The sequence below is a fragment of the Staphylococcus sp. HMSC059F04 genome (genome assembly GCF_001812565.1).
Taxonomy (GTDB): Bacteria; Bacillota; Bacilli; order Staphylococcales; family Staphylococcaceae; genus Staphylococcus; species Staphylococcus lugdunensis.
Map to the genome: position 1 here is coordinate 1 of NZ_KV809480.1, position 57671 is coordinate 57671.

Annotated in this window: 63 protein-coding genes, 1 pseudogene and 1 riboswitch (1 of these 65 running past the window's edge); of the genes and pseudogenes, 54 read left to right on the forward strand and 10 right to left on the reverse strand. The window is 33.5% G+C overall.

Annotated features, from left to right (window positions below):
- Positions 1-61: 61 nt before the first annotated feature.
- Complete coding sequence (locus HMPREF2864_RS10600; RefSeq protein WP_002461288.1) at positions 62-1135, reverse strand: hypothetical protein; 1074 nt, start codon at positions 1133-1135, stop codon at positions 62-64.
- Positions 1136-1267: 132 nt separating this feature from the next.
- Between HMPREF2864_RS10600 and HMPREF2864_RS10605 the strand changes: the two genes are divergently transcribed.
- Positions 1268-1999 (forward strand): metallophosphoesterase family protein, encoded by a 732-nt coding sequence (locus tag HMPREF2864_RS10605; RefSeq protein ID WP_002478934.1) that lies wholly within the window; start codon positions 1268-1270, stop codon positions 1997-1999.
- Between the two features lie 52 nt (positions 2000-2051).
- Here the strand turns inward: HMPREF2864_RS10605 and czrB are convergent, their stop codons facing one another.
- Both czrB and HMPREF2864_RS10615 read right to left on the reverse strand, forming a co-directional pair.
- Positions 2052-3020: a CDF family zinc efflux transporter CzrB gene (czrB, locus tag HMPREF2864_RS10610; protein ID WP_070544679.1), complete on the reverse strand. Its 969-nt coding sequence runs from the start codon at positions 3018-3020 to the stop codon at positions 2052-2054.
- Positions 3013-3336, reverse strand: coding sequence for an ArsR/SmtB family transcription factor (locus tag HMPREF2864_RS10615; protein WP_002461285.1), 324 nt, complete (start codon positions 3334-3336; stop codon positions 3013-3015). The genes czrB and HMPREF2864_RS10615 overlap by 8 nt, the downstream gene beginning before the upstream one ends.
- 154 nt (positions 3337-3490) lie before the next feature.
- Between HMPREF2864_RS10615 and HMPREF2864_RS10620 the strand changes: the two genes are divergently transcribed.
- The 6 genes from HMPREF2864_RS10620 to HMPREF2864_RS10645 all read left to right on the forward strand — a co-directional run bounded on the left by HMPREF2864_RS10620 (position 3491) and on the right by HMPREF2864_RS10645 (position 8581).
- A complete protein-coding gene (locus tag HMPREF2864_RS10620) occupies positions 3491-4150 on the forward strand; it encodes an SDR family oxidoreductase (protein ID WP_070544680.1) in 660 nt (219 codons plus the stop codon).
- Between the two features lie 285 nt (positions 4151-4435).
- Positions 4436-5374 (forward strand): type I phosphomannose isomerase catalytic subunit, encoded by a 939-nt coding sequence (locus HMPREF2864_RS10625; protein WP_002478936.1) that lies wholly within the window; start codon positions 4436-4438, stop codon positions 5372-5374.
- Positions 5375-5413: 39 nt separating this feature from the next.
- Positions 5414-5647, forward strand: a complete 234-nt coding sequence (locus tag HMPREF2864_RS10630) for a hypothetical protein (RefSeq protein WP_070544682.1) — start codon at positions 5414-5416, stop codon at positions 5645-5647.
- Positions 5648-5896: 249 nt separating this feature from the next.
- Positions 5897-7273, forward strand: a complete 1377-nt coding sequence (locus tag HMPREF2864_RS10635; RefSeq protein WP_070544683.1) for an EVE domain-containing protein — start codon at positions 5897-5899, stop codon at positions 7271-7273.
- A 250-nt stretch (positions 7274-7523) separates the two neighbouring features.
- Positions 7524-7934 (forward strand): thiol-disulfide oxidoreductase DCC family protein, encoded by a 411-nt coding sequence (locus HMPREF2864_RS10640; protein ID WP_002461279.1) that lies wholly within the window; start codon positions 7524-7526, stop codon positions 7932-7934.
- Between the two features lie 200 nt (positions 7935-8134).
- A complete protein-coding gene (locus HMPREF2864_RS10645; RefSeq protein WP_002478940.1) occupies positions 8135-8581 on the forward strand; it encodes a Dps family protein in 447 nt (148 codons plus the stop codon).
- 77 nt (positions 8582-8658) lie between these two features.
- Here HMPREF2864_RS10645 and deoD read toward each other — a convergent pair whose 3' ends face one another.
- Complete coding sequence (deoD, locus tag HMPREF2864_RS10650) at positions 8659-9369, reverse strand: purine-nucleoside phosphorylase (protein WP_002461274.1); 711 nt, start codon at positions 9367-9369, stop codon at positions 8659-8661.
- A 178-nt stretch (positions 9370-9547) separates the two neighbouring features.
- Here deoD and deoC point away from each other — a divergent pair, with 178 nt between their 5' ends.
- From deoC to HMPREF2864_RS11970, 7 genes are all read left to right on the forward strand, one after another.
- Positions 9548-10210 (forward strand): deoxyribose-phosphate aldolase, encoded by a 663-nt coding sequence (deoC, locus tag HMPREF2864_RS10655; RefSeq protein WP_070544685.1) that lies wholly within the window; start codon positions 9548-9550, stop codon positions 10208-10210.
- 60 nt (positions 10211-10270) lie between these two features.
- Entirely contained in the window at positions 10271-11572 is a 1302-nt protein-coding gene (locus tag HMPREF2864_RS10660; RefSeq protein WP_037543584.1) for a pyrimidine-nucleoside phosphorylase, read from the forward strand.
- Positions 11573-11582: 10 nt separating this feature from the next.
- On the forward strand, positions 11583-12770 hold the full coding sequence (deoB, locus tag HMPREF2864_RS10665) for a phosphopentomutase (RefSeq protein WP_070544686.1): 1188 nt from the start codon (positions 11583-11585) through the stop codon (positions 12768-12770).
- Positions 12770-13120: a DoxX family protein gene (locus HMPREF2864_RS10670; protein WP_002461269.1), complete on the forward strand. Its 351-nt coding sequence runs from the start codon at positions 12770-12772 to the stop codon at positions 13118-13120. The genes deoB and HMPREF2864_RS10670 overlap by 1 nt, the downstream gene beginning before the upstream one ends.
- 618 nt (positions 13121-13738) lie before the next feature.
- On the forward strand, positions 13739-13966 hold the full coding sequence (locus HMPREF2864_RS10675; protein WP_037540521.1) for a FeoA family protein: 228 nt from the start codon (positions 13739-13741) through the stop codon (positions 13964-13966).
- A gap of 9 nt (positions 13967-13975) precedes the next feature.
- Positions 13976-15970 carry a ferrous iron transport protein B gene (gene feoB / locus HMPREF2864_RS10680; RefSeq protein WP_070544687.1) on the forward strand — a complete coding sequence of 665 codons (1995 nt, stop codon included), beginning with the start codon at positions 13976-13978 and terminating at the stop codon, positions 15968-15970.
- An 11-nt stretch (positions 15971-15981) separates the two neighbouring features.
- Complete coding sequence (locus HMPREF2864_RS11970) at positions 15982-16143, forward strand: FeoB-associated Cys-rich membrane protein (RefSeq protein ID WP_002478945.1); 162 nt, start codon at positions 15982-15984, stop codon at positions 16141-16143.
- 404 nt (positions 16144-16547) lie between these two features.
- Here HMPREF2864_RS11970 and HMPREF2864_RS10685 read toward each other — a convergent pair whose 3' ends face one another.
- A complete protein-coding gene (locus HMPREF2864_RS10685) occupies positions 16548-17018 on the reverse strand; it encodes an S-ribosylhomocysteine lyase (RefSeq protein WP_002461265.1) in 471 nt (156 codons plus the stop codon).
- A 254-nt stretch (positions 17019-17272) separates the two neighbouring features.
- On the opposite strand from HMPREF2864_RS10685, the gene HMPREF2864_RS10690 reads away from it, so the two are divergent.
- The 3 genes from HMPREF2864_RS10690 to HMPREF2864_RS10700 all read left to right on the forward strand — a co-directional run bounded on the left by HMPREF2864_RS10690 (position 17273) and on the right by HMPREF2864_RS10700 (position 20574).
- Positions 17273-18457, forward strand: a complete 1185-nt coding sequence (locus HMPREF2864_RS10690; protein WP_037543581.1) for a M20 family metallopeptidase — start codon at positions 17273-17275, stop codon at positions 18455-18457.
- Between the two features lie 2 nt (positions 18458-18459).
- Positions 18460-19647 (forward strand): L-aspartate--L-methionine ligase LdmS, encoded by a 1188-nt coding sequence (locus HMPREF2864_RS10695; RefSeq protein WP_176744206.1) that lies wholly within the window; start codon positions 18460-18462, stop codon positions 19645-19647.
- A gap of 261 nt (positions 19648-19908) precedes the next feature.
- A complete protein-coding gene (locus HMPREF2864_RS10700; protein WP_002461261.1) occupies positions 19909-20574 on the forward strand; it encodes a DUF2750 domain-containing protein in 666 nt (221 codons plus the stop codon).
- A 47-nt stretch (positions 20575-20621) separates the two neighbouring features.
- On the opposite strand, the gene coaW is transcribed toward HMPREF2864_RS10700, so the two are convergent.
- Positions 20622-21422: a type II pantothenate kinase gene (gene coaW, locus HMPREF2864_RS10705; RefSeq protein WP_002492349.1), complete on the reverse strand. Its 801-nt coding sequence runs from the start codon at positions 21420-21422 to the stop codon at positions 20622-20624.
- A gap of 157 nt (positions 21423-21579) precedes the next feature.
- Here coaW and HMPREF2864_RS10710 point away from each other — a divergent pair, with 157 nt between their 5' ends.
- From HMPREF2864_RS10710 to HMPREF2864_RS10720, 3 genes are all read left to right on the forward strand, one after another.
- Positions 21580-22440, forward strand: a complete 861-nt coding sequence (locus tag HMPREF2864_RS10710) for a GNAT family N-acetyltransferase (protein WP_002461258.1) — start codon at positions 21580-21582, stop codon at positions 22438-22440.
- Between the two features lie 110 nt (positions 22441-22550).
- Positions 22551-23072 carry a DNA-directed RNA polymerase subunit delta gene (rpoE, locus tag HMPREF2864_RS10715; RefSeq protein WP_070544689.1) on the forward strand — a complete coding sequence of 174 codons (522 nt, stop codon included), beginning with the start codon at positions 22551-22553 and terminating at the stop codon, positions 23070-23072.
- A 322-nt stretch (positions 23073-23394) separates the two neighbouring features.
- Positions 23395-25002: a CTP synthase gene (locus HMPREF2864_RS10720; protein WP_002478950.1), complete on the forward strand. Its 1608-nt coding sequence runs from the start codon at positions 23395-23397 to the stop codon at positions 25000-25002.
- A gap of 47 nt (positions 25003-25049) precedes the next feature.
- On the opposite strand, the gene HMPREF2864_RS10725 is transcribed toward HMPREF2864_RS10720, so the two are convergent.
- Positions 25050-25571 carry a DUF2529 family protein gene (locus tag HMPREF2864_RS10725; RefSeq protein WP_002461255.1) on the reverse strand — a complete coding sequence of 174 codons (522 nt, stop codon included), beginning with the start codon at positions 25569-25571 and terminating at the stop codon, positions 25050-25052.
- Positions 25572-25775: 204 nt separating this feature from the next.
- Between HMPREF2864_RS10725 and fdaB the strand changes: the two genes are divergently transcribed.
- From fdaB to tnpA, 27 genes are all read left to right on the forward strand, one after another.
- Complete coding sequence (fdaB, locus tag HMPREF2864_RS10730) at positions 25776-26633, forward strand: class IIb fructose-bisphosphate aldolase FdaB (RefSeq protein ID WP_002461254.1); 858 nt, start codon at positions 25776-25778, stop codon at positions 26631-26633.
- A 266-nt stretch (positions 26634-26899) separates the two neighbouring features.
- Entirely contained in the window at positions 26900-28168 is a 1269-nt protein-coding gene (locus tag HMPREF2864_RS10735; RefSeq protein ID WP_002461253.1) for a UDP-N-acetylglucosamine 1-carboxyvinyltransferase, read from the forward strand.
- Between the two features lie 131 nt (positions 28169-28299).
- Positions 28300-28632 (forward strand): winged helix-turn-helix transcriptional regulator, encoded by a 333-nt coding sequence (locus HMPREF2864_RS10740; RefSeq protein WP_002478952.1) that lies wholly within the window; start codon positions 28300-28302, stop codon positions 28630-28632.
- Positions 28633-28880: 248 nt separating this feature from the next.
- Positions 28881-30308 (forward strand): aldehyde dehydrogenase family protein, encoded by a 1428-nt coding sequence (locus HMPREF2864_RS10745; protein ID WP_002492362.1) that lies wholly within the window; start codon positions 28881-28883, stop codon positions 30306-30308.
- A 189-nt stretch (positions 30309-30497) separates the two neighbouring features.
- Complete coding sequence (rho, locus tag HMPREF2864_RS10750) at positions 30498-31814, forward strand: transcription termination factor Rho (protein ID WP_002478954.1); 1317 nt, start codon at positions 30498-30500, stop codon at positions 31812-31814.
- 116 nt (positions 31815-31930) lie between these two features.
- Positions 31931-32188, forward strand: coding sequence for a type B 50S ribosomal protein L31 (locus HMPREF2864_RS10755; RefSeq protein WP_002461247.1), 258 nt, complete (start codon positions 31931-31933; stop codon positions 32186-32188).
- A 199-nt stretch (positions 32189-32387) separates the two neighbouring features.
- Positions 32388-32987: a thymidine kinase gene (locus tag HMPREF2864_RS10760; RefSeq protein ID WP_002478955.1), complete on the forward strand. Its 600-nt coding sequence runs from the start codon at positions 32388-32390 to the stop codon at positions 32985-32987.
- On the forward strand, positions 32987-34063 hold the full coding sequence (gene prfA / locus HMPREF2864_RS10765; RefSeq protein WP_002461245.1) for a peptide chain release factor 1: 1077 nt from the start codon (positions 32987-32989) through the stop codon (positions 34061-34063). Before HMPREF2864_RS10760 ends, prfA begins: the two co-directional genes overlap by 1 nt.
- Positions 34050-34889: a peptide chain release factor N(5)-glutamine methyltransferase gene (gene prmC / locus HMPREF2864_RS10770; RefSeq protein ID WP_070544690.1), complete on the forward strand. Its 840-nt coding sequence runs from the start codon at positions 34050-34052 to the stop codon at positions 34887-34889. The genes prfA and prmC overlap by 14 nt, the downstream gene beginning before the upstream one ends.
- An 87-nt stretch (positions 34890-34976) precedes the next feature.
- Positions 34977-36011, forward strand: a complete 1035-nt coding sequence (locus HMPREF2864_RS10775) for an L-threonylcarbamoyladenylate synthase (protein ID WP_002461242.1) — start codon at positions 34977-34979, stop codon at positions 36009-36011.
- Positions 36012-36016: 5 nt separating this feature from the next.
- Positions 36017-36439, forward strand: a complete 423-nt coding sequence (locus tag HMPREF2864_RS10780) for a low molecular weight protein arginine phosphatase (RefSeq protein WP_037545011.1) — start codon at positions 36017-36019, stop codon at positions 36437-36439.
- Between the two features lie 108 nt (positions 36440-36547).
- Positions 36548-37072, forward strand: a complete 525-nt coding sequence (locus tag HMPREF2864_RS10785; RefSeq protein ID WP_002492358.1) for a TIGR01440 family protein — start codon at positions 36548-36550, stop codon at positions 37070-37072.
- 22 nt (positions 37073-37094) lie between these two features.
- Complete coding sequence (gene glyA, locus HMPREF2864_RS10790) at positions 37095-38333, forward strand: serine hydroxymethyltransferase (protein WP_070544691.1); 1239 nt, start codon at positions 37095-37097, stop codon at positions 38331-38333.
- A 21-nt stretch (positions 38334-38354) separates the two neighbouring features.
- On the forward strand, positions 38355-38984 hold the full coding sequence (upp, locus tag HMPREF2864_RS10795; protein ID WP_002461237.1) for a uracil phosphoribosyltransferase: 630 nt from the start codon (positions 38355-38357) through the stop codon (positions 38982-38984).
- Between the two features lie 280 nt (positions 38985-39264).
- Entirely contained in the window at positions 39265-39615 is a 351-nt protein-coding gene (locus tag HMPREF2864_RS10800; RefSeq protein WP_002478961.1) for an ATP synthase subunit I, read from the forward strand.
- A gap of 26 nt (positions 39616-39641) precedes the next feature.
- On the forward strand, positions 39642-40370 hold the full coding sequence (gene atpB / locus HMPREF2864_RS10805) for a F0F1 ATP synthase subunit A (protein WP_070544693.1): 729 nt from the start codon (positions 39642-39644) through the stop codon (positions 40368-40370).
- A 31-nt stretch (positions 40371-40401) separates the two neighbouring features.
- Positions 40402-40614, forward strand: a complete 213-nt coding sequence (atpE, locus tag HMPREF2864_RS10810; RefSeq protein ID WP_002478963.1) for a F0F1 ATP synthase subunit C — start codon at positions 40402-40404, stop codon at positions 40612-40614.
- A gap of 91 nt (positions 40615-40705) precedes the next feature.
- Entirely contained in the window at positions 40706-41230 is a 525-nt protein-coding gene (locus HMPREF2864_RS10815; RefSeq protein ID WP_002461233.1) for a F0F1 ATP synthase subunit B, read from the forward strand.
- Positions 41230-41769, forward strand: coding sequence for a F0F1 ATP synthase subunit delta (locus tag HMPREF2864_RS10820; RefSeq protein WP_070544694.1), 540 nt, complete (start codon positions 41230-41232; stop codon positions 41767-41769). The genes HMPREF2864_RS10815 and HMPREF2864_RS10820 overlap by 1 nt, the downstream gene beginning before the upstream one ends.
- A gap of 19 nt (positions 41770-41788) precedes the next feature.
- Entirely contained in the window at positions 41789-43297 is a 1509-nt protein-coding gene (gene atpA / locus HMPREF2864_RS10825) for a F0F1 ATP synthase subunit alpha (RefSeq protein WP_002461230.1), read from the forward strand.
- Between the two features lie 31 nt (positions 43298-43328).
- A complete protein-coding gene (gene atpG / locus HMPREF2864_RS10830) occupies positions 43329-44195 on the forward strand; it encodes an ATP synthase F1 subunit gamma (RefSeq protein WP_002461229.1) in 867 nt (288 codons plus the stop codon).
- A gap of 21 nt (positions 44196-44216) precedes the next feature.
- Positions 44217-45629, forward strand: coding sequence for a F0F1 ATP synthase subunit beta (gene atpD, locus HMPREF2864_RS10835; RefSeq protein ID WP_002461227.1), 1413 nt, complete (start codon positions 44217-44219; stop codon positions 45627-45629).
- Positions 45630-45650: 21 nt separating this feature from the next.
- Positions 45651-46052, forward strand: a complete 402-nt coding sequence (locus HMPREF2864_RS10840) for a F0F1 ATP synthase subunit epsilon (protein WP_002461226.1) — start codon at positions 45651-45653, stop codon at positions 46050-46052.
- 137 nt (positions 46053-46189) lie between these two features.
- The gene (locus tag HMPREF2864_RS10845; RefSeq protein ID WP_002461224.1) at positions 46190-46423 is read left to right on the forward strand and encodes a DUF1146 family protein; all 234 of its coding nucleotides are present in this window, start codon (positions 46190-46192) and stop codon (positions 46421-46423) included.
- 163 nt (positions 46424-46586) lie between these two features.
- Complete coding sequence (gene murA, locus HMPREF2864_RS10850) at positions 46587-47852, forward strand: UDP-N-acetylglucosamine 1-carboxyvinyltransferase (protein WP_002461223.1); 1266 nt, start codon at positions 46587-46589, stop codon at positions 47850-47852.
- 36 nt (positions 47853-47888) lie between these two features.
- Positions 47889-48329 carry a 3-hydroxyacyl-ACP dehydratase FabZ gene (fabZ, locus tag HMPREF2864_RS10855; protein ID WP_002461222.1) on the forward strand — a complete coding sequence of 147 codons (441 nt, stop codon included), beginning with the start codon at positions 47889-47891 and terminating at the stop codon, positions 48327-48329.
- 291 nt (positions 48330-48620) lie between these two features.
- Positions 48621-49103, forward strand: a complete 483-nt coding sequence (tnpA, locus tag HMPREF2864_RS10860) for an IS200/IS605 family transposase (protein WP_070544696.1) — start codon at positions 48621-48623, stop codon at positions 49101-49103.
- Positions 49104-49239: 136 nt separating this feature from the next.
- Here the strand turns inward: tnpA and HMPREF2864_RS12365 are convergent, their stop codons facing one another.
- Positions 49240-49404 carry a helix-turn-helix domain-containing protein gene (locus HMPREF2864_RS12365; protein WP_237449025.1) on the reverse strand — a complete coding sequence of 55 codons (165 nt, stop codon included), beginning with the start codon at positions 49402-49404 and terminating at the stop codon, positions 49240-49242.
- A gap of 29 nt (positions 49405-49433) precedes the next feature.
- A complete protein-coding gene (locus tag HMPREF2864_RS10865; protein WP_237449020.1) occupies positions 49434-50201 on the reverse strand; it encodes an AraC family transcriptional regulator in 768 nt (255 codons plus the stop codon).
- A gap of 149 nt (positions 50202-50350) precedes the next feature.
- Between HMPREF2864_RS10865 and HMPREF2864_RS10870 the strand changes: the two genes are divergently transcribed.
- The 3 genes and pseudogenes from HMPREF2864_RS10870 to HMPREF2864_RS10880 all read left to right on the forward strand — a co-directional run.
- Positions 50351-52105 (forward strand): ABC transporter ATP-binding protein, encoded by a 1755-nt coding sequence (locus HMPREF2864_RS10870; protein ID WP_070544697.1) that lies wholly within the window; start codon positions 50351-50353, stop codon positions 52103-52105.
- Positions 52089-53810 carry an ABC transporter ATP-binding protein gene (locus tag HMPREF2864_RS10875; RefSeq protein WP_070544698.1) on the forward strand — a complete coding sequence of 574 codons (1722 nt, stop codon included), beginning with the start codon at positions 52089-52091 and terminating at the stop codon, positions 53808-53810. Before HMPREF2864_RS10870 ends, HMPREF2864_RS10875 begins: the two co-directional genes overlap by 17 nt.
- Positions 53809-53931 (forward strand): annotated as a pseudogene (locus tag HMPREF2864_RS10880) (IS200/IS605 family transposase); the annotation flags it as partial. The gene HMPREF2864_RS10875 and the pseudogene HMPREF2864_RS10880, both read left to right, overlap by 2 nt.
- Positions 53932-54295: 364 nt before the next feature.
- Here the strand turns inward: HMPREF2864_RS10880 and HMPREF2864_RS10885 are convergent.
- On the reverse strand, positions 54296-54748 hold the full coding sequence (locus tag HMPREF2864_RS10885) for a YwpF-like family protein (protein ID WP_002461221.1): 453 nt from the start codon (positions 54746-54748) through the stop codon (positions 54296-54298).
- Between the two features lie 189 nt (positions 54749-54937).
- On the opposite strand from HMPREF2864_RS10885, the gene HMPREF2864_RS10890 reads away from it, so the two are divergent.
- The 4 genes from HMPREF2864_RS10890 to thiD form a co-directional block, all read left to right on the forward strand.
- Positions 54938-55339, forward strand: a complete 402-nt coding sequence (locus HMPREF2864_RS10890; RefSeq protein ID WP_002461219.1) for a single-stranded DNA-binding protein — start codon at positions 54938-54940, stop codon at positions 55337-55339.
- Positions 55340-55817: 478 nt separating this feature from the next.
- Positions 55818-56525, forward strand: coding sequence for a transglycosylase family protein (locus HMPREF2864_RS10895; RefSeq protein ID WP_002478967.1), 708 nt, complete (start codon positions 55818-55820; stop codon positions 56523-56525).
- Positions 56526-56747: 222 nt separating this feature from the next.
- Positions 56748-56851, forward strand: a riboswitch (TPP riboswitch).
- A gap of 86 nt (positions 56852-56937) precedes the next feature.
- A complete protein-coding gene (gene tenA / locus HMPREF2864_RS10900) occupies positions 56938-57615 on the forward strand; it encodes a thiaminase II (protein ID WP_002461217.1) in 678 nt (225 codons plus the stop codon).
- Positions 57616-57619: 4 nt separating this feature from the next.
- Positions 57620-57671, forward strand: the beginning of a protein-coding gene (gene thiD, locus HMPREF2864_RS10905) for a bifunctional hydroxymethylpyrimidine kinase/phosphomethylpyrimidine kinase (RefSeq protein WP_037543574.1). The gene runs 770 nt beyond the window's last position; 52 of the gene's 822 nt are visible here — the first part of the coding sequence; the start codon lies at positions 57620-57622; the stop codon falls past the right edge of the window.

The following is a 57671-nucleotide window of genomic DNA, read 5'->3' on the forward strand; positions in this document are numbered from 1 at the left end:
TTTTCTAATTGAAAATGATCTTACTGCTGTTTTTTTAGGGATTTATGTCCCAGCCTGTATTTTATTTTTGACGTTCATCAATCGATGTGTGTATTTGTTCGTCAGTTGGTTTAGTCGTGTGTGTTTCTGTAGATGTTGTATTATTAGAAGCTAAATCATTATCATCTTGTGAATTTAATGATTCGGATTTGTTCTTTTTGCTACTTTTTTTATCCTTTTTAACTTGAGACACATTGACTGGTTCTCCGTTGCGAATAAAGTATTGAACAACACCTAAAGTATTTAAGTAATGTATTATAATAGTGATAATTGCCACTAGTATGATTATAGCAATATGAATGTTATAAGCCAGTGTTTGTGACATATTTTGTAATAAATAGATATCCAACGATGATATAAGTGATATGATGAGTGCGATTAAGTTAATCAATAACACACCTACAAAAAATTTAAACCACGTTTTTTGTCCATTCGCAATTCCTTTAAAACCGTCTTCTAATGAGGCAATAGCTGTTTTATTACGGTCTTGAGTAAATTGTACAGTACTGTTTATCATAGGTATTAATACAATCCACAATAGAATTGAAATAATAAATGAAACAAAAACAAATGTTACAATTTGAATAATCAATAACGTATTTTGACTCTGAATTTCTAAAGGTTTAATTAATTCTCCAACAATTTTGAAGAGATATTTTAAAAGAAATGCATGTATCCAAGTTAAAGCGATATATAGTATTAAACTGATGATACCGAGTAAAATACTAGAAATGTATTTGCCACCTTTAAATGAAACAAGTAAATCTGAAAAGCCAAATTTTTGCTTTTTAATAGATTTTGATATGACATTAATAGAACCAGCTAGTAGTTGATATCCAACAAGAAGGAATATAATCGCTATAACAACCAAAACAATGATATTAATCGTCTGTAATTGCTCCTGTAATTGTTGAGGATCAACATTACCTTTTTGTATCAAAGTCTCTTGCATGTCATTACTAACTTTACTTAGATATAGTTTTGGAAGAAATTGACAAAGCACAAAGAGAATTAACACATTGATCATTGCAAAAACAAATGTTAACAACCAATGTGACTTTGTATTTTTGATTGCTAATTTATGAAATTTAAACAAAATGAAGCACTCCTTTACGTTAATATAAATACAATATCAAAATTCGAAAAAATTTTAAATGAATATCTAACATATTATGACATTAAGTGTTAGAATATGCTAATAAATGAACTAATGAAAGGAGATATCATCATGAAAATTGCAATTATAACCGATGTGCATGGAAATTATGATGCGCTAGAAACTGTTTTGGATGATATTGATCGTAGAGAAGATGTTGATAAAATTATAAACTTAGGTGACAATATTGGAATTGGTCACGAGACAAACAAAGTATTAGACAGCATCTTTGAACGTGAAGACATGGAGATGATTGCAGGCAATCATGATGAAGCGGTGATGTCAATAGTTAATGGCACACCTTATCCGGAAGACTTAAAAGATAAATTTTATGAACATCATCAGTGGATTGAAAGTCATCTTGACGAAGAGTATCATGAGGTATTAAATCAGCTTCCACGATTTATTGAACAAACCATCTGTGGTAAAAAAATGCTATTTATTCATTATGAAATTGATAATAGTAAATTAAATACTACAATCGATGGACAACCTTTTAGTCCTATAGTTGAACCAAGTGCACAAAATATGTCAACGCTTTTCCAAGATAAAGATGCTGATGTAATTGTTTTTGGACATAATCATACGTTACATTTATTTGATGATAAGAAAAAACTGTACTTTAATCCAGGCTCTGTTGGTCTTAATAATGGTGCTTATGCCGTATATGGCATTCTGACAATTACTGATAGTGAATTCTCGGTGGAAAGAATCAAATTACCTTATGATAATGAAGAATTTCTTTTAGGATTTAGTGAAAAGCATGTTCCAGCAAAACAATTAATATTTGATAAATTTCTTTAAAAATAAAGCTATCGTAGTTCCTAGTAAAGAAAGGATACGATAGCTTTTCAATTTAATGCTGGTGTACGTGAGCATGTGAATGATGAAGTCCTGTACATAATGTGGACGTGTCATGTTTATGTTTAGGTGTTTCTAACTGTATGGTCATGTGATGAACATTTAAATGTGATAAGTCATGTTCGATACGTTCGAGTAGTAATTCACATTGCTCTACAGTAAGGGCTTCACTTACTACGGCATGGCAGCTCAATGCATTCATATCATTTGAAATCGTCCAAACATGATAATCGTGAACATTTTGAACTTGACCATGTTGTGTAATAGTTTGAATTATTGCTTCTAAATCAACATCTGTTGGTGTTCCTTCCATCAAGATATTAAGCGATGATTTGGTAATGCCGAAAGCACTTTTTAAAATTAATAGTGAAACAATAATACTTGCTATAGGATCAGCCAGTGTAAAATCAAATAACCATATTAGGATAGCAGCAACGATAGCACCTAATGAGCCCAGTAAATCACCAAGCACATGAATAAAGGCACCACGCATATTTAAATTATGATGCGTATCACCACTTTTAAACATAATTGCTGCGACTATGATATTAACAAGTAATCCCATTACACTGATAACAAACATTTCAGTTGACTGTACTTCTGGTGGTGCGAAGAAACGTTTAATTGCTTCTATAATAATGAGTGCACTTATAATAAATAGAGTTACACCATTAAATAATGCCGCTAACACTTCAAAACGTTTATAGCCAAAGGTTTTTGAAGTTGTAGCATTTTTTTCTGCATAGATAAAAGCAATAAGTGCTATGCCTAGTGAGATGGTATCACTGAACATATGGATTCCATCTGAGAGCAAAGCTAAGCTATTAGCGAGATAACCTCCGATAATTTCAATCAACATAAATGAGCCAATGATTAAAAACGAAATAAGTAATACTTTTTTGTTATTTGTGTGTACATGACCGTGGACATGGTCATGATGATGTTGATGTGTGTGATTAGTCATGATAAGATCCACCTTCTTTTGGATGATTTGCATGATGAATGGCTTGTTTTAACAACGTAGCGACATGTTGGTCATCAAGAGAATAAATCATAGATTGACCAGCACGCTTGGCCTTAACAAGGTGAGTTTGCTTCAACAATTTTAATTGATGAGAAACATTAGATTGGCTCATATTTAGCGTATGTGAAATATGGCCAACACTTGCTTCACCTTCTTGAAGTAATTCCATAATTCGAATACGATTTATATCACTTAATGCTTTAAAAATTTGGGTTACACGAGTAAGCGTATCGAAATCAGAACGATGTGATGGCATATGAGTCATATCCTTTCTATATTTATTAATATATGTTCATATATTAATATAACTTTTTCTCATTGTTTGGTCAACTCATTCAAGAAAGTTAATGTTTGCCAGTTAAATGTAAGTGGTAAAATACAAATTAGCATTTCAAAAGGAGGACGTTATTATGGCTATTTTATTAATTGGTGCAAACGGTGGCGTTGGTAGTCAACTAGTTAAACAATTTAAAGCACAAAATGAAGATTTTACAGCCGGTGTTCGAAAAGAAGAACAAGTTTCTAAATTACAAGATGAAGGAATTCAAGCAATACAAATTGATGTTGAAAAAGATGATATTGATACGTTAATACAAACGTTTAAACAATTTGATACTATCATTTTCTCAGTAGGTAGTGGTGGTAGTACAGGAGCAGATAAAACCATTATTGTCGACTTAGACGGTGCAATAAAAACAATGATTGCTAGTAAAGAAGCAAAAATAAATCATTATGTAATGGTCTCAACATATGATTCACGTCGTCAAGCATTCGATGCTTCGGGTGATTTAAAGCCATATACCATAGCTAAGCATTATGCAGATTATTACTTAAGAGCATCAGGTCTAAACTATACAATCGTCCATCCTGGTGTGTTGACCAATGATGCTGGCACAGGACAGATTGATGCAGGTTTATATTTTGAAGGTAAAAATGCTATTCCTAGAGAAGATGTTGCGCGCGTGCTTAACGAAGTATCGACAAGTAATCAATATATGAATCAAGAATTTCAAATTATTGCAGGTGATAAATCGATTACAGAAGCGTTAGCTAGCTATAGACAGAAATAATTAACAAGTTAAATCAAATAATAAGAAGCTGGTCATATATTCACTCATGATACCAGCTTCTTTTTTTATAAAAGCATGATTACATTTTGCATTTATATTGTATTTTGCATGAAAAAGTAAAGCGCTTGCAATATTGTAAATAACGCAATTACTGTCAAATGTGATACAATCACTAGTGTTAAGTTAGCTATGTTATTATAAACTTAAGTAACGATAATAAATTTGAACTTTAAATGGCTAAATTAGCTTTTATAATAGACATAAATTTTGAAGAGGGGGGCTATGATGCCACTATTTTTAGAGCCAATATTTCACGAAAAGATTTGGGGTGGTGATAAACTCGAATCATTCGGTTATCACCTACCAGACAAACCAATAGGTGAATGTTGGTGTATCTCAGCTCACTCAAATGGTAAAAGTAAAATCTTAAATGGACAATATGCTGGTCAAACATTAGACCAAGTATGGACAGAGCATCGAGAATTATTTGGTGATTTTCCCAGTAAAGAATTCCCATTATTATGTAAAATAGTTGATGCAACGGCCCCGTTATCTATTCATGTGCACCCGGGAGATTCATATGCATATGAACATGAAAATGGACAATATGGTAAATCTGAATGTTTATATATTATAGAAGCAGCTGAACAGGCTGAGATTGTCTTAGGTACGACGGCACAATCACGAGCAGAAATGGCACAGGCCATAGAAGAACAACAAGTGGAAAGTATATTAAAACGTGTTCCTGTGCAAGCTGGTGAATTCTATTTTATTCCTGCAGGTACATTACACTCAATTAGCGCTGGCGTGCTAGCCTATGAAACGATGCAAAATTCAGATATATCGTATAGAATATATGATTTTAAACGTCATCGTCCTAATCAAACAACGCCTTTTCTTAATATAAATAGGGCCTTGGATGTTATAGAATACGGAATTGAAGTACCGAAATTAGTGCCTGAAAGTGAAATTATAGAGAATCATAAATGTTCACATATTGTATCCAGTGATTTCTTTACAATGGTAAAATGGGAAATTTCAGGTACTTTAAACTACATGAAGCCGAGAGAATTTTGTCTAGTATCGGTACTTGACGGTGAGGGCCAGATGATTACTGATGGAGAAATTTATAGAATTCAAAAAGGAAGCCATTTTATATTGACTTCAGAAGATTTAGATAGTGTATTTGAAGGGGATTTCACATTGATTATTAGCTATCTATAAAGAAATTAGTCTGTTTCTTGAATATTGGGAGGTATAAATTTGAAGCAATTTTTATACATTTCATTAGTTTGTGGTGTTATTGCTGGTGCAGGTATCTTTTTTAATGTGCCACATTATCCTACGCGACATATTCCTCAGTTTATTGCGTTGATGGCTGTCATCAGTGCAATATTAACATTAAAAGATCATAAAACAAGTGGATTATTATCATTAGGGGGTGTAATGATAAACTTAATGCCGCTTCTAGCAAGTATTGTGGGTGTTCAGCAATAATAGGAAACAAATAGCAATTAGATGATGAATACTACATCTAATTAGAAAATATTATAAGAGAAAGTCATAAGCATATAGGCTAGTGATTTTCTCTTTTTTAAAATATGGTATTGAATTTTATGTTATATCTAATTGCTAATTTTTATGAAATTACACAAGATTTTTACTTGAAGTATGATAAAATGAAAAGAAATCATAAGAGAAAGTTATTTTTTCTCACAATGAATAATTAGGGTTAGGAGTTTCATAATGACTGAAGCAGTAAATTACTTTTGGCTAAATTGTGGCTATACAAGATGGAATCATAATGAACCATTAATTGGACAAACGACATTATTTGAATCAGGAGCTCAATTTAATCCTTCTCAAGGTTTTAGAGCATTTAAAAAAGCAGAAATTGGCGACAAGGTGATATTTTACCAAGTTCAAACAGATACTGGTTTATTAGGATTAGGTAAAATCACTAGCGTTCAAACAGGAGCTCAAAATAAAATTCGAGTCACTTTTCGATTTGATGAGCTACTAAAACCATTAACGATTGACTTTTTAAAACGCAGTGAAGCATTAGATTATAGAATGAATAATATGAAAGAAACTTTATTTAATCAACTAACTAAAGAGGAATTTGCTCTTATTGTCGCCTTAGGACAAGGCCAAGAAAAATTACCACGCTATTTCTTTTTAGCTGAGTCAGAAGCGTTTGAACCTGGGGAAATTTATACAATATATACACATACCTATAATGGTATTAAACGAAATGGTTACCATTTTTATAATCAATTAGAGGTTGGTGACAACCTAGTATTTTATAATAGAAATAAAAATCAAGCTGTCATTGGTATTGGAGAAGTGACTAAGCATATTCATGAAAAGCCACCCATACCTGGTAGAACGAATAGCACCGCAATCGAAGTGCGCTATGATAAAAATATAACACCAGTGACATTAAGCCAATTAAATAAACATCCAAAGTTAAAGAATTTATACTTTTTACAAGAAAATGCGAAACAGGCAATTGCTAGTATGTCTCAAACTCAATATGATGCCATTATTGATATGAGCAAAAATGATGGTGTAAATAAGCCATTTGAGACAATTAATCAACCTGTACATAGCGAACAAACTAAAGATGAAACGCTTAAACCATTTATCTTACTTGTTGTAGGGCAACATGACGAGGGATTAAAAGCAGCAAATGAATTATTAGATAAGACCAATGCTAATCCAGTCATAACAACTGGACACCCTGATTTTTCTGAAGAAATGTTGTATGGTAAATACTTACCAAATGAAGCAGGTGCATTATATTATCGTGAAGGATTTATTACACATTTAATGCCTAAAAACGATAAAAGTTATTTAGTCATTGATAATTTTAACCGTGTTGATCCAGATATTTTTCAAACGTATATCAATGTGTTGGAAGGCTATGAAGTGACATTGCCACGATATAATAAAGATGGACAAATGATTATATGGTCACGCCAGAAAGATTCATTTAATCATTTTAATCCTAATTGGCATATTATTGGTATTACTTATGATGATATTGATGTAATTAAAGAGAAATATTCAGCTCAATTTTTAAAATATACACGCATTGTTAAAGTAAAACAAGATAAATAAAGTAGTCTTGTTCATGATATAACCTTTTGAAAATATTTTAAGTAGTGACAGTAAAAATAAGATAAAGCTATTCCTTTATGGAATAAGCCTTACAATACAAAATATTGAAATAAATGGAGCCACACTATGACAAAGTAGTGTGGCTCTTAAACTGCAATAATTGATTTTGCCTGTTTCTTAAATGTGTTTTAAGTTGTTTAGCTTGCAACCGAAGAGGAAATAGTAATAATAAAAGTAAGGATGTGAATTTATGCCAATTATTTATTATGATGGAAACTGTGTATATTGCTATAATTACGCAATATGGTTAATACGACATGGTTTATCTAAAAAATATCAATTTGCTACGCTTCAAGGTGAGATAGGGCAACATTTATTCAAACAACATCCAGAAGCACAGCATCAAAATAGTGTTATTCTGCAAGAAGGCCATCATCTTGAGTATCATTCGACTGCAATAGCGACGTTAATTACATCATTAACAACGTTTAAATGGTTAGGCATATTACTAAAATTAGTTCCAAAACCACTTAGAGATTGTGGCTATCATCTTTTTGCGAATAATAGAGATAAAATGTGGAAAACAAAATGGCATCGACCAACATCTTATGAAAAGTCGTTTTTCCTAGATGATAATCAACATATAAAATTGATTAATTGAAAATGATTTTCAATTAAGGGATAATAAGAATAACATATAGCTGAAAATAAGCTTATTCAAAGGTTAGGTATATGAATAAATCTTCAATTTATTTATAATAATTATAAATAAGAGTGTTATTTTGCTTTACAGATTAGAATTATTATAATATAATGATAACATCATTACGATGATATAAGTTAAAAGGAGCGATGAATAATATGGCAAATCAACAAGATGTAGTAAAAGAATTAAATCAACAAGTTGCAAACTGGACGGTGGCTTATACTAAATTACACAATTTCCACTGGTATGTTAAAGGACCAAATTTCTTTTCATTGCATGTTAAATTTGAAGAATTATATAATGAAGCAAGTCAATATGTTGATGATTTAGCTGAACGTATTTTAGCGGTAGGCGGTCATCCTGTAGGAACGTTAAAAGAATGTTTAGATATGTCGATTGTTGAAGAAGCAGGTTTAAATTATTCTGCAGAAGAAATGGTCGAAGCATTTTCTAAAGATTTAACAAATATTTCACAACAACTTGAACAAGCTATTCAAGTGGCTGGAGAAGCTGAAGATGACGTATCAGAAGATATGTTTATCGGCATGCAAACTTCAGTAGATAAACATAACTGGATGTTTAAATCTTATTTAAGTAAATAATTTTAACCATATAATAAACCTTGATACTGTATTACACATGTGATTTTACTAGTGTAATTACAATATCAAGGCTTTTTTTATTCTGCAATTTCTAATGCGACTTCCATCATTTGTGTAAATGAATTTTGTCTTTCTTCCGCAGTTGTTTCTTCTTGTTTGATAATATGGTCGCTTACTGTAAAAATACCTAAAGCTTTTTTACCAGCATAAGTTGCATTAAGGTATAAAGCTGCTGACTCCATTTCGATACCTAAAATACCCATTCTTTTCCATTGATCATTGAAGTGTGGGTTCGCATTGTAAAATGTATCAGACGATAAGATATTACCAACGTGCGAAACTGCACCAAGTTCGTCTGCTTTCTGTTTAGCTTTAGTGATTAAGTCAAAATCAGCAATTGGTGCGAAGTGACCAGGAATTTGATATTGGTCTACATAATTAGAATTTGTTGAAGCGGCTTGTGCAATGATAATGTCATATAAATTGACATTTTCTTGTAGTGCGCCACAAGACCCAATACGAATAATCGTATCTACATTGAAGAAATGATACAACTCATATGAATATATACCTATACTTGGAATCCCCATACCAGATCCCATAACAGAAATTTCTTTACCTTTATAAGTACCTGTATATCCAAACATATTTCTTACTTCATTAAATTGCACTACATTATCTAAGAAGTTTTCGGCTATGTATTTTGCTCTTAATGGATCGCCAGGCATAAGTACTGTTTTGGCGATTTTATGTTCTTTAGGTTGAATATGTGGTGTACCTTTAGACATTTGTTATCTCTCCTCGACTTTCATTCTTAACATAAAGATAACATTTGTTTAACTTTTTTGCGAATTTTTGTACTATAGAAGGGAAGGACAAAATGCCTATTTTTAAAGTTTAAACCATGCTACGAAAACTTTATCGTAGGCGCAAATATTAAACAACAATTTATAGGAGGGCGTTTTAATGGATTATGCAAAATATATAGATCATACCTTATTAAAACCAGAATCAACAAAGGCACAAATTGATAAGTTAATCAAAGAGGCTAAAACATATCACTTTAAATCAGTTTGTGTAAATCCAACTCAAGTGAAGTATGCGGCAGAACAATTACGAGATTCAGATGTATTAGTATGTACCGTGGTTGGCTTTCCATTAGGTGCGAGTACTACAGCAACAAAAACATTTGAAACAGAAGATGCAATAAAAAATGGTGCTTCTGAAATTGACATGGTTATCAATATTGGCGCATTAAAAGATGGGCGTTATGATGATGTGAAAAAAGATATTGAAGGTGTTGTTGGTGCAGCTAATGGGATTTTAGTTAAAGTTATCATTGAAACAATATTATTAACTGATGATGAAAAGGTCAAAGCTTGTGAGATTGCGCGAGCTGCTTGTGCTGATTTTGTTAAAACATCTACTGGTTTTGCTGGTGGTGGTGCAACCGCAGAGGATGTGGCTTTGATGAAGCAAACGGTTGGTAATGAGTTACAAGTTAAAGCTTCAGGTGGGGTACGAAACTTAGCTGATTTCAAAAAAATGATTGAAGCTGGTGCAACTCGAATTGGAGCGAGTGCGGGTGTTGAAATAATAGAAGGTCTTGAGGCTAACACCGATTACTAATGCCAAAATCGCATTATCATAAAAAAGCAAACTAGTCGCTTATTGAAAGGGGATATGGCTATGAGAATGGTCGATATTATAGAAAAGAAACGCGATGGGAAAGAATTAACAACGGATGAGATTAACTTTTTTATTGAGGGCTATACAAAGGGAGATATTCCAGATTATCAAGCTGCAAGTTTAGCAATGGCTATTTTTTTTCAAGATATGACAGAACAAGAACGTGCAGCGTTAACGCTAGCAATGGTACATTCTGGTGATGTGATTGATTTATCCCAAATTAATGGGGTAAAAGTTGACAAACATTCTACAGGTGGCGTAGGCGATACAACAACGCTTGTTTTAGCACCTCTTGTGGCTGCAGTTGGTGTGCCAGTTGCAAAAATGAGTGGGCGTGGCTTAGGTCATACTGGCGGCACAATTGATAAATTAGAATCAGTTGAAGGGTTTCATGTTGAGATCAGTGAAGATGAGTTTATTAAATTGGTCAACGAAGATCGAGTTGCTGTAATTGGACAAACGGGTAACTTAACACCGGCAGACAAAAAGCTATATGCTTTGAGAGATGTGACAGGGACAGTAAACTCTATTCCATTAATCGCGTCTTCGATAATGAGTAAAAAAATTGCTGCAGGTGCAGATGCAATTGTGCTTGATGTTAAAACAGGTAGCGGTGCATTTATGAAAACATTAGAAGATGCTGAACAACTTGCGCATGCCATGGTATCCATCGGCAATCATGTTGGCAGAAAGACGATGGCTATCATTTCAGATATGAGTCAACCGTTAGGCAACGCAATTGGTAATGCTTTAGAATTGCGAGAAGCTATTGAAACATTGAATGGACACGGACCTGAAGATTTAACAGAACTCGTGTTGACGCTTGGTTCTCAAATGGTAGTTTTAGGCCAGCAAGCTGAGACATTAGAAGAAGCACGACGAAAATTAAAACAAGCAATTCAAGATGGAACAGCATTAGCGAAATTCAAGCAGTTTATTGCTAACCAAGGTGGCAATCCACATATCGTAGATCACCCGGAATTATTACCACAAGCGCAATATAAAATAGAATTGCCAGCACAGAAAACAGGAACAATAACTGAGATGATTGCCAATGATATTGGTATTGCATCAATGATGTTAGGTGCTGGTCGTCAGACGAAAGAAGATACAATCGATTTAGGAGTCGGTATAGTATTAAACAAAAAAGTTGGAGACACTGTCAAAGAGGGTGAACCATTATTAACGATTTATAGTAATCAGCCAGATATATTTGATGTAAAGGCTAAACTTTATGATAGTATAGCCATTCAAGATACAGGTCATAAACCAACATTAATTCATAAAATTATTACTGAGTAGGAGTGTTAAAATGATAACGCCTTTTAAACGTATACATCTTATTGTAATGGATTCAGTAGGCATTGGAGAAGCACCAGATGCAGCAGCCTTTAATGATGAAGGTGCACACACGCTTAAACATACATTAGAGGGATTTAAGGAATCATTACCTAATTTAGAACGACTTGGCTTAGGTAATATTACTGACTTGCCTGTAGTGCATAAAGTAGATCATCCTGAGGCTTTTTATACGAAGTTAAGTGAAGCATCTGTCGGTAAAGATACTATGACAGGACATTGGGAAATGATGGGCTTGAATATCATGCAACCATTTAAAGTTTATCCTAATGGTTTTCCAGAAGAATTGATTAAACAAATTGAAGAGATGACAGGACGTAAAGTGGTAGCGAATAAACCTGCTTCTGGTACGGCAATCATTGATGAACTTGGTGAACATCAAATGAAGACGGGTGATTTAATCGTTTATACAAGTGCTGACCCAGTATTACAAATTGCTGCACATGAAGATATTATACCGCTTGAAGAATTATATGATATTTGTGAAAAGGTAAGAGAGATAACAAAGGATCCAAAATATTTAATTGGACGTGTTATTGCCCGACCATATGTAGGAGAACCAGGTGACTTTACAAGAACATCAAATCGTCATGATTATGCATTGAAACCTTTTGGACACACGGTTATGAATGAATTAAAAGACAATGGTTACGATGTTATCGCTATTGGAAAGATTAATGACATTTTTGATGGGGAAGGTGTTACAGAGGCGATTCGCACTAAAAGTAATATGGACGGAATGGATCAATTGATAAATGTTACTCAAAAAGCATTTAATGGCATGAGCTTTTTAAATTTAGTTGATTTTGATGCTTTATATGGTCACCGACGTGATAAAGAAGGTTATGCACAAGCAATCAAAGATTTTGATAATCGTTTACCTGAATTGATTGCAAACTTGGATGAAGATGATTTAGTCATCATTACTGCTGACCATGGTAATGACCCGATTGCACCTGGGACAGATCATACGCGAGAGTATATTCCAGTATTAATGTATAGTCCTAAAATCAATCATGGTCATGAATTATCAAGTGACGAGACATTTAGTTCAATTGGTGCTACAATAGCAGATAATTTCAACGTAGAACTACCAAAATTCGGTAAAAGCTATTTAAAAGAAATGGGAGTGGAACATTAATGAAATTATTTAGATATTTGCTTGGTTTAGCATTTGGCACAGCAGGAGTCTTACATTTTACAAATGAACGTCAGTTTAGAAATATTGTGCCACATTACTTACCATTACGAAAAACTGCTGTACTTGTTACAGGAGTTTTTGAAATCTTTTTTGGTATGATGCTATTAATTAAAAGACCAGCAGAATGGTTGAAAAAAGGTATGAATTTATTTTTATTAGCAGTATTACCAGCAAATATTTATATGGCACGTAAAGAATTACCTTTAGGCGATAAAGAAGTGCCTAAGTGGGCACTATACTTGAGATTGCCTTTACAATTTGTATTAATAGGTTTAATTAAAAAGTTATAAGAAAGAATTATAATACGAATTTAAGATATAGATTTATCTAACACTAGTAACACAGGCTGTGACATAAATCCCAAAATAATAGCACAAAGATGATTTGAAATTGTATATCATCTTTGTGCTTTATCTATTTTCTCTAATTTTTCTTTATTTGAAAATGTAGCTTCAATTGTTTGAAAAGGATTATTCAAGCATTTTTTAAAATCTGTTGAAAGTAATCTTTAGTTAGTAATTTGAATAGATAAACTAACAAATCCTACTTACCATAAAGTATTTATAAAAGTTGTACGATGAACCATTACATTGTCAAAGAGTTCATTTACAGGGATGGATTCAAATCGTCGCTTCTCCAATAATTGATAAAACGCATCGATAACGCTTTTTTAGTTTTTGTTACTCTTAAGTCTTGTTCCTTCATAATATAACCTCTCTCATCTGTACTGTAAGTTTAAACGATATCGTTGATAGAAAATGATCGTAATTAAGAAGAATTTAAAATTTATAGCAGTTCTATAAATCGACACAAATAGTTTTTTGTAGATATTGTTTTTAATAAAAATTAGTCATATAATTTTCTTAATGATAATGATTATTAATTAATATTTAGAAAGTGTGAGTATTTTGTTGAATTTAAAGACTGGGATAAAAAATAAAAATTACAAAGTTAAAAGTATAAGTATATGTAATAAAAATATGTTATATCGATTAAGTGCATTAGGTATAAAAAAAGGCAGTGAAGTATGTATTAAACGAAAATGCTTATTTAATGGACCAAGTATTATTGAAGTAAATGGTCAATTTTTGTGCATTAGACAATCTGACGCCAGAAACATTACATTAGAGGAGTAGGTTATATATATGGGCGAAAGTTTTTGTATTTTAGGAAATCCAAATGTAGGAAAGACGTCATTGTTTAATGCATTAACAGGGTCTTATGAATACGTAGGTAACTGGAGTGGTGTAACTGTTGAAAAAAAGGTAGGTAAATTAAAAGAAAACATAGGACAGCTTATTGATTTACCTGGCATTTATGATTTATCTCCAGTTTCTAAAGATGAGACTGTAGTAACAGATTTTTTAATGGAATCTTCTTTTACAGGTATGATTAATATCATTGATACTAGCCAAATAAAAAGAAATTTGAACCTTACTATTCAATTGTTAGAACTTAATGCACCTTTAATTATTGGTTTAAACATGATTGACGTAGCAGTGCAACATGGTCTTAAAGTCAGATATGATACTTTAATGAAAAAATTAAAAGTACCTGTTTTTCCGATTGTAGCGAGAAAAGCTAAAGGGACTAATGAACTTTTACATGAATTGAAATTTTTAAAACCTGATAAAAGACAACAATTTAAAATTAACTATGGTTATGATATAGAAGATGCTATTGAAAAAATAAGTTCAATTATCTTAAAAGAGACAGAATATCCTAAAGAACGAATACGTTTTATAGCGATACAATATTTACTTGATAATAATCAAATTTATCAGGAAATAGGTTCTGAAATGATTAATTGTTTAGAACCAATAAAAAAAGAATTAGAAAAAAATTTGAATATGCGTGTACGTGAACGTATGGAATTGATTAGAGATAAATTTATAGATGATATCTTAAAAAATGTTGTCGAATATCCTAAAGAAGAAAAGCAATTTTTTACTGCTAAGTTAGATAAAATATTGATGAATAAGTATTTAGGGATACCCATATTTTTAGGCATTATATGGCTCATTTTTCAAATCACATTTACTTGGGTAGGTACACCTTTATCCGACAAAATGGATGATTTCATTGGTGGGCAATTTACCGACTGGGTAAAGATGATGATGCAATACTTACACTTGTTGCCATTTCTACAAGATTTAATCACAGACGGTATTATTGCAGGTGTCGGCTCAGTTCTTGTGTTTGTTCCTCAGATCGTGGTATTATTCTTCTTTATTTCTTTGCTTGAAGATTCGGGTTATATGGCAAGAATAGCTGTTTTAATGGATAAGACAATGGAATCAATAGGGCTAAGTGGTAAGTCATTTATTCCTATGATTATTGGATTTGGCTGTAATGTACCAAGCATTATGGCTGCACGTAGTATTGAAAATGAAAAAGAACGGCTGATAACAATTTTAATAGCTCCCTTCATGTCTTGTTCAGCACGTTTGCCAATATATGCATTGTTTGTGGGAGTATTCTTTAAAACTTATCAATCTCTCATAGTTTTAAGTTTATACTTGCTTGGGATTTTAGTTGCTTTAATAGTTAGTACTATTATGAATCGATTTATTTTGAAAAACGATAGTTCAGTATTTATTGTTGAGCTACCAACTTATCGTGTACCTTCTATTAGAACTTTATGGCGTAGCACTTGGGAAAAGGCAAAAGGCTTTGTAAAAAAAGCAGGGACATTTATATTTGCTGGCTCAGTAATCATATGGGCATTAACATATACAGGACCTAATGGATTTGATGTAAAAATTTATCAAAGCTTTATGCATATAATAGGAGAAGCAATAGCTCCTATACTTTCACCTTTGGGATTTGGTACGTGGCAAGCAGGTGCCACTTTGATACCAGGATTTTTAGCGAAAGAAGTCATAATCAGTTCAATGGCGATACTTTATTCCTCAAATGAGAATGGGCTTGTTAACGTAATTCAACATCAATTCACATCCTTATCAGCCTATGCTTTTATGATATTTATACTATTATATGTTCCATGTATTTCGACAGTAGCTACAATAAGAAAAGAAACATGTTCATGGAAATGGACACTCATTGCATTATTTTACCCAATAGTTACAGCATATCTTTTAACATTGGCATTTTATCAAATAAGTAATCTTTTTATATAAGGACGATTTTTATGTATATATTTATAAACATCTTGATTATCGTAGTTATCATCTTTTATACGGTTTTAACATTAGTAAAATTTTTTAAACGTAGTAAAGAAGGGCAATGCGGAAGTTGCAAATCTAATTGTCATTGTGATACAACGTCACATAAGAAACATTTAAAGCCTTAAGAATCAAATTTTAAAATAAAAGTAAAAGCTTTTCTATTTTTGAATGAACGAATTCAAATAGAGAAGCTTTTTTGTTGTATGAAACATACTGAGATTAGTTATGTTTCTATTCATTATGAGTTACTTTCTTCTGCTAATAAAATGCCAGTTCACATGCATATACATCGTTTTGAGAGCAAAACTTTAAGTAGGGTTAGGATAAGTTGAATCGCGAGTATCCAATTAAGAAATATTCGAAAATAAAATATCGGTTACTATCCATTGGAATAAGATAGAGTACTGCACTTAGAAATATTAATACGTGATATAAAAAACTCTAGGGGTCGGGACAAAAATCATTTTTGAATTCTGTCCCGCTCCCTAGAGCGAATTTTGAGATTTATCATCCAGGATATTGTAACTAATTATTTAGCTTCACCGAAAACATCATGCCATTGATTGCGTTTGTTTAAGAACGCTTTAGCGATTTCTTTTGCACCCTCTAATGAATGACTTGCAGCCCATCCACATTGTACTTCATTGCAAGCTGGAACTTCGTTAGCTTGTAATACGTCATTTAATGTTTTTTCAATAATATTTAAAACATCATTATAATCGTCATGATTAATAAAGGATACATAGAAGCCGGTTTGACAACCCATTGGACTTAAGTCTACAACTTTGTCAGTATGGTTTCTAATGTTTTCTGCCATTAAATGTTCAAGTGAGTGTAAACCAGGCATTTCCATATGTTCTTTATTTGGTTGTTTGAAGCGGATATCATATTTTTTGATTACATCACCGTTTAAGCCTTCCATTGTACCTGCTAATCTCACAAAAGGCGCGACAACTTTTGTATGATCTAAGTTAAAACTTTCTACATTCATTTTTGCCATTTGACATCCTCCTAAATTACTTTTAAAACTTATCTAATATATTGATTGTAACAAGACGACTGTATAATGACAATTTTGACCTAATGCATCATATGCCGTTGAGGCGGGTATAGAACATTATTGTTAGAAAATTTTGTAAATATAATGACAATCAAGTATTATTCCGATAAAATAAGTAATGATTAATTAAAAAACATATTGGGTAAAAGATGTTGTTCGATTATTTGGGTTACGTAAGGGAGATAGTTGTAATAATGAACAGTAAACAAAAAATTTTGGATTATATCGAAAATAATAAATACGATTATATAGAAATCAGTCATAGAATACATGAACGTCCGGAGTTAGGAAATGAAGAAATTTTTGCGTCTCGAATACTTATAGAGAAACTAGCTGAACAAGGATTTGAGATAGAGACAGATATCGCAGGTCATGCAACGGGATTTATAGCCACTTATGATTCAGAACGTGAAGGTCCAACGATTGGTTATTTAGCCGAATATGATGCTTTACCTGGGTTAGGACATGCATGCGGCCACAATATTATAGGTACTGCAAGTGTATTGGCTGGATCGGCATTAAAGCAAACGATTGATTCAATTGGTGGTAAAGTAGTCGTTTTAGGCTGTCCAGCAGAAGAAGGTGGAGAGAATGGAAGTGCAAAAGCATCATATGTTAAAGCCGGCGTGATTGATGATATTGATATAGCATTGATGATTCACCCTGGCAACGAAACATATCCAACCATCAATACATTAGCAGTAGATGTTTTGGATATTAAATTTTACGGAAAAAGTGCACATGCTTCTGAAAATGCAGATGAAGCGCTCAATGCTTTAGATGCTATGATTTCTTATTTTAATGGCGTGGCACAACTCAGACAACATATTAAGAAAGATCAAAGAGTACATGGTGTGATTTTAGATGGTGGTAAAGCAGCAAATATCATTCCAGATTTTACTCATGCACGTTTTTATACACGCGCAACAACACGCAAAGAATTAGATGTATTAACAGAACGCGTGAAACAAATTGCACGTGGTGCTTCAATTCAAACGGGTTGCGATTATGAATTTGGGCCTATTCAAAATGGCGTAAATGAATTTATTAAAACACCTAGATTAGATGCATTATTTGAAAAGTATGCCATTGAAATAGGTGAAGCAGTCAGCCATGACGATTTTGGATATGGATCTACGGATACTGGCAATGTGAGTCATGTCGTTCCTACGATACATCCACATATCAAAATAGGCTCAAGAAACTTAGTTGGTCATACACATCGTTTTAGAGAAGCTGCTGCAAGTGTACATGGAGATCAAGCGGTTGTTCGAGGTGCAAAAATTATTGCATTGATGGGTCTAGAGTTAATTGAAAATCAACCGCTGTTTGAGGCTATAGTCGAACAGCATTCTCATATAAAGGGGAATAACAAATAATGGTGAAAAATAAGCAAAATCAACCACTTACACTCAGTGATTTATACGCAGACAATGTTGTTTACTCATCAAGGCCCTCTTATGTTTCTAATCCATGGTTAGAACCAGAAGAACATCAATCGAATTTTTTGACCGGTAGAGAGTTATTGATAGCCAATCAATTACCTGTAATCGTACACGAATCCAGTGTTACCGATAAATTGGAAGCACTTTTTAATACTATAGGAAAAACGATACCGACCTCAATTTATAAATTTCATGATCAGCAATCTTATGAATCGCTTATTCAACATCTCGCTTATCAAGAAGGGAAAAAGATTTATTTTCAATATATACATGGAGAAGATGTACTTGAATCTTCTTATTACGCTTTAAATAAGGATACATTTGTCGCATTAAATAATAAAGCGCGCATTCCTGAATGGACGAATCATCATTACTTGCCTACCAGAGAAATTGTATCAATCAAAGATTTTAAAGCGCGAGTTCAAGATTGGACATTTCCTTTTGTTATTAAACCTGGAGATGATTTGCCAACTGCAGGAGGATATGGTGTTATGATTTGTTATCATCAAAATGATTTGCAAAAAGCAATGACACGTATTTTTGAAGCAGAAGCAGCTACATCACATTTGATTATTGAACAAAAAATCGAAGAGGTTCACAATTATTGTGTTCAGTTCTCTTATTCTTCAGAGCTAGGTATCCAGTATTTAGGAACCGCACAGCAACTTACAAATAAATATGGCTTTTATGCTGGTAACGAGAATGTCCATGATATACCTCAGCAAGTGATAAACGCCGGTTACGAAATTATGGAAATAGGTGTAAAACAAGGATTCTTTGGAGTGGCAGGGTTTGATTTATTATTAGATCAACATGGAGATGTCTTTGCGATTGATTTGAATTTTAGACAAAATGGCTCTACGAGTATGTTGCTATTAGAAGATGAGCTACATCCAAATTATCAAAAGTTTTATAGCTATGTAGCTAAAGGTGATAATGAACACTTTTTTAATACTATATTAAAATTTGTAAAAAAAGGCGTATTGTACCCACTATCTTATTATGATGGTAATTGGTATGGTAAAAATAAAGTTAATTCTAGATTTGGCTGTATTTGGCATGGGAATAGCAAAACAGAAATAGATCATTATATTAAAGCATTTTATGAGGAGTTAGATTTATAAATAATAAATACTGTACAATCAGACATTTGTTTTAATTTAATAGTTAGGGAGCGGGACAGCATTCATTATGAATTTATAGTCATGTACCGGCAAGGTTGACCAGGATTGGAAAAGGCCTAGTATAAGCGTATGTTCAGTCCAGTCAACTATTGCCAATATTTAGTTCGTATCTTAAAACATAATGATGTCCAAGCTTTATTGACTATCAAAAACGAGTCATTTAAAATTTGGAATAAATTAAAATGAATTGAGGGTTGTTACATGTCATTTAAAAATGAAACATTTTTCAAAGATATATTAATCAATGAGGAATTTTTCTTTGCGAGTACATCTAAAAAATTAGTAAGGATTTATTATCAAGGTCAATTATATCCAGCAGCATGGACGAATGAATACATGGCGCGCACATTCCTTGAAGACCATCAGGTAGATTATGATAAAGTAGTTCAAATTGACATTGATACCTTTGCGACATATGAGCTTGATGATTTATTTGATAAAGGAGACAAAGTGGTTATTAATGCTTCAGAAAATCATCCTGGCCAGTTGATTAACGTCGTTGATACAACTGATGAAATCATGACAGAATTAGATCGCATTCGCACTAAAGAATTTGTTAAAGATATAGCAAAAAATGATGAAGTATTTGGACTAACTCGAAAAGGACAAAAATCTTTTATTTTAATCGGGGATGATAAAAAAGAAAAACCATATATTATGCCTGTTTGGAGTATGAAAGGGCGCGCTTTGAAAGTACGAGATCAAGATTTTGAAGAATGCGAACTTATAGAAGTAGAAAGTAGCGTTTTTGGTGAGTGGTTAGATGAATTAAGAGATGATAATAAAGCTGTAGCTATTGACTTGAAACCCGGTGTGGTTGGTACTATTGTCTCGGCGCAGTACTTGTCAAACGAAGCAACATTTTAAATTGATGAATGACGCCCTTCGATGCAAATGCTGAAGGGCGTTTGCTATTATGATAAATGAATAGCACCAATGGCTCCTGAAAAGGCACCATGTTCAATATAATATGGTTGACAACCTCTTAACTTAGTATAATCTTCAATGACTTCTCTTAACAATGGATTATTGTTGAAGGATGACCCGATGTACACGACATTATTTGTTTTATATTCACGAGCTACAGTAATGGACATCGTTGTGATTACCTCGCCAACAACACCGACAACCGATGCTAGTTGATTTGCTGATGTAAAATTTGCATCCAAATGATGCAGGACATTACCAAAATTTGCGGCAGTTAATTCGCCTGGTATAGGAGGTGGGGTATCTTTATAAATATGTTTGACCTTTAAATCAATATGATTTCGATCACCTTGTTGAGCTAAAGTTGTCAATGCCTCATAATCTGATATTTGAGTTAAAAGGTATCCTAAACCTTGTATCATACCGCCACCTGTACCAATACCCCCAACACGTTGTTGAGATATCCCATCATAATAATGGATAGACGTCCCAGTTCCTACGTTAGTAAAAATATATTGGTCAATATCGTGGCCTTGTTCTTTAAGTAACATGCTTAAACCTTTAGAAGAAGCATCAAATTCAACATAGGTTTGCACAGGGTGATCAAGTTGTTCAGCAATGACTCCGGCATTACCACCTGTTAAACTTAAAGAATCATATGATTCATTTTTCAACCAATGAATTACCTGTTGTATATTTGTAGTTAATTCTGTTTTATAAATACGTTCATCAGGCGTTTCTTGAACAATTTTGATTAATGTTCCACCTGCATCGATACCGATATTCATTTCTTTCACCTCTGCAATTAATTAGGGTCAATGTTTATAGTATAATAAAATCACTGAAATACAAGTAGAAATTAAAAAAATTAGGGTATAACATGATATGATAAAATTTAAATAAGTAGTCAGAAGGCTAACAATGTTAGAAATAAGGGGATAGATTATGGTTATAAAACAGCAATATGATAATATAACAATTCAGGTATTTGAAGAACGTTATCGACAACATGTTTTAGATTTTGAATTAAGCGAAAGACAACAAGTTTATTCATCATTACCTAAAACAGTGCTTCAAGAAGCATTAGAAGATGAAAATCGTGTCGCTAACATTGCTATAAATGAACAAGGAGATGTGGTTGGATTCTTTATACTACATCGTTACTATCAACATGAAGGATACGATACACCAGAAAATGTCGTTTATGTAAGATCATTATCAATAAATGAAAAATATCAAGGACGTGGCTATGGCACTACAATGATGATGCATATTCCACAATATGTTCAACTATTATTTCCAGATTTTAATCACTTGTACCTCGTGGTTGATACTGAAAATCAAAGTGCATGGAATGTATATGAGCGTGCTGGTTTTATTCATACAGCAACTAAAGAGGAAGGGCCAATAGGTAAGGAAAGATTATATTATCTAGATTTAGATACGAAACATGTGTCTTCACTAAAGTTACAAGCCAATAGTCAATCTAGTATTGGAACAGTGCAAATCATAGACTTATTGAAAGACGGGGATAAAGTAGGATTTATAGCTGTAGAACAGCATGCGACAAGAATGAATATTGCTGCAATAGAAGTTAATAAAGAACACAGACAATCAGGCATTGCTGAAAGCGCATTGCGTCAGTTACCAACGTATGTTAGAAAACATTTTAATAATATACAAACATTAAATATAATGTTATTTGGTGAACATAATGAATTAAAACCGTTATGTCAGAATAGTGGATTTGTTGAGATTGAACAATCAGAAGATGTCGCAATTTTTGAAAAGTATATTAATTATTAGTAGACATTGCGAAATCAAGAGTTGTCATTTATAATTTAATTTTGTTACTATTAATAAATGCAAAATAACTTATAAATTTCAAAAAATCCTGTGAAAGGAAGTATTTTTTAATGAAAATTCAAGATTACACAAAAGAAATGATCGATGAGAGATCATTCATTGATATGACTTATACGTTATTACATGAAAAAGGCGCAACAATGAATTTATATGATATTATTGATGAATTTAGATCTTTAGGTGGTTATGATTACGAGGAAATTGAAAATCGAGTTGTGCAATTCTATACTGATTTAAATACTGATGGACGCTTTTTAAATGTTGGTGAAAATGAATGGGGATTACGTGACTGGTACTCAGTAGATGATATCGAAGAAAAGATTGCACCAACAATTCAAAAATTTGATATTTTAGATGATGAAGATGAAGAAGATAAAAATCTTAAATTATTGGGCGAAGACGAAATGGATGACGACGATGATATTCCAGCTCAAACTGACGATCAAGAAACATTAGATGATGATGACAATGAACCAGTAGAAGATGAAATGAATGAAACAGATATTGTTTTAGATGAAGATGAAGAAGATTTAGACGACGAAGAGGAAATTGACGACGAAGAAAAATTTTAATTTAGTGAGGCCTTGAATGGTAAGGCTTTGCTTAAGTTAATAAAATTGACAATTGACTTTTATTAAAAAAATGATAAAATTTTATTCGGGCTCCTTTAATTAGGACACGTGTATAAATGTTATGCGCTCCCCTTACAATGGATGTGAGAGGGAGCGATTTTTTTATTTTAAAAATTATTTCAGCATTAAATGTATAGAGAAGGAAATGAATAAAAGTTTAAATTATAACTATACATTTTGAATGGAATATTTTAATAATCAAGACTTGTTAAAAAGTGTTAAATAAAGAAAGCAACCCTTTATATATGCAGGAGGTCAAAATATGACAAAGTTTATTTTTGTAACAGGTGGCGTAGTTTCATCTCTAGGGAAAGGTATTACAGCTGCTTCTCTAGGAAGATTATTAAAAGACAGAGGATTAAAAGTTACAATACAAAAGTTTGATCCATACTTAAATGTTGACCCAGGTACGATGAGTCCTTATCAACACGGTGAAGTTTTTGTAACGGACGATGGTGCAGAGACCGATTTAGATTTAGGACATTATGAACGCTTTATTGATATTAATCTTAATAAGTATTCTAATGTAACAGCTGGGAAAGTATATTCACATGTTTTGAAAAAAGAACGTCGTGGGGACTACTTGGGTGGTACAGTTCAAGTCATTCCACACATTACAAATGAAATTAAAGAACGTTTATTACTGGCTGGTGAAAGTACTAATGCAGATGTAGTAATAACAGAAATAGGCGGAACAACAGGTGATATCGAGTCTTTACCGTTTATTGAGGCTATACGACAAATTCGCAGTGATTTAGGTAGAGATAATGTGATGTATGTTCACTGTACATTATTACCATTTATTAAAGCAGCTGGCGAAATGAAAACAAAACCAACACAACACAGTGTTAAAGAACTTCGTGGATTAGGTATACAACCTGATTTGATTGTCGTTCGTTCTGAATATGAAATGACTCAAGACTTAAAAGATAAAATTGCATTGTTCTGTGATATCAATAAAGAGAGTGTTATTGAGTGTAGAGATGCGTCATCGCTATATGAAATTCCACTGCAACTTAGCGCACAGAATATGGATGATATCGTTATTCGACGTTTGGGCTTAGATGCTAAATATGATACGCAATTAGATGAATGGCAATATCTATTAGATACTGTTAATCACTTAGATGGAACGATCACTATTGGCTTAGTTGGAAAATATGTTAGCTTACAAGATGCCTATTTATCAGTTGTTGAAGCTTTAAAACATGCAGGTTATCCATTGAAAAAAGATGTCGTAGTAAAATGGATTGATTCTAGTGTGGTTACAGATGAAAATGTTGCGAGTTATCTGAGTGATGTGGATGGTATCCTAGTCCCGGGTGGTTTCGGATTCCGAGCGAGTGAAGGAAAAATCGCTGCAATTAAATATGCACGAGAAAATAACGTACCATATTTTGGAATATGTTTAGGTATGCAATTAGCTACGGTTGAATTTGCACGTAATGTGCTAGGATTAGAAGGCGCACATTCTGCAGAATTAGATCCAAATACACCACATCCAATTATTGATTTATTGCCTGAACAAAAAGACATTGAAGATTTAGGCGGTACATTACGCTTAGGCTTATATCCAAGTAAAATTAAAAAAGATACATTAGCATACGATATTTATGGTGTAGATCACGTTGAAGAAAGACATCGACATCGTTATGAATTTAACAATGATTATCGTCAACAAATTGAAGATAAAGGAATGGTCTTTTCTGGTACAAGTCCTGATGGCCGTTTAATTGAAATGGTTGAAATTCCAGCAAATGATTTCTTTATTGCTTGTCAGTTCCATCCAGAATTTTTATCTCGTCCGAATAGACCTCAGCCTATATTTAAGGCGTTTGTTGAGGCAGCTTATAAATATCAAAATAAATAATGTAACAAAGCACATCTAACTGTGATAAGGTTAGATGTGCTTTATTGCTATAACTCTAAATCTCGTGTCATTTCCACCATTTGAGTGTAAATATCATAATAAATATAATTAAATGCCATTGAGTGTGGTTGGACAATTTTATCGTAATCTTCAGTATAGACGATAGGTCTCGGTGTCGATAAGTTAATAAAATGTAGTAAGTGTTCTGGGAAATCGTCTGATTTAGGGCGATTACTAACGAGTACAATATCAATATCGCGCTGAAGTAAAGCTGATATATCTTGAGCAACAGCTTCATTATAAAAAGGTGAAAATAAAAATACTCTATCTGTTGTATCTAAATCATCAAAACTGTTTAATGTTGAGAGTTGACGACTCGATCGCAAACGTTCTTGGCTTTGTAATATAAAGGGCTCAAAAAATGCCAAATCTTCATATCCTTTAATATAGACAAAACCTTCTCCACCAATAGCTTGTACGATACATTGAGCAGCCATTTGAATTTCCATAGCTTGTTTTTCTATGCGATTAAAAATACCAGTTAGCTGTGTATTTAATATTTTAGACATTTAAATCCTCCATTCTATGATAATAGTGTAAAACGATGCAATATAATATTCAATAAGTTAGATACTTTAATAATGACATTGTAGGCTATGATAAATGATAAAAACATATATTCAGAAAACAAAGTATATTCCAATGCATTACTAATATAAATTTGGTATAATAAACAAACAAATCGTGCATATGCACAACAAGGAGGAACTTTCATGCCTTTAGTTTCAATGAAAGAAATGTTAATCGATGCAAAAGAAAATGGTTACGCTGTGGGTCAGTACAACTTAAATAATTTAGAATTTACTCAAGCAATTTTAGAAGCATCTCAAGAAGAAAAAGCACCAGTTATTCTTGGAGTTTCAGAAGGTGCAGCACGCTATATGAGTGGTTTTTACACTGTAGTAAAAATGGTTGAGGGCTTAATACATGATTTAAATATCACGATTCCTGTGGCAATACATTTAGACCATGGTTCAAGCTTTGATAAGTGTAAAGAAGCGATTGATGCTGGTTTCACCTCAGTGATGATTGATGCTTCACACAGTCCGTTTGAAGAAAATATTGAAATCACATCAAAAGTGGTTGAATATGCGCATCAACATGGTGTATCTGTTGAAGCTGAATTAGGAACGGTTGGTGGTCAAGAAGATGATGTTGTTGGCGGCATAATCTATGCTGATCCTAAAGAATGTCAAGAGCTTGTTGAAAAAACTGGAATAGATGCTTTAGCACCTGCCTTAGGTTCTGTTCATGGACCGTATAAAGGCGAACCTAAATTAGGATTTAAAGAAATGGAAGAAATTGGAGCTTCAACTGGTTTACCATTAGTACTACATGGTGGTACTGGTATCCCTACTAAAGATATTCAAAAAGCAATTCCATATGGAACAGCAAAAATTAATGTTAATACTGAAAACCAAATTGCATCTGCAAAAGCGGTACGCGATGTATTAAATAAAGACCAAGACGTTTATGATCCACGTAAATATCTAGGACCAGCGCGTGAAGCAATTAAAGAAACGGTAAAAGGTAAAATTAGAGAATTTGGTACTTCTAATCGTGCGAAATAAGTGCAACATAAAAAAGTCATTGAGCCTACGGGTTTAATGGCTTATTTTTTATGCTATAATAAATGAAGAATTTTACTAAACGATAATTAAACTTATTACATTATAAAAAATTGGGGAGCTGGCGATATTATATATTAGCTGGACTACTAAATGTAATAAAAACAAAGCAGCGAAGTACAATATTTATAATGTTAAATATTGTATTTTGTTGAATGGATTATGTACAATTTTATTAAATATCTAGAGAAACAAAGGAGATTAATCATATGACTCAAGAGGTAATCAAAATTCGCGGTGGTCAAACGCTTAAAGGAGAAGTCAATATTAGTGGTGCAAAAAATAGTGCGGTTGCTATCATACCAGCTACTTTACTTGCACAAGGTAAAGTGCAATTAGACGGATTACCACAAATCTCTGATGTAGAAACGCTAGTAAGCTTATTAGAGGATTTAAATATTAAAACACAACTTAATGACACAGTTTTAGAAGTTGATACTACAGAAATTAAAAATGCACCATTGCCAAATAATAAAGTTGAATCATTGCGAGCTTCTTATTATATGATGGGGGCGATGTTAGGTCGCTTTAAAAAATGTGTGATTGGCTTGCCTGGTGGCTGTCCGCTTGGACCCCGACCGATTGATCAACACATCAAAGGTTTTAAAGCATTAGGCGCAGAAATTGATGAATCAAGTGATACTTCTATGAAAATAGAAGCAAAGGAACTTATAGGAACTACTATCTTTTTAGATATGGTAAGTGTTGGTGCGACAATCAATATTATGCTTGCTGCTGTACATGCTAAAGGCCAAACGATTATTGAAAATGCAGCTAAGGAGCCAGAAGTAGTAGATGTAGCTAATTTTTTAATGAGCATGGGTGCTAACATCAAAGGTGCTGGTACAAGTACATTAAAAATTAAAGGCGTTGATGCATTACATGGTTCTGAATATCAGGTGATACCCGATAGAATCGAAGCGGGAACTTATATGTGTATGGCGGCTGCTTGTGGACAAGAAGTAAAGATAAATAACATCGTACCTAAACACGTTGAAGCTTTAATGGTTAAACTACAAGAATTAGGTGTTGATATTACAGTAGAAGATGAATATGCAATCATAAAAGGTAAAGCAAAATATAAAAATGTAGATATTAAAACATTGGTTTATCCAGGGTTTGCTACAGATCTTCAACAACCGATTACACCATTATTATTTAAAGCAAGTGGGCCTTCTTTTGTCACAGAAACAATCTATCCAGCTCGTTTCAAACATGTAGAGGAATTACAACATATGGGTGCTAATATTGAAGCAGATGAAGTAACCGGTACAGCCACAATTAAACCTTCAACGCTTCATGGTACAGAAGTCTATGCAAGTGATTTACGCGCAGGTGCTTGTCTAATTATTGCAGGATTGATTGCTGAAGGAGTAACGACCATTTATAATGTTAAACATATCTACCGAGGATACACAGATATAGTAGAGCATTTAGAACAGCTAGGCGCAGATATTTGGACGGAGAAAGTCGATTAGTGGTATACTATTTATATCGAAGTTGTACAATTCATTGGATAATTATTAATGAGCAAACGTATGGGAAATAAATTGAAAATGCAAGTTTAGTAAGTATCAACATAGAAGCAGATAGAATTGAGGTGAGCATATTGGAAATTTGTCCTTATTTAGAAGAAACCTTTAAAATTGTAGGAAGAAGTTGGAACGGTTTAATTATTAATTATTTATCGAGATGCGAACAACATTCTGCACATTTTTCAGATATGAAACGAGATTTAAAAACGATAACGCCAAGAGCATTAAGTATTAAACTTACAGATTTAGCCGAATGGGGACTCGTTGAAAAGAAAATTATTTCAACAAGCCCAGTGTCAATTATTTATGAACTAACCAACAAAGGTCAAGCTTTAGCGGAAGCACTAGTGCCTATAGAAAAATGGGCGCAATCATATATTGAATTAGAAGAACCACAACAGAATTAATTTTAAATACAGCGCTCCTTTCAAAGCAGATGATAAATCATATAGCTATGAAGGGAGTACTTTTTGTATCTTAGCAGGTTATGTTAATGGAGGTCATTGAGTGCTAATTAATATTTATGAGTTGCTTTCACTTTTTAATGATTAACTATTTAATATAATCGTTCTCGCATGAGCAATAAGATGTTTGAAATTAGCGGACAATGGTTATTAAAGTACTATGACTTAAATTACTAAGGAGTGAATATGCAATGAGAAATTTCACTAAACAATATATAAACGGTGAATGGGTTGAAAGTGCGAGCAATGAAACAATAGACGTTATTAATCCAGCCACTGAAGAAGTAATCGGTAAAATAGCAAAAGGAAACAATGAAGATGTTAATAAAGCTGTCCAAGCTGCAGATGATGTTTATTTATCATTTAGACATAGTAGCGTGGATGAAAGAAAAGCATTGTTAGATAAAATTGTTGCTGAATATAAGAATAGAAAAGACGATATCGTTGATGCCATTACAGATGAACTAGGTTCACCTATTACAGTATCAGAAAATGTACATTATCAAATGGGACTTAATCATTTCCAAGCTGCACGAGATGCTTTAGATACTTTCCAATTTGAAGAACAACGTGGTGATGATTTAGTTGTTAAAGAGGCAATTGGTGTTGCTGGTTTAGTTACACCTTGGAATTTCCCAACAAATCAAACATCACTTAAATTAGCGGCAGCGTTTGCAGCAGGTAGTCCTGTCGTGTTAAAACCGTCTGAAGAGACACCTTTTGCGGCAATTATTTTAGCTGAAATTTTCGATAAAGTAGGCGTTCCTAAAGGTGTATTTAACTTGGTAAATGGCGACGGTGAAGGCGTTGGTACACCATTAAGTGAACATCCAAAAGTAAGAATGATGTCTTTCACTGGTTCTGGTCCAACAGGTGCCAAAATAATGGAAAAAGCTGCGCATGATTTTAAAAAAGTGTCACTTGAATTGGGAGGTAAATCACCTTATATCGTCCTTGATGATGTTGATATTAAAGAAGCTGCAAAAGCAACAAAAGGTAAAGTTGTTAATAATACAGGACAAGTGTGTACAGCTGGAACAAGAATATTAGTTCCTAATAGTATTAAAGAAGAATTTTTAACGGCTTTAAAAGAAGAGTTCAGTCAAGTAGTGGTAGGAGATCCTCGTAATGAGGACACTGAAGTTGGTCCAATAGTAAGCAAAAAGCAATTTGATACGGTACAATCCTATATTGATAAAGGCATTGCTGAAGGCGCAGAATTGTTTTACGGAGGCCCTGGCAAACCTGAAGGCTTGGATGTTGGCTATTTTGTTCGTCCAACAGTATTTGTCAATGTTGATAATCAAATGACAATTGCACAAGAAGAAATATTCGGTCCGGTTGCCTCTGTGATCACGTATAATGATCTAGATGAAGCTATTCGTATAGCAAATGATACAAAATACGGTCTGGCTGGTTATGTGATTGGGCAAGATAAAGACACATTAATTAAAGTAGCTCGTAGCATTGAAGCTGGCACGGTAGAAATTAATGAAGCAGGCAGAAAACCAGATTTACCATTTGGCGGTTATAAACAATCAGGAATTGGACGCGAATGGGGCGATTATGGTATTGATGAATTCTTAGAAATCAAGTCTATAGCTGGATATTATAAATAATTTAAATTTTAATTTAAAAATAAAAAGAAACAGTGCAATGAACGTTTAATGTTCATTGTGCTGTTTTATTTTGTCTATAGTTAATAAAATCATTTTGTAATTAAAATGAAAATTTGCTATATTTAATCTAGTGTTTAACGTCATTTTGTTTTTGGCGTTTATAAAAATATAATGAAATGGGTGCAATCTATGCCTGAAAGATTAAGAACATCACCGCAATATGAGTCATTTCATGAACTCTATAAAAATTATACAACGAAAGATTTAACGCAAAAAGCAAAAGATTTAAAGTTATCTAATTACAGTAAATTAAATAAAAAAGAATTAGTATTAGCCATTATGGAAGCCCAGATGGAAAAAGATGGAAATTATTACATGGAGGGTATTTTAGATGATATCCAGCCAGATGGTTATGGTTTTTTAAGAACAGTCAACTATTCAAAAGGGGAAAAAGATATTTACATATCTGCGAGCCAAATTCGTCGCTTTGAAATTAAACGTGGCGACAAGGTGACTGGGAAAGTTAGAAAGCCAAAAGATAATGAAAAGTATTATGGTCTATTACAAGTAGATTTCGTCAATGATCAGAACGCCGAAGAAGTAAAAAAACGTCCTCACTTCCAAGCTTTAACTCCACTTTATCCGGAAGAACGTATCATTTTAGAAACTGATTCTCACAACTATTCAACAAGAATTATGGATTTAGTTACACCAATTGGCCTTGGTCAACGTGGACTTATTGTTGCACCACCCAAAGCTGGTAAAACATCGTTATTAAAAGAAATAGCTAATGCAATTAGTGTGAATAAACCTGAAGCAAAATTATTTATTTTACTTGTAGGTGAACGTCCTGAAGAAGTCACTGACATTGAACGATCAGTGGAATCTGCTGAAGTAGTAAACTCGACGTTTGACGAGCCTCCAGAACACCATACTAAAGTTGCTGAACTTTTATTAGAACGTGCTAAGCGTTTAGTTGAGATAGGGGAAGATGTTATCATTCTCATGGATTCCATTACACGTCTAGCAAGAGCATACAACTTAGTCATACCTCCTAGTGGCCGTACTTTATCTGGTGGATTAGACCCAGCTTCGTTGCATAAGCCAAAAGCTTTCTTTGGCGCTGCACGTAATATAGAAGCTGGTGGCAGTTTAACCATTTTAGCGACAGCTCTAGTAGATACGGGATCACGAATGGACGATATGATTTACGAAGAGTTTAAAGGTACTGGTAATATGGAACTTCACTTAGACAGAAAATTAGCAGAACGTCGTGTATTCCCTGCTATTGATATTGGACGAAGCTCAACACGTAAAGAAGAATTGCTTATTAGTAAATCAGAGTTGGATTCATTATGGCAATTGCGCAATATGTTTACAGATTCAACTGATTTTACTGAGCGATTTATTCGTAAGTTAAAACGTTCTAAATCAAACAAAGAATTTTTTGAGCAATTACAGCAAGCTGCAAAAGAAAGTACTAAAACAGGAAAACCAATTATTTAATAATCTGCTTTAAAGGGTTGCGTTTTAGTATCAAAGCTATTATACTTATCAAGTATTGGGTAAAAACTCACAAATAACTCTGTTCCAGATGGTTCAGGGCAAAGGAGCTGAAAATAATGAAACAAGGAATTCATCCTGAATATCACAAAGTTATCTTTTTAGATACTACTACAGACTTCAAATTTTTAAGTGGTTCTACTAAGACTTCATCAGAAACAATGAAATGGGAAGATGGAAATGAATACCCAGTTATTCGTTTAGACATTTCTTCTGATTCACATCCTTTCTACACAGGACGTCAAAAATTCGCTGCTGCGGATGGTCGTGTGGAACGATTCAACAAAAAGTTTGGTCTCAAATCAAACAACAACTAATAGTGAATATCAACTGTCTGCGTAATCTATCTATAAAGAGATGCAGACAGTTTTTTGTATTTTTACATATCTAAGTACGATATTGTAATCGTGCTAAAGTTTATATAATTGAATAAATTTAATTAAATTCTGAATAACTTGTAGTAGTAAAATATGATATAATTAAGCGATTATGTTTTTAAAAAAGGGTGGAACTAACATGTATGAGACATATCACTCTGGGTGGATTGAGTGTATAACTGGTAGCATGTTTAGCGGTAAATCAGAAGAGCTGATTCGTCGACTTCGTAGAGGAATTTATGCTAAACAAAAAGTAGTTGTGTTCAAACCAGCAATCGATAATCGCTACCATAAAGAAAAAGTGGTATCACATAATGGTAATGCTATTGAAGCAATTAATATTGTAGCTGCCAAAGAAATATTATCACAAGATTTAACGAATGTTGATGTGATAGGTATCGATGAAGTACAGTTTTTTGATGATCAAATTGTTGATATAGCTGAGCAACTAGCTGAAAATGGACATAGAGTTATTGTTGCAGGGTTAGACATGGATTTTAAAGGTGAACCATTTGAGCCAATGCCAAAACTATTAGCGGTCAGCGAGCAAGTTACGAAATTACAAGCTGTTTGTGCAGTTTGTGGTTCGCCATCAAGCCGAACTCAGCGATTGATAAATGGACAACCGGCTAAAATAGATGACCCTATTATACTAGTTGGGGCTAATGAAAGTTATGAACCAAGATGTAGAGCGCATCATATTATAGCACCAAGTGATGATGAGAAGGAGGAATTGTAGTGTTTGATCAACTAGATATTGTTGAGGAACGATATGAACAATTAAATGAGATGTTAAGTGATCCAGACGTTGTAAATAACGCGGATAAATTAAGAAAGTATTCTAAGGAGCAGGCCGAGTTACAAAAAACAGTTGATGTTTATCGAGAATACAAAAATAAAAAAGAAGAATTATCAGATATAGAAGATATGTTATCTGAAACGGATGATAAAGAAGAAATTGAAATGTTAAAAGAAGAGAGCTCTAATTTGAAAGATGCCTTGCCTTTACTTGAAGAAAAATTAAAATTCTTGTTAATCCCTAAAGATCCAAATGATGACAAAGATGTAATCGTTGAAATACGTGCGGCAGCCGGTGGAGATGAAGCGGCAATTTTTGCTGGCGATTTAATGAGAATGTATACGAAATATGCAGAAGCAAACGGATTTAGAACAGAAGTAGTTGAAGCAACAGAGAGTGATCATGGTGGTTACAAAGAGGTCAGCTTCCAAGTATCAGGTGCCGGAGCATATAGCAAACTTAAATTTGAAAATGGCGCACATCGTGTTCAACGTGTTCCTGAAACAGAGTCAGGTGGTAGAATTCATACGTCTACAGCAACAGTTGCAGTATTACCTGAAGTAGAAGATGTAGAAATTGAAATTCGCAATGAAGATTTGAAAATTGATACGTATCGTTCCAGTGGTGCAGGGGGGCAACACGTTAATACGACAGATTCAGCAGTAAGAATCACACATATTCCTACAGGTGTCATTGCCACATCATCAGAAAAATCTCAAATTCAAAATAGGGAAAAAGCACTTAAAGTATTAAAAGCTCGTTTGTATGATATGAAGTTACAAGAAGAGCAACAAAAATATGCAGCACAGCGTAAATCAGCTGTCGGAACAGGAGACCGTTCAGAGCGTGTTAGAACCTACAACTATCCACAAAGTAGGGTCACTGATCATAGAATTGGATTGACACTTCAAAAACTAGATCAAATTATGGAAGGTAAATTAGATGAAATTATAGATGCTTTAACGCTTTCTGAACAAACTGAAAAGCTGAAAGAACTTAACAATGGTGAACTTTAAAGATAAGTTAACAGAAACAATCCAATCAACCTCACAAAAAGGGTTTGAACAGTCACGTGCAGAATGGTTAATGCTAGATTTGTTTCATTGGACGAGAACAGATTATTTAATGCATATGTATGATGAAATGACTATTGCACAAGAAACCAAATTCAATTTGGCTGTGCAACGTATGCTATTAGGTGAACCAATACAGTACATAGTTGGTTTTCAGTCGTTTTATGGTTATCCGTTTAAGGTTAATGAAAACTGTTTGATTCCTAGACCGGAGACTGAGGAGGTAATGCTCCATTTTCTTAATGGTTGTCATTCTCAAGGAAGCATAGTTGATGTGGGAACTGGAAGTGGTGCAATCGCTATTACGATCAAAAAGCTCAATCCGCAATTGAAAGTCATTGCCACTGATTTATATAAAGAGACCTTGACTATTGCACAAGAAAACGCAAGTTATTTAGACGCTGATATTATCTTTATGCAAGGTGACGTGTTAAAGCCACTGATTCAAAAGAATATAAAAGTTGATGGCTTAATCTCTAATCCACCATACATTAGTGAAAAAGAAACATGTCAAATGACAAATACAGTTTTAAAATACGAACCGCATCATGCACTATTTGCAGAAAATAACGGTTTTGCAATCTACGAAGCGATTTTAGATGACTTACCAAAAGTATTAAATGAAGATGCGTTTGTAACCTTTGAAATTGGTTATCAGCAAGGTCTTCAATTAAAACAACTTGTATTACAACGTTATCCAAAGTTAGACGTTAAGGTAACGAAAGACATAAATAGTTTAGATCGAATTGTCTCATTTAAGTGGATATAGGTGAAAGACTAACAGTACCGAGGAATGTTTGATAAACTTAGTTAAAACCTTTTTATTATAATTAATGATAAAGGATTTGATAGAACGATGAAGACACAAATTTGGGATATGCGTCAATATAGTCATCATAGCGAGGATTATCCATACTTAGATGAAATCAAGCATGTATATGAACAAGGTGGGTTAATCGCGCTTCCAACTGAGACAGTCTATGGGTTAGGTGCTAATGCAAAGGATCAAGAGGCAGTAACAAAGATTTATGAGGCAAAGGGTAGACCTAGTGATAATCCATTAATTGTTCATATCTATGACCAGCAACAATTAACGCCTTTTATTGAAACAATAACCGATAAAGTACAAATACTAATGAATTATTTTTGGCCTGGTCCTATCTCATTTATTTTACCTTTAAAAAGAGGCTATTTATGTGAAAAAGTCACTGGTGGTTTAGATTCAATTGCAGTTAGAATGCCAAGTCATCCAATTGGGAGAGCTATTTTGAAATATGTTGATTTACCTATAGCTGCGCCGAGCGCGAATACGAGTGGGAAACCATCTCCAACAACATTTGACCATGTTTACCATGATTTAAATGGAAAAATCGACGGTATTATTAATGGCGATCAAAGTGAAGAAGGATTAGAAAGTACAGTTTTAGACTGCACTACATATCCGTTTAAAATAGCAAGACCTGGGGCGATTACGCAGTCTATGATTAACGCAATTTTGCCTGATGCAGTTGTTGACAGTAATTATAATGATATGGTTCGACCCATTGCACCAGGCATGAAGTATAAACATTATGCACCTGACACACCAGTGACGATTGTAAAAATGAAGGGTAAACATATACCAGAAATCATGGATAAGGAACATGCTGCATTCATTTTTCCTGAAGTCTATCGCCAACAAATACCTTCTGAAAGCCTATTTATACCTTTGTGCAAAGATGACCAGGATATTAAAACAGCTAATCATAATTTATATAAAATTTTACATGACTTAGATAACATGGATCATGTTCACAAGGCCTATATTTATGGTTTTGATATTAATGATGACACGCAAGCTATTATGAATCGTATGCTAAAAGCCGCTGCGAATAGAATGATAGGTGAGTGAGAGTAATGAGAATTATTTTTGTCTGTACAGGTAATACATGTCGAAGTCCAATGGCGGAGAGCATAGCGAAGCATCTTTTACCAGAGCATCAGATAGAATCTAGAGGTTTGTTTGCTGTGCCACAACAAACAATTTCTAAACATGCCCAAACAATACTTGAAAAACATCATTTGGAATTGCCTACAAATGCGCAGCCTTTTACTAAAGATGATTTAACTGCAGACCTTATATTAACTATGACACAGGAACATCTTGGATTATTAATCCAATCGTTTGGCTCGTATCCTCAAATGGATACATTATCTCATTTTGTACAAGAAACAGGAGATATCAAGGATCCATATGGTTTAGCGTTAGATGTTTATGAAGAAACATACCAACAATTAGCGCGTAAAATTAACAAGATAGTTAAGGATAAGCTTGTGTAAAAATCTTTTACAATTAGTATATGTTGGTAAAGAAATAAGTTATAATAAAGGAGTATAGCAAATTGCTATGTTCCTTTTTATTTTATGCAAAAGGTGGGTGTTTTTAAAATGCAAGAGTTAACAACATTATTAAGCGAATTAAAATCCCAATCCTTTTTCAAAAAGGGGGAAATCGTTGTTATTGGTTGTTCAACATCGGAAGTGTTAGGTGAGAAAATAGGTTCAGTTGGCTCAATGGAAGTAGCGCAAGAAATATTTACTCAATTGCAGCAAGTTCAAGAAGAAACGGGTGTATCATTTGCCTTTCAAGGCTGTGAACACATCAATAGAGCTATTACCATTGAACGCAAAAATTTCAATCCACTTACAATGGAAGAAGTGACAGTGGTGCCGGATGTCCATGCTGGAGGTAGCCTTGCAACATATGCCTATCGTCACATGCAAGATCCTATCGTTGTTGAACACATTACAGTGCCTAAGGGTATTGATATTGGTCAAACACTTATTGGTATGCATGTGAAACATGTGTGTGTGCCAGTGCGTACAACTGTTGACAAAATTGGTGAAGCAGTTGTAACGATTGCAACTTCACGTCCTAAAAAGATTGGTGGAGAAAGAGCGAAATATGAATAGTTGATGAAAGAAGGGTAGTGCTATGTCTTATATCGAAAAGCAAGATAAAGCCATTTTTGATGCCATACAAAGTGAATATAATCGTCAAAATAATAACATTGAATTAATTGCCTCTGAAAATTTTGTTTCAGAAGCTGTTATGGAAGCTCAAGGTTCAGTGTTGACGAACAAGTATGCTGAAGGTTATCCAGGGCGACGTTATTATGGTGGTTGTGAATATGTGGATGTAACTGAAACGATAGCAATTGAACGTGCTAAAGCATTGTTTGGAGCCGAACATGTTAATGTACAGCCGCATTCAGGTTCACAAGCCAATATGGCAGTATATCTTGTAGCTTTAAACATGGGAGATACAGTTTTAGGAATGAATTTGAGTCACGGTGGTCACTTAACACATGGGGCTCCCGTCAATTTTAGTGGTCAATTTTACAATTTTGTTGAATATGGTGTGAATGAGGAAACAGAATTGCTTGATTATGAAGCGATTCGACAACTCGCAGTGCAACATCAACCCAAATTAATCGTTGCCGGTACATCAGCTTATTCAAGAACAATTGATTTTAAAAAGTTCAAAGAAATTGCTGATGAAGTTGGTGCAAAATTAATGGTTGATATGGCACATATTGCAGGTCTGGTAGCTGTTGGTTTGCATCCCAATCCTGTACCATATGCAGATTTTGTAACAACAACTACTCATAAAACATTAAGAGGACCTCGTGGTGGCTTAATATTGTGTAAGGAAGAATATAAAAAAGACATAGACAAAGTAATCTTTCCTGGTATTCAAGGTGGCCCATTACAACATGTCATTGCGGCAAAAGCCGTAGCGTTTGGTGAAGCATTGAATCAGAATTTTAAAGCATATCAACAACAAGTGATTGATAACGCGAGTGTTTTGGCAGAAACATTACAACAAGAAGGTTTTAGAATTGTGTCAGGAGGCACGGATAATCATTTAGTTGCAGTAGATGTTAAGGGCTCGGTCAACATTACTGGTAAGGAAGCCGAATCATTACTCGATTCCGTTGGTATCACTTGTAATAAAAACACAATCCCATTTGATCAAGAGAAAGCGTTTGTAACAAGTGGAATCAGATTAGGTACACCAGCAGTGACGACTCGAGGATTTGATACCGATGCAATCAAAGAAGTTGCACTAATCATAAGTCTTGTACTAAAAAATCCCAATGATGCAGAGAAAATAAAAGAAGCAACAAAACGTGTGAGTGCATTAACTGCTAAACACCCGTTGTACGAATAAGTTTAACTGGAGGAAATGTAAATGAGTAAAGTACACGTATTTGATCATCCATTAATTCAACATAAATTGAGTTATATTCGTGATGTAAATACCGGAACAAAAGAATTTAGAGAGCTTGTGGATGAAGTAGGTATGCTCATGGCGTATGAAGTAACAAGAGACTTAGAGTTACAGGATGTAGAAATAGAAACGCCAGTTACAAAAATGACCGCTAAACGTTTAGCTGGGAAAAAGCTAGCTGTTGTACCTATTTTGCGCGCAGGCCTTGGTATGACGGATGGTGTTTTATCTTTAGTTCCAGCTGCAAGAGTGGGACATATTGGACTATATAGAGATCCACAAACATTAAAAGCAGTAGAATATTTTGTTAAACTGCCACAAGATATCGATGAACGTCAAATAATCGTTGTAGATCCAATGTTAGCTACAGGTGCATCTGCTATTGAAGCAATTACTTCATTGAAAAAACGCGGAGCCAAAAATATTAGATTTATGTGCTTGATTGCTGCGCCAGAAGGTGTAGAAAAAATGAAAGAAGCACACGATGATGTGGATATTTACATTGCAGCTTTAGATGAAAAACTAAATGACAAAGCTTATATTACACCAGGTTTAGGCGATGCTGGAGATAGATTGTTTGGTACAAAATAGTAACTGGTAGTTAGTTATGACTGATGTTAATACGTGTCGTTAGCAAGTGAACTAGTGTTAACTAAAAGGGTTGCCACATGACTTTTAGCAATTATTGACCAAACAGCCTTAGAATTTGCTAAAAAGATGATTAAATGTGTCGGTTTTGTGTCGTAAACGATGTCATTTGTAACATCTCTATGAATAGAATTGACACACAATTGTTTACTATATTATTATTGAGATTGTATGAGTGGAACGGTTTACATGGTTGATATAAGTTGTTTGGAGGCACACTTTAATGTTGCGTTTTAGCTTCATTTTTAAACAATTTATACAATATTATCTTTATTCATTGATAATATTGTATATTTTGTATCTAATATGGTCTTCACCATATATTCTAGGTATGATTCTTGGTTTAATAGGTTCTTTAATAAATACCTTCATCTTTGAAATTTACTTAGCGCGAGCGAAACAACCGGATACAATACATATTTCAACGGGCAGCGTTTGGCGTTATTTAGTTGCACTTGTCGTTTGTGCCTTCTGGTATTTATTTAAGGATGAAATGAATATTCTTGGTGTTGTAGTAGGTCTTATGATTTCTTATGTTTTAATCATACTTCGCCCTCTACTTGTAAGGGAGTAAAATTTAAAAGTGAAAGAGGTGAGATTATGGATCATAAATCACCAAAGGTAAGTTGGGACGTATTCGGTTTCGATATTGTTTTTAACTTGTCTAGCATTTTAATGTTAGTGATTACCGCTGCAATTGTGTTCCTTATAGCTATCATCTGTACGCGTAATCTACAAAAGAGACCTACAGGTAAACAAAATTTTATTGAATGGATTTTTGATTTTGTCAGAGGTATTATAGAAAGTAATTTAGCATGGAAAAAAGGTGGTCAATTCCACTTCTTAGCAGTCACATTGATATTATTCATCTTTGTTGCCAACATGTTAGGATTACCATTCTCTATCGTGACACATGAGCATTACTTGTGGTGGAAATCACCAACAGCAGACGCGACTGTAACACTGACGTTGTCTACCATGATGATTTTACTCACACATTACTATGGTGTTAAGATGCGCGGTGGTAAAGCTTATGTTGGCAATTATTTTAAGCCGTTCTGGCCACTTGTAATTATAAACGTCTTTGAAGAGTTTTCATCTACGTTAACACTTGGTCTTCGTTTGTACGGTAACATTTTTGCTGGGGAGTTACTGTTATCCTTATTAGCAGGACTTGTATTCCAACAACCACATTGGGGTTGGATCATTAGTTTACCTGGCTTAATCATCTGGCAAGGATTCTCAATCTTTGTTGGAACTATCCAAGCATATATTTTCATTATGCTTTCAATGGTTTATATGTCCCATAAAGTATCGGACGCACACTAATAACTAACAAATTTTAGGAGGAATTATTAATATGGGTTTAATCGCAGCAGCAATTGCAATCGGTCTATCAGCACTAGGTGCAGGTATTGGTAACGGACTTATCGTTTCTAGAACAGTTGAAGGTGTAGCACGTCAACCAGAAGCGCGTGGTCAATTGATGAGTATTATGTTTATCGGTATCGGTTTAGTTGAAGCTTTGCCAATCATTGGTGTAGTTATTGCATTCATGACATTATTTAGATAAGAAGCACTAAAGGCGAAGTCTCTTTGACCTTCGCCATTCATTTTATTTGATGACCAAGTGATGATTATTAACGAAAGGAGTGTCATATGCCGTGACTGCTTTAACTCACACATTCGTTTTTGGTGCAGCAATCAAAGATGTGGAATGGGGAACAATTATTGTAACATTAGCTACTTTCGCCATTTTATTAGCACTTTTGAAAAAATTTGCTTGGGGTCCATTAAAAGAAGTAATGGATAAACGTGAGCGAGACATTAATAAAGATATTGATGACGCTGAACAAGCAAAAGAAAATGCTCAAAAACTTGAAGAAGAAAATCAAAAAACATTAAAAGAGACACAAGAAGAAGTACAACGTATTCTTGAAGACGCGAAAGTTCAAGCGCGTAAGCAACAAGAAGAGATTATTCATGAAGCCAACGTACGAGCGAATGGCATGATTGAAACCGCACAAAGCGAAATCAACAGTCAAAAAGAACGTGCATTAGCTGATATCAACAATCAAGTATCTGAACTATCAGTATTAATTGCTTCTAAAGTACTCCAAAAAGAAATCTCAGAACAAGATCAAAAAGCGTTAGTTGATAAGTATATAAAAGAGGCAGGCGATAAATAATGGCAAATGTAGCACAAAAATACGCCAAAGCCCTATTTGATGTATCAGTTGACCAAGATATCTTAGATGATATATTTAATGAATTTAAAACTGTCAGTAATGTGGCTAGCACACAAATTGATGAATTAAAAGCTTTCGATGAAAATCCTACACGCTCTGCAAGGGACAGACATACGTTTGCAGTTAATGTTTTTGGTGAAGTAAATGACTATTTGAAAAATATGATGTTTGTGTTAGCGAATAATCGTCATTTAGCTTTAATAAATGATATTTTTAGTTTATTTCAAAAACTATACAACAAGAAATATAATCAAGATTTTGCAGAAGTAGAATCAGTATATGAACTTGATGAAGAGGAACTTGCTCAAATTGAGAAAGTGATTACACAACAAATGAATTTATCTCACGTTATACTTACTACTAAAATTAATCCGGAATTAATTGGTGGTATACGCGTGAAGGTTGGAACAACTGTTATTGATGGCAGTGTTAAAAATGACCTTCAACAATTAACAACGAAATTTAAAAGATCGAATTAATAAAAGAGGAGTGACATAGATGGCCATTAAAGCTGAAGAAATCAGTGCATTACTTCGCTCACAAATCGAAAATTATGAGTCTGAAGTCTCAGTAACTGATGTTGGTACCGTTCTTCAAATCGGTGACGGTATTGCATTAATTCACGGACTAAACGATGTTATGGCTGGTGAGTTAGTAGAATTCCAAAATGGCGTACTTGGTTTAGCACAAAACCTTGAAGAATCAAATGTAGGGGTTGTAATTTTAGGACCATATACTGATATCACTGAAGGTGATGAGGTTAAACGTACAGGACGTATCATGGAAGTTCCAGTTGGTGACGAATTAATTGGTCGTGTCGTAAATCCATTGGGTCAACCTATTGATGGGCAAGGTCCAGTAAATACGGATAAAACACGTCCAGTAGAACAAAAAGCAACAGGTGTAATGGACCGTAAATCAGTTGATGAACCATTACAAACAGGAATTAAAGCGATTGATGCGCTAGTTCCTATTGGTAAAGGTCAACGTGAATTAATCATTGGTGACCGTCAAACTGGTAAAACGACAATTGCAATAGATACAATCTTGAATCAAAAAGGCCAAGATACTATTTGTATTTACGTAGCTATTGGTCAAAAAGATTCTACAGTGAGAGCGAACGTTGAAAAATTAAGACAAGCTGGTGCTTTAGATTATACAATTATCGTCTCAGCTTCTGCAGCTGAACCAGCACCATTATTATATATTGCACCTTATTCTGGCGTAGCCATGGGTGAAGAGTTTATGTTTAATGGTAAAGACGTCTTAATTGTATATGATGATTTAACAAAACAAGCCGCTGCATATCGTGAATTATCATTATTATTACGTCGTCCGCCAGGTCGTGAAGCTTATCCAGGTGACGTTTTCTATCTACATAGTAGATTATTAGAACGTGCAGCTAAATTAAATGATACATTGGGTGGCGGTTCAATTACGGCTTTACCAATTATCGAAACACAAGCTGGGGATATTTCAGCATATGTACCAACTAACGTAATTTCAATTACAGATGGACAAATCTTTTTACAATCAGATTTATTCTTCTCAGGTGTGCGACCAGCGATTAATGCAGGACAATCCGTATCTCGTGTAGGTGGTTCTGCTCAAATCAAAGCAATGAAGAAAGTTGCCGGAACGTTACGTCTTGATTTAGCTTCATATAGAGAATTAGAATCATTTGCTCAATTTGGTTCTGACTTAGATGAATTTACAGCACGCAAATTAGAACGTGGTAAACGTACGGTAGAAGTATTAAAACAAGACCAAAACAAGCCGCTTCCAGTAGAGAATCAAGTTTTGATTATTTATGCACTTACTAAAGGATATTTAGATGATATTCCTGTTGAAGATATTATTCGTTTTGAAGATGAATTAAATCAATGGGCTAAATCGAATGCGGCTGAATTGTTAAGTGAAATTAGAGAAACAAAATCATTACCTGACGGTGAAAAATTTGAACAAGCGATTAATGAATTCAAGAAAAGTTTCAGTAAATCAGAATAATTAAAGTTAAGTTCGAAAAGGTGGTGAGATAATGGCTTCTCTAAAGGAAATTGATGGTCGAATTAAATCGACTAAGAAAATGAAACAAATTACTAAGGCAATGAACATGGTTTCAAGTTCTAAATTGCGTAGAGCGGAAAAGAATACGAAACAGTTTCAACCTTATATGGAAAAAATGCAAGATGCTATAACTGCGATTGCAGGTGCTAATTCAAATTCAAGTCATCCTATGTTGCGACCTCGCGAAGTACACCGTACAGGCTATCTAGTTATAACTAGTGATAAAGGCTTAGCCGGTGCCTATAGTGCTAACGTACTAAAAAAATTAGTTAACGATATTACTAGCAAGCACGCGGATGCCAGTGAATATTCAATTGTGGCTTTAGGTCAAATAGGTGTAGACTTTCTTAAAACACGGAATTATGACATTGAAGATTCACTTGTAGATGTTCCAGACCAACCTTCTTTTAAATCGATACAATCCATTGCAAAACATGCAATTGATTTGTATACGGAAGGACATATCGACGAACTTAAAATTTATCATAGCCATTATGTCAGTGTTCTTGAGAATAAGCCAACGGTTAAACAAGTTCTACCTTTATCTCAAGAAGATTCTAGTCAAGGCCAAGGTCAAATGTCATCATACGAATTTGAACCTGATAAAGAAGCAATATTAAGCGTTATTTTACCTCAATATGTAGAAAGCTTAATATATGGCACGATATTAGATGCCAAAGCAAGTGAACATGCGGCACGTATGACTGCTATGAAAAATGCATCTGATAATGCTACTGAACTTATTGACGACTTATCATTAGAATATAACAGAGCAAGACAAGCTGAAATCACGCAACAAATTACAGAAATCGTAAGTGGTTCTGCTGCATTAGAATAATTATTTAAAGGAGGAAACAACATGGGAATTGGCCGTGTAACTCAAGTTATGGGTCCTGTAATTGATGTCCGTTTTGAACATAATGAAGTGCCTGAAATAAATAATGCGCTCATTGTTGAAATTCCTAAAAGTGATACAACAATCAGTTTAACACTTGAAGTTGCTTTGCAATTAGGTGACGATGTTGTACGTACTATTGCAATGGATTCAACTGATGGCGTTCAACGTGGTATGGAAGTTCAAAACACAGGTAAAGACATCAGTGTACCTGTTGGAGATGAAACATTAGGAAGAGTATTTAACGTTTTAGGAGAATCTATTGATTTAGAAGAAAAGCTAGATGACTCTGTGCGTAGAGATCCAATTCATAGACTAGCACCTAAATTTGATGAATTATCTACAGAAGTAGAAATTCTTGAAACTGGTATTAAAGTTGTTGATTTATTAGCACCATATATTAAAGGTGGTAAAGTTGGATTGTTTGGTGGTGCCGGAGTAGGTAAAACGGTATTAATTCAAGAATTAATCAACAATATTGCTCAAGAACATGGTGGTATTTCTGTGTTTGCCGGAGTAGGTGAACGTACACGTGAAGGTAATGACTTATATTATGAAATGAGCGATAGTGGCGTAATTAAGAAAACAGCGATGGTATTTGGCCAAATGAATGAACCACCTGGTGCACGTATGAGAGTTGCGTTATCTGCCTTAACAATGGCTGAATATTTCCGTGACGAGCAAGGACAAGATGTATTGCTGTTTATCGATAATATATTCCGTTTTACACAAGCAGGTTCAGAAGTATCTGCATTACTTGGACGTATGCCATCTGCCGTTGGTTATCAACCAACATTGGCTACAGAAATGGGACAATTGCAAGAAAGAATTACATCTACAAATAAAGGTTCTGTAACATCTATTCAAGCTGTATTCGTTCCAGCCGATGACTATACTGACCCAGCACCAGCGACAGCATTTGCTCACTTAGACTCAACGACTAACTTAGAACGTAAATTAACCGAAATGGGTATCTATCCAGCAGTTGATCCACTTGCTTCAACATCAAGAGCATTAGAACCTTCAATCGTTGGTCAAGAGCACTATGATGTAGCACGTCAAGTGCAATCAACGTTACAAAAATATAGAGAATTACAAGATATTATTGCTATTTTAGGTATGGATGAATTATCTGAAGAAGATAAACAAACGGTTGAACGTGCAAGACGTATTCAGTTCTTCTTATCTCAAAACTTCCATGTAGCTGAACAATTTACAGGTCAAAAAGGCTCTTATGTACCAGTTAAAACAACTGTTCAGGATTTTAAAGGCATTCTTGATGGTAAATATGATCATATTCCTGAAGATGCATTCCGTTTAGTTGGAAGTATGGAAGATGTACTTGCAAAAGCTAAAGATATGGGTGTTGAAGTCTAATCAAATTAGGAGGAATGGATAATGAATACATTAAATCTAGATATTGTCACTCCTAATGGTTCAGTCTACAAAAGAGAAGATGTTGAACTTGTTGTGTTACAAACCACAGCAGGTGAAATGGGTATCATGAGTGGACATATTCCGACAGTAGCCGCATTAAAAACAGGCCATATCAAAGTTAGATTTCACAATGGTTCTGAATACTTAGCTGTTAGTGGTGGCTTTGTTGAAGTTAGACAACATAAACTTTCTGTTATTGTACAAACGGCTGAAACAGCTGAAGAAATAGACGTAGAAAGAGCTAAATTGGCTAAGCAACGTGCCCAATCTCATTTGAATGATGAAGATAATAGTGATATTTATCGCGCACAACGCGCACTTGCTAGAGCAGAAAATAGATTACGAGTAGCTAACTTAAAATAAAAAGGTTTGGAAGTACAGAGTAACTGTATTTCCAAACCTTTTTAATTTGTGTTTTAATTTGTTTAATAATGAATAGTATCATTATTAAACAAATTCAGGTACAATGTACTACAGAATAATTATTAGAGAGGTTAACTATGAATTATTTAGGACAATTTGCAGTTGTACATTTGGTTTTACACGTCATCTGCATTTGTGTGGCTTATTGGGCACTTAATGCTTTAAGACTTGAACAATTATTTAAAAAAGGGCATATAAGACAAATTCAAATTTGTATGATATTTTTTGCTGTTTTGTTAGGTACAAGTGTTAGCAATTTTATTATTGATTTAATGCAATATTCAACACAGGTAAAATATTTGTTAAAATAAAGTATTCTTATAATTCTTTATTATAAATTCTGTCATTAAAGTAATGATGACTGTCTTGTAGATAATTGTATTTTTTTTGAAAAAATAGCTATAATTAATGAATGAATAATAAAATATAGGGAAATGAAAGTAAGTATATTGTAGTCTTAAGTGGAGGATATGTATGGATAGAATAGTTATAAAAGGTGGGCATCGCCTATCAGGAGAAGTTCAAGTAGAAGGTGCTAAGAATGCAGTATTACCAGTGCTAACAGCATCATTATTGGCAACAGAAGGTACTAGCAAACTGATTAATGTTCCCAAATTGAGTGATGTTGAAACAATAAATAATGTGTTATCAACACTGAATGCTGATGTTTCATATGATATTGCAGGAAACGCTGTGACTGTTGATGCAACTGCGACATTAAATGAAGAGGCGCCTTATGAATATGTAAGTAAAATGCGTGCAAGTATCTTAGTTATGGGACCTCTGCTAGCGCGTTTAGGTCATGCAATTGTAGCTTTACCAGGTGGTTGTGCTATTGGAAGTAGACCGATTGAGCAACATATTAAAGGTTTTGAAGCCTTAGGTGCCGATATTCATTTGGAAAATGGAAATATTTATGCCAATGCAAAAAATGGCTTGCAAGGAGCTAATATTCATTTAGATTTTCCAAGCGTAGGAGCTACACAAAATATTATAATGGCTGCATCTTTAGCTAATGGCAAATCTGTGATTGAAAATGCAGCTAAAGAACCAGAAATTGTTGATTTAGCGAATTATATAAATGAAATGGGCGGTAGAATTACTGGCGCAGGTACTGATACGATTACAATTCACGGTGTGAATAAATTAACCGGAGTTGTTCATTCTATTATTCCAGACCGCATTGAAGCAGGAACAATGATTATTGCAGGTGCAATAACGCGTGGAGACGTTTATGTAAGAGGTGCTATTAAAGAACATATGACAAGCTTAGTGTACAAACTTGAAGAAATGGGTGTACAACTAGCCTTTGACGAAGAAGGTGTACGTGTAACAGCGCCAGATACATTACAGCCTGTTGATGTGAAAACGTTACCTCATCCAGGTTTTCCTACAGATATGCAATCACAAATGATGGCTTTATTGTTGACAGCTGAGGGCCATAAAGTTATTACAGAAACGGTATTTGAAAATCGTTTTATGCATGTTGCAGAATTTAGAAGAATGAATGCTAATATTACTGTAGAAGGTCGTAACGCTAAAATTGAAGGCAAAAGTGAATTACAAGGTGCACAGGTTAAAGCAACTGATTTAAGAGCTGCAGCAGCACTTATTTTAGCTGGTTTAGTAGCAGATGGTACAACACAAGTTACTGAACTTAAACATTTAGACCGTGGTTATGTGAACTTCCATGGTAAATTAAAAGAACTAGGAGCAGATATACAACGTATAAATGCTTAATAATAGAGCTATAAGTTATTAGGAGGATGCTCAATTATGGAAACAATATTCGATTATAATGACATTAAAAAAATTATTCCCCATAGACAACCCTTTTTATTAATTGATAGAGTAGTTGAATATGAGGAAGGCAAAAGATGTGTAGGATTAAAACAAGTTTCAGGTAATGAACCCTTTTTCCAAGGTCATTTTCCTGATTATGCAGTGATGCCGGGTGTTCTAATAACTGAAGCACTAGCTCAAACAGGTGCAGTTGCTATGTTAAACAGTGAAGCAAACAAAGGCAAAATCGCATTGTTTGCAGGTATAGATAAATGTCGTTTTAAAAAGCAAGTAACACCAGGGGATACTTTAATGTTAGAAGTTGAAATTACCAAAATAAAAGGTCCTATTGGTAAAGGTACAGCAAAAGCGACAGTTGATGGGCAACTTGCATGTAGCTGTGAATTAACATTTGCGATTCAAGACGCAAAATAATATAAAAAGAGTCAGGACAGAATCCATTATGAATTCGTAATATCATCCTGGCAAGGTTGATTAGGGTTGAAAAAGCTTAGAATAAGTATATTTTTAATCCTAGTCACCAATATATAGTTAAGTGCCTAAGACATAATGATTATGTCTTAGGTTTTTTTGTAAAAAGAAAACCATACGCTATGCGTATGGTTCAGAAAAGGTTCTACCATTGTCACAAAAAATGCATCTCTTCGTACTAGAATTAATATTGGTCAGCCAACCAAAATAATCAACACGAGGAGATGCTATTTAATGTTATCCGACACAAACAGTTTAGCACATACAAAATGGAATTGTAAGTATCATATCGTCTTTGCTCCTAAATACAGAAGACAAGTGATATATGGAAAAATAAAAAAAGATATTGGAATGATTTTGCGTCAATTGTGCGAAAGAAAAGGCGTAGAGATAATTGAAGCAGAGGCATGTAAAGATCATATTCACATGATAGTTAGTATACCGCCAAAAATAGGTGTATCATCATTTGTTGGCTATTTAAAAGGAAAAAGTAGTTTAATGATATTTGATAGACATGCCAACTTGAAATATAGATATGGAAATAGAAAGTTTTGGTGCAAAGGATATTATGTAGATACTGTAGGTAGAAACAAAAAAGTAATTGAAAATTATATACGAAACCAATTACAAGAGGATATCGTTGCAGATCAAATCACAATGGAAGAATACCTAGATCCGTTTACAGGAGAAGAAATTAAAAAAAGAAAGAAAAAATAGTAACCCTTTAGGGTTGCTGCAATAGTAGTGCAGTTGGTGGACTTATCAGTGCCCTTTTAGGGCTGGCCAGTATGGAAGGGTTATAGCCGCAGAACAAACCACCCGTGTGAACGGGTGGTTTTGATTATGAATATGGTTAAGATTTATTTAAATTAATTATAAGTTTAACCTCATTAGGATAGACGCCCTTATATCTTTTGTAAAGTTTGCTAAATCGGCTAGGTGAAGTATATCCAACAGTTTTAGCTATATGTCTTATTTCAAGATCAGTGGTTAATAATAATTGCTCTGCTATATTCATTCTTTTTCTTTGGGTAAATTCTGTAATGCTCAAGTGATTTTTTTCTTAAAACTTTCTTTTAACTTTGTTCCACTCATACAAGCGATTTTTTCTAGAAGTGATTGAGGTATGTTGCTAGAATAATGATCACTAATATATCTTTCTACATTTTCAATAAGTTTTTCATCTTCGGCTGAAAGAGACTTATAAATTTTTAAGTCTTCACTAGCCTTAACAGTTATACAAAACCACTCTTTTACCTTTTCTTCAAAAAACTCTTTAGCTTCTTGATTGCCAAGCTTGCAAGTTAAAATTTCTTTAGCAATTTTACTAATTGGATTGACAATTGAATTTTTAGATTGAAAAAAAATACTTTTTAAATCATCTATATTATTTGAGTAAGCATATGGGGGATAGTATTTTTCCAAAAAACTTTTTTTAAATTTTATACCTACAAGAAATAATCTAGAATCCTTATGTATAAGATATCTATTCTTTTTATCGCTAGGATCCATAACAAACATAGAGAAAGGCTCAATAGCTTGATATGGATTAAACCATTCTCCATTTCCGGAAAGTACAAAATTAGAAATAAAAACAACATCATTTTTCATAGAATTAAAATCATCTTCTACAAAATCCTCTAGAATAAAAAGATTATGAATGTCTATTATAAAGTCGCTACTTTCATAATACCAGTAATAGCCATTATATAATTTTGTGTTAGCTATATAATATCTCCCCAGAGGATGAAAATAATTCTCGTCTTTTAATTCCGATGAAACATAATTATTTATTAAACTTTCAAAATTTTCCATACAAACCTCCGATAACACGTTTAGACGTAAAAACTCTATTTATATAGTACAGTGGATAAAAATATTTTACAATATATATGATAATATTTATCAATGAAGAAGTGATTTTTTTATTACAAGCTTATCAAAACATTATTAAGGAGGAAAATATGAAAATTTATAAAAGGCTTTTTTCTTATGCTCCTGAAGGGAAACATAATGGATATATAGCGGTTTTTTTATCAGCTTTATCGGCTTTTTTAACTGTGTATGGATATCTTTTAGTATATAAATTATTAAAAAGTTCTGTAGTTGATGGAAACCAATCTTTGGCAAAAAATTTGTCTATTCAAGCTGTTTTGTACTTGACAGTAGGAGCTTTAGTATATTTAGTGTCGGGCTTTTTTTCTCATAAACTTGGTTTTCGCTTGGAGACCAATTTGAGAAAGAAGGGAATCTATGGACTTACTAATGCAAGTTTTCGCTTTTTTGACTTAAATCCATCTGGATGGATAAGAAAGACAATTGACGACAATGCAGCGAAAACGCATACAGCTGTAGCACACATGATTCCAGATAATTCACAAGCTTTTTTAGTTCCAGTTTTATCTTTAATACTTGCTTTTTTTATTAGTCTTAGGGTGGGAATAATAATTTTACTCTTAAGCCTAGTATGTGCCTTAATTTTAAAAAATATGATGGGTGGAGGAGAATTTATGAAACTCTACCAAGAATCCTTGGAAACATTAAGTGGTGAAACGGTTGAATATGTTAGAGGTATGCAAGTTGTAAAAATATTTGGAGCAAGAGTAGAATCTTTTAAAAATCTTTACAATGCTATTAAAGAATATTCAAAATATGCTCTTAATTATTCAATAAGCTGTAAAAAGCCATATGTACTATATCAATGGATATTTTTTGGAATTATAACTATTTTACTGCTTCCACTTGTTTTTATTTTAAATAAGGTATCAGACCAAAATATGCTTGTAGTAGAACTTTTTATGGTTTTATTTTTAAGTGGAGTAATGATGATTTCCTTTATGAAAATCATGTGGGCAAGTATGAATATTTTTAATGCTAAGTATGCAGTTGACACTTTAGAAGACTTATATAAAAAGATGAACGAAGATAAAATAAATTATGGCAAGGAAAGTGAATTTAAAAATTATAATATAGAGTTTGACAATGTAACATTTGCCTACAATGAAAACAAAGTTTTGGAAAACTTATCCCTTAAATTGAAAGAGGGAAAGGTATATGCCTTAGTGGGACATTCTGGTTCTGGGAAGTCTACAATTGCCAAACTCTTGTCCGGTTTTTATAAAGTAGATGGTGGTAGCATAAAAATAGGGGAAAAGCCATTAGAATCTTATAGTAAAGATGCATTAATAAATACAATTTCCTTTGTCTTTCAAGATAGCAAACTCTTTAAAAAATCAATTTATGAAAATGTAGCACTTGCCAATAGAAAATCAAGTAGAGATGAAGTTATGAAGGCAATGGAACTTGCAGGTTGCAATGTTATATTAAATAAGTTTCCTAAGAGGGAGGACACCATGATTGGCTCAAAGGGAGTTTACTTGTCAGGTGGAGAAAAACAGAGAATTGCCATTGCAAGAGCCATGCTTAAAAAATCTAAAATAGTAATTATGGATGAAGCCAGTGCATCTATTGATCCAGATAATGAGTATGAATTACAAAAGGCATTTAAAAATCTAATAAAGGATAAAACTGTTATTATGATTGCTCATAGGATGAGTAGTATCCGTTCTGTTGATGAGATTTTAGTTTTAGAAAATGGAATGATAATTGAAAGAGGTAGCGACGAAGAACTTATTTCAAAAGATGGGAAATATAAGGATTTAGTTGGACTTTATTCTAACGCAAATGAATGGAGGGTCAAAGATGAAAAAGTATTATAAAAAGCGTTTTTGTTTAACTGATAAAGGAGCAAAAGACCTTACAAAAGCGACTATATCAAGTTTTTGGGTTTACTGTATCAATATGGTGCCTGCCTTTATTTTAATGCTTTTAGCAGATGAACTTATTTTAAAAAATATAAAAAGCACTTATCTTTATTTAGGATCATCTATTATTACTCTTATACTTATGTATATGTTATTAGCAAAAGAATATGACAATCTTTATTCTACAACTTATGAGGAGAGTGCAAATTTAAGAATAGGAATTGCTGAAACACTTTCTAAACTTCCACTTTCTTATTTCTCAAAACATGACTTATCTGACATATCTCAGACAATTATGGCAGATGTGGAAATGGTAGAACACGCTATGAGTCATGCTATACCTAAAGTAGGGGCAATGGTTTTGTTTTTCCCTTTAATAGGAATTATGCTAATGGTAGGCAATATAAAAATGGGGTTTGCAGTAATAGTTCCAACTATTTTAAGCTTTATCTTAATACCTATAGCTAAAAAATCTCAAGTAAAGGCAAACAAGAAATACCACAAAGTGCTTAGAGAAAATTCAGAACAATTTCAGGAAACTATTGAGCTTCAACAAGAAATAAGTAGCTTTAATTTGTCAAATGAGGTGAGGAATTCATTATATAAAAAAATGGAGGACAGTGAAAGAATACACCTAAAAGTTGAACAAGGCACTATTTTTGTACTTGGGATATCCTCTCTATTTGCCTTTGTAAGCATTGCAGTAGTTAGTCTTGTAGGGATGAATCTTATTTTATCTGGAGAAATTGACATCCTATATCTAATAGGTTATTTAATGGCAGCCATAAAGATAAAAGATATTTTTGATCTATCAAAGGAAGGCTTGCTTGAAGTTTTCTTTATAGATCCAAGTGTAGAGAGGATAAGAGAGATTAAAGAAACAAAAATACAAGAGGGAAAAGATGTAGAGTTGAATATGTTTGATATAGTATTTAAAAATGTAGCTTTTTCCTATGAAGATGATAACGAGGTCTTAAAAGATATTAGCTTTACAGCTAAACAAGGTGAGGTTACAGCTCTTGTTGGTGCTTCTGGTTCTGGGAAAACAAGTATACTAAGATTAATTTCAAGATTATATGATTATGATAAAGGAGAGATTTTAATAGATGGAAAAGATATAAAAAATATATCCACAGACTCTTTATTTAAGAAAACTTCTATTGTTTTTCAAGATGTTACCCTATTTAATACATCGATATTAGAAAATATCCGTATAGGTAAAAAAGATGCCAGTGATGAAGAAGTAAAAAGAGCTGCAATTTTTGCAAATTGTATGGATTTTATAGAAAAACTTCCAAAGGGCTTTGATACAGTTATAGGAGAAAACGGAGCAGAACTTTCAGGTGGAGAAAGACAAAGACTTTCCATTGCAAGAGCCTTTTTAAAAGATGCACCAATTCTTATCTTAGATGAAATATCAGCAAGTCTTGATGTGGACAATGAAAAGAAAATTCAAGAGAGTTTAAATAAATTAATAAAAGATAAAACGGTTATTATTATTTCTCACAGATTAAAATCTATTGAAAATGTAGATAAAATTGTAATCCTTGAAAATGGCTATGTAGAAAGTATAGGTGGTCATAAAGAATTATTGGGAAAATCAAAGCTTTATAATGATTTATTAGAAAAAACAAGGTTAGCAGAAGAATTTGTATATTGAGGTAATTGAAAATTATATACGAAATCAATTACAAGAGGATATCGTTGCAGACCAAAATTCAATGAAAGAATACCTAGATCCGTTTACAGGAGAAGAAATTAAAAAAAGAAAGAAAAAATAGTAACCCTTTAGGGTTGCTGGAATAGTAGTGCAGTTGGCTGACTTATCAGTGCCCTTTTAGGACTGGCCAGTATGAAAGGCTTATAGCCGCAGAACAAACCACCCGTTCACACGGGTGGTTTTGATTCTATATTTACAATACTTCATATAATTGGCTCGCTTGCTTAGGAGACAGCTTCAGCCACTCTAGCTTGCTTTGTTTGTTGAAATGCGAAGCGCATTTCTCTTTGTTGTGGTCCCGCCCCAACTTGCTTTGCTTGGTGAATTTCTTTTCGAAATTCTCTCTGTCGGGGTCTCCTCAGCTTGTCTATTTACTCTAGTGTCTCGTCGAAGTTTATATATGTGAATTTATATTAAAATGTCTTTTATAATGTATTATCACGTTCAAATTTTTCATCTTTTAGTTTAGGTTTAGATTGCATCATACGTTTGAATGTTGTTTTTAATGCTTCTCCTGATAAACCATCATCTATTAATTGTTCTAATAAACTTTCTGCATAAACTTGTCTCAAAGTGTATATGTGACACTCTAATACAATTGACATTTTTGTTTCAAAGTTAACAATATGCTTAATTGTAGCATCAAATAATGCTGGATCATTAGCCGGTCTTGTGATAACTACACGAATGTCTAATAAAGTTTGTTCTTCTTGATATTGCTTCATCTGTTCATAATGATCATTTGAAATAACGATTTCTAGCAACCATCCAGTACCGCTATTTTCTTTATTAATGATTACACCATCTTCTAATTCATACTCAGTGATACCACCGTTTTGATTTACTATTTGAAAGCGCACAGCTTTAAATGTCTTCATATCTCATCATCCCTTTTGGCTCTCAATTTTATAAAAAATAATATTTTTAAGTTGTACGTGTTCTAAAATACATTATTTTCTTTAAATATAACAAATTTTAGCGGTAAAACGTAAGTAAAATTAAAATTATACCGTTTTGACTTTAGCATTAGAAATACATAAACTATAACTAATCAAAGGAGGTGACACATGTTAAATAAAATCGTAATCGTTGGACGATTAACTAAAGATGCCCAAATATACGAGAAAGAGGAGGTTAAAATTGCTACATTTTGTGTGGCTACGGAAAGAAATTATAAAGATGATAACAACGAGCAAATCGTAGATTATATTCTATGTAAAGCATATGGTAGGACTGCTACCAACATTGAAAAGTATACCAGTCAGGGATCATTGGTTGGTATTACAGGTCAAATGCGCTCAAGAAAGTATACTAAAGACCAACAAACACATTTTGTTACAGAATTATACGTAGAAACTATTAAATTCATGTCCTCTAAAGGCAAAACACACGAAATCCTCGAAGAACATCCAACTACTAATATTCAACCTTTTTCAGTTGATGAAATGAAACTCTTAAATATCGAATAATTGCTTTTTCAATATTAAAACTCAAATTTTATCCATAAATTATATCCGACTAGTTATTCATACTCCCAATAATCTTCTTTAATATAAATCCTTTCAATTATGCTTAACAGTGATGGGAAATATGGTGAATTGTGCTAAATTTTGCTATATTTTCCTAGCTGTTTATTGAAGAAGTATTAAATAATATACATATATTACAATCATATTCTATATGAGAATATCTGTTAAACTCACACAATAATCTGACAAATTTCAAAATATTACACAGGCAATTGGAATTTATAGATTTTTTAGTCCTGCATCAAAGTATTTTTTACGTATTTGGTATGTATAATTATTTCTTTGTTTTTGTAATGTCTTTGTAAATTTTTACCAGTTATTTTTATTTCACTGTAACCTGCTTATTTTTTATGGATGTTACATTATGAATTGTAAATTTAAATATAAAATGAACTCAAATTTAGGAGGATATATAATTATGAAAAAAACAATTATTGCATCATCTCTAGCAGTAGGCTTAGGTTTAGTAGCAGGAAATGCAGGTCATGATGCAGATGCGAGTGAATTAAATGTCAATACTAAAGCTGAGTTAGCACAATTAGCACAATCAAATGATCAATCATTAAATGAAAAGCCTGTACAATCAGGAGCGTATGATTTTACATTCAATTATGAAGGGACTACTTATCACTTTGCTTCTGATGGTACTTATTTTGAATGGCAATACTATCCATCAAATGGTGCAGCTGATGATACAACAATGAATTCACAAGCTCAACAAGGAACAATGTCATCATCTCAAGGTGCTGCAACTCAACAATCAACATCAGCTCAGCCAGCTCAAACTGAGCAAGCACCTCAAAGCGAATCAACACAACAACCACAAACACAAGCAACATCTCATAGTCAGTCAAGTTCAGCAAGCCAAGCTTCAAGTCATTCATCAGTTAATGTTAACAGTCACTTGAAAGCAATAGCACAACGTGAATCTGGTGGAGATATTCATGCAGTTAATCCATCATCTGGTGCAGCAGGTAAATATCAATTTATGCAGTCAACATGGGATCATGTAGCGCCATCTGAATATAAAGGTGTGTCACCAGCTAATGCTCCAGAACATGTTCAAGATGCTGCAGCACAAAAATTATATGATACAGAAGGTGCAGGCCACTGGACAACAGCTTAGGGCCCAACCTAAATTAAATTCTGAACTCACTTCATAATCATGAGGTGGGTTCTATTTATATAAAAAGATATATCAGCTATTATTTTGACTGTCTTCAATAATTAAATTTTGTATTTGGAGTTAACACATTTAAAAATGAATATGATGATATGTATCTAGAGGTATGACATGGTTGCTTTACATTTGATTAATGAGTTTGGCTTTGATATGTTAAATGTAATAGGAAACTACTAGGGGAGCCTTTATTGGCTGAGATGACGAAATTAGTCAGACCCTTATAACCTGATTTGGTTAGAACCAACGTAGGAAAGTAGCAACAATAATCTGCCATTATATTGTTTGGGATGAACTACATTTCTACGTTGAAATGTAGTTTTTATTTTTTAAAGACTTATACTGGGAGGCAATACAAGTGAAATTTTCAGATGAAATTAAACAAGCATCACAACCAATTATTGATGAAATTTATCAAGATGGTTTCATACAAGACTTATTAAAGGGAACAATTTCTAAAGAAGCAATCAGACAGTATTTAAGAGCTGACGCATCCTATTTAAAAGAATTTATGAATATATACGCATTACTTATTCCTAAAGTTACTGATATTGAAAGTATTAAATTTCTTGTTGAACAAATTGAGTTTTTAACTGAAGGGGAAGTTGAAGCACATGAAATATTGGCGGATTATATAAACGAGCCGTATGAAGAAATTATTAAAGAAAAGGTTTGGCCGCCAAGTGGAGATCATTATATTAAACATATGTATTATCATGCTTATACGCATGAAAATGCGGCCTATGCAATTGCAGCTATGGCACCTTGTCCATATGTTTATGAAGTGATTGCATTAAGAGCAATAGAAGACCCTGAATTAAACAAAGCTACAAATTTATCTAAATGGTTTGAATTTTATAGCACAGAAATGAGAGAACTTATAAATGTTTTTGATCAGCTGCTAGATCAATTAACAGAAAACAGCTCAGACGTAGAAAAACAACAAATTAAAGAAAGCTTTTTACAAAGTACGATTCATGAGAGACATTTCTTTAATATGGCATATACGAATGAACAATGGAACTTTGGAGGTTAAAAGCATGAATAAACCGAAAATTGCGCTTACAATTGCAGGTACTGATCCCTCAGGTG

Coding starts and splice junctions, on each gene's coding strand:
- HMPREF2864_RS10700 (WP_002461261.1), top strand. CDS start 19,909: ATGTCATTTAAAAATGAAACATTTTTCAAAGATATATTAATCAATGAG.
- rpoE (WP_070544689.1), top strand. CDS start 22,551: ATGAAAATTCAAGATTACACAAAAGAAATGATCGATGAGAGATCATTC.
- HMPREF2864_RS10625 (WP_002478936.1), top strand. CDS start 4,436: ATGCCACTATTTTTAGAGCCAATATTTCACGAAAAGATTTGGGGTGGT.
- HMPREF2864_RS10745 (WP_002492362.1), top strand. CDS start 28,881: ATGAGAAATTTCACTAAACAATATATAAACGGTGAATGGGTTGAAAGT.
- HMPREF2864_RS10845 (WP_002461224.1), top strand. CDS start 46,190: ATGAATTATTTAGGACAATTTGCAGTTGTACATTTGGTTTTACACGTC.
- fdaB (WP_002461254.1), top strand. CDS start 25,776: ATGCCTTTAGTTTCAATGAAAGAAATGTTAATCGATGCAAAAGAAAAT.
- atpG (WP_002461229.1), top strand. CDS start 43,329: ATGGCTTCTCTAAAGGAAATTGATGGTCGAATTAAATCGACTAAGAAA.
- HMPREF2864_RS10885 (WP_002461221.1), bottom strand. CDS start 54,748: ATGAAGACATTTAAAGCTGTGCGCTTTCAAATAGTAAATCAAAACGGT.
- HMPREF2864_RS10820 (WP_070544694.1), top strand. CDS start 41,230: ATGGCAAATGTAGCACAAAAATACGCCAAAGCCCTATTTGATGTATCA.
- atpB (WP_070544693.1), top strand. CDS start 39,642: ATGGATCATAAATCACCAAAGGTAAGTTGGGACGTATTCGGTTTCGAT.
- upp (WP_002461237.1), top strand. CDS start 38,355: ATGAGTAAAGTACACGTATTTGATCATCCATTAATTCAACATAAATTG.
- HMPREF2864_RS10645 (WP_002478940.1), top strand. CDS start 8,135: ATGGCAAATCAACAAGATGTAGTAAAAGAATTAAATCAACAAGTTGCA.
- deoC (WP_070544685.1), top strand. CDS start 9,548: ATGGATTATGCAAAATATATAGATCATACCTTATTAAAACCAGAATCA.
- HMPREF2864_RS10775 (WP_002461242.1), top strand. CDS start 34,977: ATGAAGACACAAATTTGGGATATGCGTCAATATAGTCATCATAGCGAG.
- HMPREF2864_RS11970 (WP_002478945.1), top strand. CDS start 15,982: ATGTATATATTTATAAACATCTTGATTATCGTAGTTATCATCTTTTAT.
- prmC (WP_070544690.1), top strand. CDS start 34,050: ATGGTGAACTTTAAAGATAAGTTAACAGAAACAATCCAATCAACCTCA.
- HMPREF2864_RS10735 (WP_002461253.1), top strand. CDS start 26,900: ATGACTCAAGAGGTAATCAAAATTCGCGGTGGTCAAACGCTTAAAGGA.
- deoD (WP_002461274.1), bottom strand. CDS start 9,369: ATGTCTAAAGGTACACCACATATTCAACCTAAAGAACATAAAATCGCC.
- HMPREF2864_RS10785 (WP_002492358.1), top strand. CDS start 36,548: ATGCAAGAGTTAACAACATTATTAAGCGAATTAAAATCCCAATCCTTT.
- czrB (WP_070544679.1), bottom strand. CDS start 3,020: ATGACTAATCACACACATCAACATCATCATGACCATGTCCACGGTCAT.
- HMPREF2864_RS10620 (WP_070544680.1), top strand. CDS start 3,491: ATGGCTATTTTATTAATTGGTGCAAACGGTGGCGTTGGTAGTCAACTA.
- HMPREF2864_RS10710 (WP_002461258.1), top strand. CDS start 21,580: ATGGTTATAAAACAGCAATATGATAATATAACAATTCAGGTATTTGAA.
- HMPREF2864_RS10895 (WP_002478967.1), top strand. CDS start 55,818: ATGAAAAAAACAATTATTGCATCATCTCTAGCAGTAGGCTTAGGTTTA.
- HMPREF2864_RS10780 (WP_037545011.1), top strand. CDS start 36,017: ATGAGAATTATTTTTGTCTGTACAGGTAATACATGTCGAAGTCCAATG.
- HMPREF2864_RS10890 (WP_002461219.1), top strand. CDS start 54,938: ATGTTAAATAAAATCGTAATCGTTGGACGATTAACTAAAGATGCCCAA.
- deoB (WP_070544686.1), top strand. CDS start 11,583: ATGATAACGCCTTTTAAACGTATACATCTTATTGTAATGGATTCAGTA.
- atpE (WP_002478963.1), top strand. CDS start 40,402: ATGGGTTTAATCGCAGCAGCAATTGCAATCGGTCTATCAGCACTAGGT.
- HMPREF2864_RS10660 (WP_037543584.1), top strand. CDS start 10,271: ATGAGAATGGTCGATATTATAGAAAAGAAACGCGATGGGAAAGAATTA.
- HMPREF2864_RS10875 (WP_070544698.1), top strand. CDS start 52,089: ATGAAAAAGTATTATAAAAAGCGTTTTTGTTTAACTGATAAAGGAGCA.
- HMPREF2864_RS10690 (WP_037543581.1), top strand. CDS start 17,273: ATGAACAGTAAACAAAAAATTTTGGATTATATCGAAAATAATAAATAC.
- rho (WP_002478954.1), top strand. CDS start 30,498: ATGCCTGAAAGATTAAGAACATCACCGCAATATGAGTCATTTCATGAA.
- coaW (WP_002492349.1), bottom strand. CDS start 21,422: ATGAATATCGGTATCGATGCAGGTGGAACATTAATCAAAATTGTTCAA.
- HMPREF2864_RS10685 (WP_002461265.1), bottom strand. CDS start 17,018: ATGGCAAAAATGAATGTAGAAAGTTTTAACTTAGATCATACAAAAGTT.
- HMPREF2864_RS10605 (WP_002478934.1), top strand. CDS start 1,268: ATGAAAATTGCAATTATAACCGATGTGCATGGAAATTATGATGCGCTA.
- murA (WP_002461223.1), top strand. CDS start 46,587: ATGGATAGAATAGTTATAAAAGGTGGGCATCGCCTATCAGGAGAAGTT.
- HMPREF2864_RS10865 (WP_237449020.1), bottom strand. CDS start 50,201: ATGGAAAATTTTGAAAGTTTAATAAATAATTATGTTTCATCGGAATTA.
- HMPREF2864_RS10615 (WP_002461285.1), bottom strand. CDS start 3,336: ATGCCATCACATCGTTCTGATTTCGATACGCTTACTCGTGTAACCCAA.
- HMPREF2864_RS10725 (WP_002461255.1), bottom strand. CDS start 25,571: ATGTCTAAAATATTAAATACACAGCTAACTGGTATTTTTAATCGCATA.
- atpD (WP_002461227.1), top strand. CDS start 44,217: ATGGGAATTGGCCGTGTAACTCAAGTTATGGGTCCTGTAATTGATGTC.
- HMPREF2864_RS10640 (WP_002461279.1), top strand. CDS start 7,524: ATGCCAATTATTTATTATGATGGAAACTGTGTATATTGCTATAATTAC.
- fabZ (WP_002461222.1), top strand. CDS start 47,889: ATGGAAACAATATTCGATTATAATGACATTAAAAAAATTATTCCCCAT.
- HMPREF2864_RS10635 (WP_070544683.1), top strand. CDS start 5,897: ATGACTGAAGCAGTAAATTACTTTTGGCTAAATTGTGGCTATACAAGA.
- HMPREF2864_RS10720 (WP_002478950.1), top strand. CDS start 23,395: ATGACAAAGTTTATTTTTGTAACAGGTGGCGTAGTTTCATCTCTAGGG.
- HMPREF2864_RS10800 (WP_002478961.1), top strand. CDS start 39,265: ATGTTGCGTTTTAGCTTCATTTTTAAACAATTTATACAATATTATCTT.
- feoB (WP_070544687.1), top strand. CDS start 13,976: ATGGGCGAAAGTTTTTGTATTTTAGGAAATCCAAATGTAGGAAAGACG.
- HMPREF2864_RS10760 (WP_002478955.1), top strand. CDS start 32,388: ATGTATGAGACATATCACTCTGGGTGGATTGAGTGTATAACTGGTAGC.
- glyA (WP_070544691.1), top strand. CDS start 37,095: ATGTCTTATATCGAAAAGCAAGATAAAGCCATTTTTGATGCCATACAA.
- HMPREF2864_RS10755 (WP_002461247.1), top strand. CDS start 31,931: ATGAAACAAGGAATTCATCCTGAATATCACAAAGTTATCTTTTTAGAT.
- HMPREF2864_RS12365 (WP_237449025.1), bottom strand. CDS start 49,404: ATGAATATAGCAGAGCAATTATTATTAACCACTGATCTTGAAATAAGA.
- tnpA (WP_070544696.1), top strand. CDS start 48,621: ATGTTATCCGACACAAACAGTTTAGCACATACAAAATGGAATTGTAAG.
- HMPREF2864_RS10870 (WP_070544697.1), top strand. CDS start 50,351: ATGAAAATTTATAAAAGGCTTTTTTCTTATGCTCCTGAAGGGAAACAT.
- HMPREF2864_RS10840 (WP_002461226.1), top strand. CDS start 45,651: ATGAATACATTAAATCTAGATATTGTCACTCCTAATGGTTCAGTCTAC.
- HMPREF2864_RS10670 (WP_002461269.1), top strand. CDS start 12,770: ATGAAATTATTTAGATATTTGCTTGGTTTAGCATTTGGCACAGCAGGA.
- atpA (WP_002461230.1), top strand. CDS start 41,789: ATGGCCATTAAAGCTGAAGAAATCAGTGCATTACTTCGCTCACAAATC.